The organism is Brevibacterium litoralis, from assembly GCF_040212315.1.
Classification (GTDB): Bacteria; Actinomycetota; Actinomycetes; order Actinomycetales; family Brevibacteriaceae; genus Brevibacterium; species Brevibacterium litoralis.
This window is the reverse complement of the sequence record NZ_JBDIUY010000039.1, coordinates 1-55,281: the sequence shown is the minus strand read 5'-3', so window position 1 is coordinate 55,281 and position 55,281 is coordinate 1. Positions and strand designations below refer to the sequence as shown.

Annotated in this window: 43 protein-coding genes and 1 pseudogene; 24 read left to right on the top strand and 20 right to left on the bottom strand. The window is 68.2% G+C overall.

The features are described from left to right. The first annotated feature begins 104 nt into the window (after window positions 1-104). The 3 genes from wecC (at window position 105) to AAD496_RS13535 (ending at window position 3,378) form a co-directional block, all read left to right on the top strand. Window positions 105-1,370: a UDP-N-acetyl-D-mannosamine dehydrogenase gene (gene wecC, locus AAD496_RS13545; RefSeq protein WP_349829346.1), complete on the top strand. Its 1,266-nt coding sequence runs from the start codon at window positions 105-107 to the stop codon at window positions 1,368-1,370. 288 nt (window positions 1,371-1,658) lie between these two features. Beyond that, window positions 1,659-2,510, top strand: coding sequence for an ABC transporter permease (locus AAD496_RS13540; protein WP_349829345.1), 852 nt, complete (start codon window positions 1,659-1,661; stop codon window positions 2,508-2,510). A gap of 154 nt (window positions 2,511-2,664) precedes the next feature. Then, entirely contained in the window at window positions 2,665-3,378 is a 714-nt protein-coding gene (locus tag AAD496_RS13535) for an ABC transporter ATP-binding protein (RefSeq protein ID WP_349829354.1), read from the top strand. Here the strand turns inward: AAD496_RS13535 and AAD496_RS13530 are convergent. Continuing rightward, window positions 3,353-4,858, bottom strand: a complete 1,506-nt coding sequence (locus AAD496_RS13530) for an FAD-dependent oxidoreductase (RefSeq protein WP_349829344.1) — start codon at window positions 4,856-4,858, stop codon at window positions 3,353-3,355. The two genes, AAD496_RS13535 and AAD496_RS13530, sit on opposite strands and share 26 nt — an antisense overlap. Before the next feature lie 306 nt (window positions 4,859-5,164). On the opposite strand from AAD496_RS13530, the gene AAD496_RS13525 reads away from it, so the two are divergent. Continuing rightward, on the top strand, window positions 5,165-6,727 hold the full coding sequence (locus AAD496_RS13525) for an alanine/glycine:cation symporter family protein (RefSeq protein WP_349829343.1): 1,563 nt from the start codon (window positions 5,165-5,167) through the stop codon (window positions 6,725-6,727). A 148-nt stretch (window positions 6,728-6,875) separates the two neighbouring features. Continuing rightward, a complete protein-coding gene (locus tag AAD496_RS13520; protein ID WP_349829342.1) occupies window positions 6,876-7,427 on the top strand; it encodes an alanine:cation symporter family protein in 552 nt (183 codons plus the stop codon). A 93-nt stretch (window positions 7,428-7,520) separates the two neighbouring features. Here AAD496_RS13520 and AAD496_RS13515 read toward each other — a convergent pair whose 3' ends face one another. From AAD496_RS13515 to fbaA, 3 genes are all read right to left on the bottom strand, one after another. Beyond that, the gene (locus AAD496_RS13515; RefSeq protein ID WP_349829341.1) at window positions 7,521-8,264 is read right to left on the bottom strand and encodes a retron system putative HNH endonuclease; all 744 of its coding nucleotides are present in this window, start codon (window positions 8,262-8,264) and stop codon (window positions 7,521-7,523) included. Window positions 8,265-8,266: 2 nt separating this feature from the next. Next, the gene (locus tag AAD496_RS13510; RefSeq protein ID WP_349829340.1) at window positions 8,267-9,628 is read right to left on the bottom strand and encodes an AAA family ATPase; all 1,362 of its coding nucleotides are present in this window, start codon (window positions 9,626-9,628) and stop codon (window positions 8,267-8,269) included. 149 nt (window positions 9,629-9,777) lie between these two features. Further along, window positions 9,778-10,800, bottom strand: coding sequence for a class II fructose-bisphosphate aldolase (gene fbaA / locus AAD496_RS13505; RefSeq protein ID WP_349829339.1), 1,023 nt, complete (start codon window positions 10,798-10,800; stop codon window positions 9,778-9,780). A 228-nt stretch (window positions 10,801-11,028) separates the two neighbouring features. Between fbaA and AAD496_RS13500 the strand changes: the two genes are divergently transcribed. Further along, on the top strand, window positions 11,029-12,423 hold the full coding sequence (locus AAD496_RS13500) for an MFS transporter (RefSeq protein ID WP_349829338.1): 1,395 nt from the start codon (window positions 11,029-11,031) through the stop codon (window positions 12,421-12,423). A 73-nt stretch (window positions 12,424-12,496) separates the two neighbouring features. Further along, a complete protein-coding gene (locus AAD496_RS13495) occupies window positions 12,497-13,732 on the top strand; it encodes a DUF1129 domain-containing protein (protein ID WP_349829337.1) in 1,236 nt (411 codons plus the stop codon). 3 nt (window positions 13,733-13,735) lie between these two features. On the opposite strand, the gene AAD496_RS13490 is transcribed toward AAD496_RS13495, so the two are convergent. After that, window positions 13,736-15,013: a TetR/AcrR family transcriptional regulator gene (locus AAD496_RS13490; RefSeq protein WP_349829336.1), complete on the bottom strand. Its 1,278-nt coding sequence runs from the start codon at window positions 15,011-15,013 to the stop codon at window positions 13,736-13,738. A 159-nt stretch (window positions 15,014-15,172) separates the two neighbouring features. Here AAD496_RS13490 and AAD496_RS13485 point away from each other — a divergent pair, with 159 nt between their 5' ends. From AAD496_RS13485 to AAD496_RS13475, 3 genes are read left to right on the top strand one after another with little or no spacing between them, the layout of a single operon-like run. Further along, window positions 15,173-15,901 carry a TetR/AcrR family transcriptional regulator gene (locus AAD496_RS13485; protein ID WP_349829335.1) on the top strand — a complete coding sequence of 243 codons (729 nt, stop codon included), beginning with the start codon at window positions 15,173-15,175 and terminating at the stop codon, window positions 15,899-15,901. After that, entirely contained in the window at window positions 15,898-16,836 is a 939-nt protein-coding gene (locus AAD496_RS13480; RefSeq protein ID WP_349829334.1) for an ABC transporter ATP-binding protein, read from the top strand. Before AAD496_RS13485 ends, AAD496_RS13480 begins: the two co-directional genes overlap by 4 nt. Beyond that, a complete protein-coding gene (locus AAD496_RS13475; protein WP_349829333.1) occupies window positions 16,833-17,687 on the top strand; it encodes an efflux permease Rv1217c-related protein in 855 nt (284 codons plus the stop codon). The genes AAD496_RS13480 and AAD496_RS13475 overlap by 4 nt, the downstream gene beginning before the upstream one ends. 18 nt (window positions 17,688-17,705) lie before the next feature. Here AAD496_RS13475 and AAD496_RS13470 read toward each other — a convergent pair whose 3' ends face one another. The 5 genes from AAD496_RS13470 to AAD496_RS13450 are packed head-to-tail and all read right to left on the bottom strand — an operon-like array spanning window position 17,706 to window position 23,312. After that, window positions 17,706-18,824: a hypothetical protein gene (locus AAD496_RS13470; protein WP_349829332.1), complete on the bottom strand. Its 1,119-nt coding sequence runs from the start codon at window positions 18,822-18,824 to the stop codon at window positions 17,706-17,708. Between the two features lie 22 nt (window positions 18,825-18,846). Beyond that, window positions 18,847-19,101 carry a hypothetical protein gene (locus AAD496_RS13465; RefSeq protein WP_349829330.1) on the bottom strand — a complete coding sequence of 85 codons (255 nt, stop codon included), beginning with the start codon at window positions 19,099-19,101 and terminating at the stop codon, window positions 18,847-18,849. Then, a complete protein-coding gene (locus AAD496_RS13460) occupies window positions 19,098-19,664 on the bottom strand; it encodes a GNAT family N-acetyltransferase (protein ID WP_349829353.1) in 567 nt (188 codons plus the stop codon). Before AAD496_RS13460 ends, AAD496_RS13465 begins: the two co-directional genes overlap by 4 nt. Beyond that, window positions 19,627-21,618 (bottom strand): ABC transporter ATP-binding protein, encoded by a 1,992-nt coding sequence (locus tag AAD496_RS13455; protein ID WP_349829328.1) that lies wholly within the window; start codon window positions 21,616-21,618, stop codon window positions 19,627-19,629. Before AAD496_RS13455 ends, AAD496_RS13460 begins: the two co-directional genes overlap by 38 nt. Further along, window positions 21,615-23,312, bottom strand: coding sequence for an ATP-binding cassette domain-containing protein (locus AAD496_RS13450; RefSeq protein ID WP_349829327.1), 1,698 nt, complete (start codon window positions 23,310-23,312; stop codon window positions 21,615-21,617). The genes AAD496_RS13455 and AAD496_RS13450 overlap by 4 nt, the downstream gene beginning before the upstream one ends. 257 nt (window positions 23,313-23,569) lie before the next feature. Between AAD496_RS13450 and AAD496_RS13445 the strand changes: the two genes are divergently transcribed. Both AAD496_RS13445 and AAD496_RS13440 read left to right on the top strand, forming a co-directional pair. Next, on the top strand, window positions 23,570-24,763 hold the full coding sequence (locus AAD496_RS13445; RefSeq protein ID WP_349829326.1) for an acyl-CoA dehydrogenase family protein: 1,194 nt from the start codon (window positions 23,570-23,572) through the stop codon (window positions 24,761-24,763). Window positions 24,764-24,806: 43 nt separating this feature from the next. Continuing rightward, a complete protein-coding gene (locus AAD496_RS13440; protein ID WP_349829325.1) occupies window positions 24,807-25,952 on the top strand; it encodes an acyl-CoA dehydrogenase family protein in 1,146 nt (381 codons plus the stop codon). A 383-nt stretch (window positions 25,953-26,335) separates the two neighbouring features. Here the strand turns inward: AAD496_RS13440 and AAD496_RS13435 are convergent, their stop codons facing one another. From AAD496_RS13435 to AAD496_RS13410, 6 genes are all read right to left on the bottom strand, one after another. Next, the gene (locus AAD496_RS13435) at window positions 26,336-27,034 is read right to left on the bottom strand and encodes a TrmH family RNA methyltransferase (protein WP_349829352.1); all 699 of its coding nucleotides are present in this window, start codon (window positions 27,032-27,034) and stop codon (window positions 26,336-26,338) included. An 87-nt stretch (window positions 27,035-27,121) separates the two neighbouring features. Then, complete coding sequence (locus tag AAD496_RS13430; protein ID WP_349829324.1) at window positions 27,122-28,720, bottom strand: ABC transporter permease; 1,599 nt, start codon at window positions 28,718-28,720, stop codon at window positions 27,122-27,124. Next, a complete protein-coding gene (locus AAD496_RS13425) occupies window positions 28,721-29,623 on the bottom strand; it encodes an ABC transporter ATP-binding protein (RefSeq protein WP_349829323.1) in 903 nt (300 codons plus the stop codon). It lies immediately after the preceding gene. Between the two features lie 214 nt (window positions 29,624-29,837). Continuing rightward, window positions 29,838-30,404, bottom strand: coding sequence for an orotate phosphoribosyltransferase (gene pyrE / locus AAD496_RS13420; protein ID WP_349829322.1), 567 nt, complete (start codon window positions 30,402-30,404; stop codon window positions 29,838-29,840). 429 nt (window positions 30,405-30,833) lie between these two features. Beyond that, window positions 30,834-32,231: a Dyp-type peroxidase gene (locus AAD496_RS13415; RefSeq protein WP_349829321.1), complete on the bottom strand. Its 1,398-nt coding sequence runs from the start codon at window positions 32,229-32,231 to the stop codon at window positions 30,834-30,836. Further along, window positions 32,231-32,890, bottom strand: coding sequence for a copper chaperone PCu(A)C (locus tag AAD496_RS13410; RefSeq protein ID WP_349829320.1), 660 nt, complete (start codon window positions 32,888-32,890; stop codon window positions 32,231-32,233). Before AAD496_RS13410 ends, AAD496_RS13415 begins: the two co-directional genes overlap by 1 nt. A gap of 131 nt (window positions 32,891-33,021) precedes the next feature. Between AAD496_RS13410 and AAD496_RS13405 the strand changes: the two genes are divergently transcribed. Continuing rightward, entirely contained in the window at window positions 33,022-33,813 is a 792-nt protein-coding gene (locus tag AAD496_RS13405) for an exodeoxyribonuclease III (protein ID WP_349829319.1), read from the top strand. An 18-nt stretch (window positions 33,814-33,831) separates the two neighbouring features. On the opposite strand, the gene AAD496_RS13400 is transcribed toward AAD496_RS13405, so the two are convergent. Beyond that, window positions 33,832-34,476 carry a hypothetical protein gene (locus tag AAD496_RS13400; RefSeq protein WP_349829318.1) on the bottom strand — a complete coding sequence of 215 codons (645 nt, stop codon included), beginning with the start codon at window positions 34,474-34,476 and terminating at the stop codon, window positions 33,832-33,834. A 655-nt stretch (window positions 34,477-35,131) separates the two neighbouring features. Next, the gene (gene clpB, locus AAD496_RS13395; RefSeq protein WP_349829350.1) at window positions 35,132-37,813 is read right to left on the bottom strand and encodes an ATP-dependent chaperone ClpB; all 2,682 of its coding nucleotides are present in this window, start codon (window positions 37,811-37,813) and stop codon (window positions 35,132-35,134) included. A 246-nt stretch (window positions 37,814-38,059) separates the two neighbouring features. Between clpB and AAD496_RS13390 the strand changes: the two genes are divergently transcribed. From AAD496_RS13390 to AAD496_RS13375, 4 genes are all read left to right on the top strand, one after another. Next, entirely contained in the window at window positions 38,060-38,941 is an 882-nt protein-coding gene (locus AAD496_RS13390; protein WP_349829317.1) for a DUF5926 family protein, read from the top strand. Further along, complete coding sequence (locus tag AAD496_RS13385) at window positions 38,941-39,747, top strand: glycosyltransferase family 2 protein (protein WP_349829316.1); 807 nt, start codon at window positions 38,941-38,943, stop codon at window positions 39,745-39,747. The genes AAD496_RS13390 and AAD496_RS13385 overlap by 1 nt, the downstream gene beginning before the upstream one ends. Before the next feature lie 2 nt (window positions 39,748-39,749). Continuing rightward, window positions 39,750-40,697, top strand: coding sequence for a prephenate dehydratase (gene pheA / locus AAD496_RS13380; RefSeq protein ID WP_349829348.1), 948 nt, complete (start codon window positions 39,750-39,752; stop codon window positions 40,695-40,697). 228 nt (window positions 40,698-40,925) lie between these two features. Continuing rightward, a complete protein-coding gene (locus tag AAD496_RS13375; RefSeq protein WP_349829315.1) occupies window positions 40,926-42,035 on the top strand; it encodes an LCP family protein in 1,110 nt (369 codons plus the stop codon). Between the two features lie 69 nt (window positions 42,036-42,104). Here the strand turns inward: AAD496_RS13375 and AAD496_RS13370 are convergent, their stop codons facing one another. After that, entirely contained in the window at window positions 42,105-43,082 is a 978-nt protein-coding gene (locus AAD496_RS13370) for an NAD-dependent epimerase/dehydratase family protein (protein ID WP_349829314.1), read from the bottom strand. A 653-nt stretch (window positions 43,083-43,735) separates the two neighbouring features. Between AAD496_RS13370 and AAD496_RS13365 the strand changes: the two genes are divergently transcribed. From AAD496_RS13365 to AAD496_RS13335, 7 genes are all read left to right on the top strand, one after another. Then, the gene (locus AAD496_RS13365) at window positions 43,736-45,247 is read left to right on the top strand and encodes an IS1634 family transposase (protein ID WP_433913772.1); all 1,512 of its coding nucleotides are present in this window, start codon (window positions 43,736-43,738) and stop codon (window positions 45,245-45,247) included. Between the two features lie 30 nt (window positions 45,248-45,277). Next, window positions 45,278-45,505: a hypothetical protein gene (locus tag AAD496_RS13360; RefSeq protein WP_349829313.1), complete on the top strand. Its 228-nt coding sequence runs from the start codon at window positions 45,278-45,280 to the stop codon at window positions 45,503-45,505. Window positions 45,506-45,648: 143 nt separating this feature from the next. Then, entirely contained in the window at window positions 45,649-49,995 is a 4,347-nt protein-coding gene (locus tag AAD496_RS13355; RefSeq protein WP_349829312.1) for a glycosyltransferase, read from the top strand. A 42-nt stretch (window positions 49,996-50,037) separates the two neighbouring features. After that, entirely contained in the window at window positions 50,038-50,772 is a 735-nt protein-coding gene (locus AAD496_RS13350; protein ID WP_349829311.1) for a CatB-related O-acetyltransferase, read from the top strand. Continuing rightward, on the top strand, window positions 50,769-51,533 hold the full coding sequence (locus AAD496_RS13345; protein WP_349829310.1) for a sulfotransferase family 2 domain-containing protein: 765 nt from the start codon (window positions 50,769-50,771) through the stop codon (window positions 51,531-51,533). Before AAD496_RS13350 ends, AAD496_RS13345 begins: the two co-directional genes overlap by 4 nt. 175 nt (window positions 51,534-51,708) lie before the next feature. Further along, window positions 51,709-52,782, top strand: coding sequence for a hypothetical protein (locus tag AAD496_RS13340; RefSeq protein WP_349829309.1), 1,074 nt, complete (start codon window positions 51,709-51,711; stop codon window positions 52,780-52,782). A 414-nt stretch (window positions 52,783-53,196) separates the two neighbouring features. After that, window positions 53,197-53,958, top strand: coding sequence for an SGNH/GDSL hydrolase family protein (locus AAD496_RS13335; RefSeq protein WP_349829308.1), 762 nt, complete (start codon window positions 53,197-53,199; stop codon window positions 53,956-53,958). Window positions 53,959-54,080: 122 nt separating this feature from the next. Here AAD496_RS13335 and AAD496_RS13330 read toward each other — a convergent pair. Next, window positions 54,081-55,238 (bottom strand): annotated as a pseudogene (locus tag AAD496_RS13330) (IS3 family transposase). Window positions 55,239-55,281: the final 43 nt, after the last annotated feature.

Sequence of the window (55,281 nt, the reverse complement as noted above, 5' to 3'; positions counted from 1 at the left end):
GCGGCGGGAGGAGGAGACCGGTCCGTGTCGTATGAGAAACTGCCCTGCGGACGTCACGGGGCGATTGCGGCCCGGGTGGCGCGTCGACGAAAGGTTCTTGGAGCATGACCCCCTCGAAAACCGGTCACACCCCCACGGTCGCCGTCATCGGCCTGGGGTACATCGGGCTGCCGACCGCCGCCGTGCTCGCGAGCACGGGTGCGCGCGTGACCGGCGTCGACGTGAAGGACAGCACCGTCGAGGCGGTGAACAAGGGCGAACTGCCCTTCGTCGAACCGGATCTCGGCGCGGTGCTCGCCGGCGCCGTGTCGCAGGGGAACCTGGTGGCCTCGAAGGACGTGCCGCGCGCCGAGAACTACATCATCGCCGTGCCCACGCCGTTCAAGGGCGACCACGAGCCGGACCTCTCCTACGTCGAGGCAGCTGCCGCATCCCTGGCCCCGCAGCTGCAGGGCGGGGAGCTCGTCATCCTCGAATCGACCTCTCCCCCGGGTGCCACCGAGCGCGTGGCCGAGGTGGTCCTCGCCGCACGCCCCGACCTCACCCTGGAGGCGGGGAAGGCGAACACCGTCTACTTCGCGCACTGCCCCGAGCGGGTGCTGCCCGGGCGGATCATGATCGAGCTGCGGACGAACGACCGGATCATCGGCGCGCTCAACGGGGACGCCGGCGCGCGGGCCCGTGAGCTCTACCAGCTGTTCTGCGACGGCGAGTTCCTGCTCACCGACGCGCGGACGGCCGAACTGGCCAAGCTCACCGAGAACGCCTTCCGTGACGTGAACATCGCGTTCGCCAACGAACTCTCGCTCATCGCAGACCGGTTGGACGTCGACGTGTGGGAGCTCATCGAGCTGGCCAACCACCACCCGCGGGTCAACATCCTCCAGCCGGGGCCCGGCGTGGGTGGGCACTGCATCGCCGTCGACCCGTGGTTCATCGTGTCCTCGGCTCCCGAGCAGGCCCGGATCATCCGTGGCGCGCGCGAGGTCAACGACGCCAAGCCCGAGTACGTGCTCGACCAGGTGGTCCCGAAGGCGCAGCGGTTCAAGGAGCCGCGGATCGCCGCGCTCGGGCTCGCATTCAAGCCGGACATCGACGACCTGCGCGAGTCGCCGGCCCTCGACATCACGGTCGAACTGGCCACCCGGCTGCCCGAGGCGTCCGTCATGGCCGTCGAGCCGAACATCGACACCCTGCCGGAGTCCCTGGCCGGGTTGCCGAACGTCGAGCTCGTGGAGTTCGAGAAGGCAGTCGAGGCGGCGGACATCGTGCTGCTGCTCGTCGACCACACGCCCTTCAAGAACTACGACCCCACCCGGCTCACCGAGACGATCGTCTACGACACCCGCGGGGCCTGGCGCCGGAAGTGAGCGGGTTCCCGGCCTGATTGCGAGGTTGATGTCGTTCGGCAGGACTGTTGTCTCGTAGTCACGGACGACTGCGAGACAAGAGTCCTGCGAAACGACATCGAGCTCGTAGTCCCGGATCCGCGGGGTCCGCGGGGCGGCGGGCACGGCTGGAGAGCGGGGCGCCTCGGCCGCGGCGGGATCGGGCAGGTCACAGGATCGGGCAGGTCACAGAACTGCCTGGGCTCCGGGCGGGAGGGCGTGCCATAGAATCGGCGGAGTCCACGACCCGACGGAGAGTGTCCACGATCCATGCAGATCTCTGAACTGGCCGCGCAGCACTCGCTGCACCGCGTGGGAGCGCGGCCGTCGTTCTTCCGCTACCTGGGCGAGGTGTGGAAACGGCGCGACTTCACGTACTCGCTGGCCCGGTACCGGATCAAGAGTGACAACGAGCGCAATCGCCTGGGCATGCTGTGGGTGCTGTTGCGCCCCATCCTCTCCGCTTGCGTGTACGGCCTGGTCTTCGGGCTGATCCTCGGGGACTCGCGGCCGCCGAACTTCATCCCGTTCCTGGTGATCGGTGTGTTCGTCCTCGAGTTCTTCAACTCCTCGATGAACGGCGGGGCCAAGTCGATCATCTCGAACGCCTCGCTCGTGCAGTCGCTGCCGTTCCCGCGGGCGGTGCTGCCGGTGGCCAAGGTGTTCGAGAACCTGTTGAACTTCATGCCCACCCTGCTGCTCATGTTCATCATCACGATGCTGTGGGGCGCGCGGCCCAGCTGGGACTGGTTCCTGTTCATCCCACTCATCGGGCTGTTCTGGATGTTCAACCAGGGGATCGCGTTCATCTTCGCCAGGCTCACGGTGCACCTGCGCGACCTCTCGCAGCTCATCCCGTTCATCAGCCGCCTGATCTTCTACACCTCGGGCGTGTTCTACGAGGTCAAGGACGTGCTGTCGGACTGGCCCCCTGCCGTCATGGCGGTCTACTCCTGGCACCCCCTGCACGAGACCATCACCATCGCCCGCGGGCTGCTGCTCCAGGACTACGAGATGCCCTGGGACTACTGGTGGATGCTGGCGATCTGGGCCGTCGTGACGCTGATCGTCGGCGCCCTGTTCTTCTGGAAGGCGGAGGAGCGTTATGGCCGAGAAGAGTGACGAACCGCTGGTCCCGCACGGGGCCGACGGGGCCGAGGAAGCCCTCGACGAGGCGTCCCGGCAGGACGTCGCCGGCGCCACCGAGGGATCCCACCCGGACGCACTGCACCTGACCGACTCCGAGCTCAGCGGACAGATCGACCACCCCGTCGTCATGTGCGACAACGTGCACGTCGAGTTCAAGACGCTCACGACCGGCAAGCGCGTGAAGCCCTCCGTGTCGTCCGGGCTGCTGCAGCGCGGCCGGGCGATGAAGACGGTGCACGCCCTCAAGGGCGTGAGCTTCGTGGCGAACAAGAACGAGTCGATCGGCATCATCGGGTCGAACGGGTCCGGGAAGTCGACGCTCATGCGTGCGATCACGGGGCTCACCCCGCCCACGCGCGGTGCGGTCTACGCGAGCTCGCGGCCGAACCTGCTCGGCGTCGGGGCCGCGCTGATCCCGGACCTCTCGGGTGGGAACAACATCGTCCTCGGTGGGCTCGCCATGGGCATGAAGCGCGAGGAGATCCTGGCGCAGTACGACGACATCGTCGAGTTCACCGGGCTCAAGAACTTCATCGACATGCCGATGCGGACGTATTCGTCCGGCATGTCCGCGCGGTTGAAGTTCGCGATCGCCACCGCGCGGGAGCACGAGATCCTCATCGTCGACGAGGCGCTGTCCGTCGGCGACAAGTGGTTCCGCAAGAAGTCCGAGAAGCGCATCCGCCAGATCCGCGAGTCCGCCGGTACGGTCTTCCTGGTCAGTCACTCGATGCGATCCATCCGCGACACGTGCACCCGCACGCTGTGGATCGAGAAGGGCGACCTGCGCGCCGACGGCGACACCGCCGAGGTGGTCAAGGAGTACGAGAAGCACCGCTGAGCGACCGGTAGTGGCTCTTGAAGGTAAAACCTTCGGTTGCGGCTTCCGCACGGGTGGGGCGAAGGCCTCCATCGAACACCTTGCGTGCCGCATTGTGCGCCGCCGGTAGGCCGACCGTCTCGACGCCGACCAGGCGGGCTTCCCCGGAGACCCTGGCCTCCCCACCGGCAACGGCTTCCCCACCATCGTGCGAACCGTCACGCGAACCCTCCTCGGGGGCGTCGAACAGGAGCACCTGGAACGTCCCGGCCTCCACGTCGCCCAGGACGAGGGTGTCGAGGTCCTCGACGACCGTGCCCTGACGCCTCGCCACGCTCGCCGCTGAATCGCCGACCGTGAAGACCCGCACCGCGCCCTGGAAACTCCAGTGCCACGGGGTCGTCGTCCAGGGCGCCGTCGCCCGACGGTCAGTTTCCGCCTCCCCTGACCCGGATCCGGCCACCAGGTACTCGCCCAACCATTCGGCCTGGGACATCGCCATCGGCTCGGACTCCAGGCGCCCGAACGCTGCCATCGGCCCCTCGACGATCGTCGCGGCATCACCGATGACATGGACGCCGGGAGTGCGGGACGCCTCGGGAGCGGCCACCGGGCGGAGATGGGCGTCGACCTCGATCGTGCCGTTCGCACGACGCGACCACCCGGACGGCAACGACTCCGCGTTCGCGGCCGCGCCGACGGCGGCCAGCCACAGGGCGTGGCTGCCGTAGTCGGAGGGGTCGGCGTTTTCGACGAAGGCGACACCGGCGGCGGCGTGGAGGTCCATGAGCGCGCGGCCGGTGGTCGGGGTGAGGCCGGGCAGAGGGCGGTCACCGCGGAGGTAGACGGTGGGGTGGTGACCGGCGTCGGCGGCGCCTCGGGCGAGTTCGAGGGCCAGGAAGCCGGAGCCGAGCACGCCGATGTCCAGGTGGGGGTCCTCGTCGGGCCAGTCGGCGGACAGGGCGGTGAGTCGGGTGCGGACGATCTCGGCATCGCCTCGGGAACGGAGTTCGTGGACGGTGCCACCGGGGAGTGGCTCGGGGTAGGTGCGCGCGTGCATGCCGGTCGCGACGACGAGGGTGCGGTACCCGACGATCACCTGACGGTGCAGTGGCGCGTAGGCGGTGAACCCGCCTCCCATGTCGAAGGTGCGGGCGGCGCGGTCGGCCTCATCGGCGGGAGCCACCTCGACGGAGAGGGTGACGGTGTGCTCCTCTGCGTGGACCTCCACGGCGGTGCCCGCGATCTCGTGGGAGGCGTCCCAGGTACGCGGGTAGCCGGTGGTCGTGAGCTCCGGGGTGAACAGGCTCTTGGACAGCGGCGGAAGTTCGACGGTGTCACCGACCTGCGGGTCGACGAGACGGAAGTCGATGCCGGCCGCGTGCAGCCGGTGGGCGAGCGTGGTCCCGGCCAGGCCCGCGCCGAGGATGACGACGGTGGTGTCGAGGGTCGTGTCGACGGGGGTGTCAGCGGTGGTGTCGAGGGTGCGCCCGGAGTCCATACCCCCAGGCTACGCGCGAGGTGGCGGGCCGGACAGCACATGACATGCACCACCACGACACCGCGCTCACCCGCTCGCCACCTGGGGTTTCGCTGCCGAACGGAGCGTGACCGGCACTACTCGCATTGACACGGATCACAGAGCGGTGGTCCTATTTCCTGTCGGCCCCGTGCCGCGATGTGGAATCCGCGTGCCGAACACCGCCCGGGCACCACCCGGCCACCCCGGGGCCCGCCGCCCCTCCGGACGGCGTCACCCCGACCGCAACTCCACACACAACTTCACAGAAGTGGGAACAACACCGTCATGTCCGAACTGATCGCCGCTCTCAACGGAATGATCTGGTCACCCGTCCTCGTCTACCTGTGCCTGGCCGCGGGCGTGTACTTCACCATCGCCACACGCATGGTGCAGCTGCGCGCCCTGCCGGACATGGTCAAGCAGACCTTCCGCGGGGAGAAGTCCGCCGACGGTGTGAGCTCCTTCCAGGCGCTCACCATGTCGCTCGCCGGCCGCGTGGGCACGGGCAACATCGCCGGTGTCGCGACCGCCATCGCCTTCGGTGGCCCCGGCGCCGTCTTCTGGATGTGGGCGGTCGCGTTCCTCGGCGCCTCGACGTCCTTCATCGAATCGACTCTCGGCCAGATCTTCAAGGAACGCGACAAGGACACCGGTGAATACCGCGGCGGTCCGGCCTACTATCTGCTCAAGGCCTACCGCCACACCAAGGCCGCGGGCCTGTTCCGCGTGTGGGCCGCCGTCTTCGCCTTCGTCACGGTGCTCGCGATGACCGTCCTCATGCCCGGCGTCCAGGCCAACGGCATCAGCACCGCGATGGCCGGTGCCTGGGGTGTGAACCCGTGGGTCGTCGCCGTCGGCCTCGTCATCGTGCTCGGCTTCATCGTCATCGGCGGCGTCAAGCGGATCGCCAACTTCGCGCAGGTCGTCGTGCCGGTCATGGCCCTCGTGTACATCCTCATCGCGCTGGTCGTCGTCCTCGTCAACGCGCCCATGATCCCGCAGGTCCTGAACCTCATCTTCTCCTCGGCCTTCGGCGTCCACGCCACCTTCGGCGCCATCATCGGCACCGCCGTCGAGTGGGGCGTCAAGCGCGGCATCTACTCGAACGAGGCCGGCCAGGGCACCGGCCCCCACGCCTCCGCCGCGTCCGAGGTCTCCCACCCCGCCAAGCAGGGCCTCGTCCAGGCGGGCTCGGTCTACATCGACACCCTGTTCGTCTGCTCGGCCACGGCCTTCATGATCCTGTCGACCGGCATGTACCGCGTCTTCGAGGGCGGTTCCGAGGACGGCGCCGTGCTCGCCGAGGGCGGCAACCTGGGCGCGGACGTCGGCGTGGGCCCCGGCTTCGCCCAGGGCGCCTTCGACACGCTCATGCCGGGCGTGGGCGCGAGCTTCATCGCCGTCTCGCTCGCCTTCTTCGCCTTCACCACGATCGTCGCCTACTACTACATGGCCGAGACGAACCTCAAGTACCTCATGCGCCGCCTCGACCACCCCGGCGCCCGCCAGGTCCTCGTCCGCCTCCTCCAGGCCGCCATGCTCGTCGCCTGCGCCTGGGGCGCGACGACCACCGCGACCGAGGCGTGGGCCCTCGGCGACATCGGCGTCGGCCTCATGGCCTGGTTCAACATCCTCGGCATCCTCGTCCTGCAGGTGCCGGCCCTCAAGGCCCTGCGCGACTACGAACGCCAGAAGAAGTCCGGCCTCGACCCGCGCTTCGACCCCGCCACACTCGGCATCCGCAACGCCGACTTCTGGGCGGGGTCCGCGCCGGGCACCGACACCGCCGGCACCTCCCGCTCTGAGGACGGCACGCCCTCCCCCGCCGCCGAGGCGCCCCGCCCCTGACACCACCTCGCCCGTGATCGGCCACCCCCGGTGGCCGGCGTGCGCGGCAGCCACCTCCTGTGGCGACCGCCACGGGTCTGGACAGGGGGCCTTCCCCGGTCGGACAGTGAGTCGTTCCCCTCCTGCCGTCCGGGAAGGCCCCTTCGTCATGTCCGCGTCCATGCTGCTCACCTCTGCCGTCGACGCGGTGAATGCCGTCGTCTGGTCCCCGGCACTCGTCTACCTGTGCCTGGCGGCGGGCTCGGTGTACCTCGACACGCTCGTGCCAGGGATCGGCGCGGGGTTCGTGGCGGTGTCGGTGGCGTTCTTCGCATTCACGACGATCCTCGCCTACTACTACATGGCCGACACGAACCTCGCCTTCCTCTTCCGGAACCGGCGTGGGCGCGTACCCGGGGCCGCGCACGCGGTCGCCACCCGGCTCGTCCAGGTGCTGCTCGTCGGGGCGACCTTCCTCGGCGCGGTGACCTCGACCGAGACGGCCTGGGCCATGGGCGACATCGGTGTCGGGGTGATGGCCTGGCTCAACATCCTCGGGATCCTCGCCCTGCAGAGGCCGGCCCTCGCCCTGCTGCGCGACTACCGCCGACAGGTCCGCCTGGGCCTCGACCCGGTCCTCGACGCGGGCACCCTCCGCTCACTCGGCATCAGGAACGCGGGATTCTGGGACCGCCGAGGCGCCACCCACCACCATCCATAGGCCTTCCTAGAGGAAGGCACTCCTCGAGCTCCAGTGTGGAAGGATTGGCGTTTTCCGGATCGAGATCCGCCAGTCCTTCCACACTGGAGTTCGTCACGAACGGACCTCGGCTTCGAGTCTTCGCGCAAAGCTCTCGAGTGTCGAAGGGTAGGGGCTGCTCGTGGCTGCGTTTCTCAGCGCCGACGCCAGAGCACTCCGCACTGCCACCGTCGACCGCTTCCCGGCTGCTTTACGCCGGTCCGCGAACTTCTTCTTCCAGGTTGACAGCACTCGGAGCCGGTTCTGGGTCAACGTACGCGAGTTGAGGTTCAGGATCTCGTCGATGACCCTCTGTGCGTCAGCCGCGGTACGCATGGAGCGGACGACCTCCACTGTGCCGTCATGTTTGACCTCGACGAGCGACGGAATCTCCGCGGGTAGACCCTTGGGGTTGTCCATGTCCTCGCAGATGTGAGTGTTGCCCTTGCTCTTGTCGCAGGTCTCCTCTCCCGTGCCTTCATGGCCGTCACAACAGAGAAGGAGGTTTCCGATGGCCAGGTCGGCAGCTACCGATCCACCTTTTCTCACAGTCACACCGGTACGTTTCTGGCACTCGCCGTCGGCGGAGGTCACAAGAAGACTCTGGGGGTGGAAATGCTCGATCCGCGTGGACGACGACTTGCTGATGTCTCTCTCGCAGTAAGCACACCGCCCGCCCTGCTGGCGCAAGAGGTGCTCCCGCAGTTCTTCCTTCAGCACGGAATCAGAATTGAGATCCACGTCATAGGTAGCAGCCGGATACTTCTGAACGAAGGTGATGAAAGACTGCGGAGGATCCGCCCGGGCGATCCTGTACATGGTCAGTCCAGTTCTTCGAAGGCCATGTGGACATCCGCTTGCTGCAATTCCTCGATTCTCTCGGTTCCTCCGAGTTCGTCGAGCTCAGCGCGCAACTGCACGGCCTCGTCGCCGTGTCCGTCGCCGTCGAACACTAGCTCGAGGTACCGGTCCTTCTTCCTTCTGATCCCGTCGATGTCCGGGTCGGGGTCCACTCCCTGGACCTCATGCAACACCACGTCCGACCGAAGACCCTTGGAGTAGTCCGGAACTCTCACCCGTGCCCCGTCCAGGATCCGGATCCTTTCAGGATCCACCGTCCCGATGACCTGAGGACTATGAGTTGTGAGGACGAACTGCACACGTGGGAAGGTCCGAAGAAGCTGAGGAACGATTTGCTGTTGCCATACGGGGTGCAGATGGAGGTCGATCTCATCGACGAGAACGATGCCAGGGGTCGACTCGAGGAGTCCTGACGATCCGAGGTGCGGGTTCGCCCGCGCCATCCGGCTCGCGAGGTCGATCGCCAATCCCGCTGCGATCCTGGCCCCTGAGGCAAGGGACGAAAGGGGAAGCCTCAATCCATCCCGGTCCCGCAGGGTCAGCCCTCCGACGGTGTCGTTCCACCGCAAGGACGACCACCCGACCGGTTCGAGAATGGAAGAGCATGCCGCATCGATGGCCTCGAACTGACGCTTGACTGCACGTGGTTCCACGTCGCCGAACGCCTGTGCGCGCAGAATCTCCTTGTCCAACCGAGACACGTATTCTGAGATCCTCTTGAGATCGGACCCGTGACTGAGCGCATCGGAGTAGGCATCCAATCGAGAGGCGTCGATCGTGCCCTGCCCGCGCCGAGATCTCACCAGACGCTCCACCCCGTACATGGCCACCACCGGGAGGACCGCCTGAAAGCCTGTGTCACCGGATCCTCCAGGAACTCCGATCGCGCGTTCCTGAAGATCCTCCATCGGCTCACGCACACGCCCCGGTGCATAAGTGGAGTTGTTGTCCGGCGTCGCCAGGGCCCGGTCCCATTCCACCCGGGCTCCGTCGAGTATCCCCGTGGCTGCGATCCGCACTGGGTACTTCCTCTCGACGGTGCCGACCGCGTCGCGGGAGTCCAGCGAGCGAGCCACCGCCGTGGCATCCGTATGCGCCACATGAAGCGGAGAATCCCCACTGCCCAGGTCGCTCGCACGTCCGGTGAGTACACCGAGCGGAATTCGGAGCATGATCGCCAGTGCGTCGAGGACTGCGGTCTTGCCGCTACCGTTCCGCCCCACGAGCAGCGTCAAGCGTCGGTCGAGGTCGATCTCCGTCGATTCGAGATTCCTGAAGTTCGTCAGTGACAGACGCTCGATGTACCAGTCGTCGGTGGTCATGTGCTCACCGTATCTCTTTGCCCACGGCTCGACTCGGAACGTGGTGAATCGACTGTGCGCAGTTCGGCGTCTGACCGAGGTCAGGACGCCGAACTGCGCACAGTCGATTCAGATCACTTCAGCGATTCAGATCACTTCAGCGATTCAGATCACTTGAGGCGCTGACCGGCCGAGCCGAGGTTCTGGCTGGCCTCGACCACGCGCTGGGCCATGCCCGCCTCGGCGGCCTTGCCCCAGGCGCGGGGGTCGTACTGCTTCTTGTTGCCGACCTCGCCGTCGATCTTGAGCACACCGTCGTAGTTGCGGAACATGTGCTCGACCGCCGGGCGGGTGAAGGCGTACTGGGTGTCGGTGTCGATGTTCATCTTCACCACACCGTTGGCGACCGCCTCGGCGATCTCCTCGGGCAGCGAACCGGAGCCGCCGTGGAACACGAGGTCGAAGGGACGTTCCTTGCCGACCTCCTGGCCGACGGCGTCCTGGATCTCCTTGAGCAGCTCCGGGCGCAGCTTCACGTTGCCCGGCTTGTACACGCCGTGGACGTTCCCGAAGGTGAGCGCCGTGAGGTAGCGGCCCTTCTCACCGGTGCCGAGTGCCTTGGCCGTGGCCAGGCCGTCCTCGACGGTGGTGTACAGCTGCTCGTTGATCTCGTTCTCGACGCCGTCCTCCTCGCCGCCGACCACGCCGATCTCGACCTCGAGGATCGTCTTGGCCTTGGCGGAGAGCTCCAGGAGCTCCTCGGCGATCTGCAGGTTCTCGTCCAGCGGCACGGCCGACCCGTCCCACATGTGCGACCCGAACAGCGGGTCACGGCCGGCGGCGACCTCCTCGGCGCTGATCGCCAGCAGCGGCTTGACCCAGTGCTCGACGGCGTCCTTGGGCGCGTGGTCGGTGTGGAGGACGATGTTGACGTCGTAGCTCTTGGCGACCTCCTTGGCGAAGGCGGCGAAGGCCACCGCGCCACGCACGCGGTCCTTGATGGTCGGGCCGGACATGTACTCGGCGCCACCGGTGGAGATCTGGATGATCCCGTCGGACTCGGCCTCGGCGAAGCCCCGGATGGCGGCGTTGATCGTCTGCGAGGACGTGCAGTTCACGGCGGGGTACGCGAAACCGCCGGCCTTCGCACGGTCGATGAGTTCGGTGTAGACCTCAGGGGTTGCGATCGGCATGGGTTCTCCTTCGAAGTCGTGTCCCACCGCCACGGGTCGTCCGTGTGAGGGATGTCCGGGATCCACCGGCAAGTCTGTCATGTGGACAGCGCGTGGAACCAGTCCCGCACCGGGCGGGCCGCCCACTCCCAGCCGCACGCCAGGTTCCGGACCTCCGCTCCACACCGTTCCCGAATCGTGTCACCACGTTCGCGGCCCAGTCACCGGGGCCTGGCTAGTCTGGCGGACATGACCCCAGGCCAGGACCCCACCACCGGCGGCGTTGCCTCACCCACCCCGCACTCCCCCGCTCCCGAGGCGCCCCGCGGTTTCGTACCCGGCGGGGCGGCGAGCAAGCGGGCCATCGGTTCGTGGGCGCTGTGGGACTGGGGGTCGGCGGCGTTCAACGCCGTCATCGTCACCTTCGTGTTCGCGCCCTATCTGACCAGCGCGGTCGCGGCCGACGAGGCCTCCGGGTCCGAGGCGCTGGGCATCGCGACCGGCCTCGCGGGCCTGGCGATCGCCCTGTTGGCACCGGCGGCGGGCATGCGCGCGGACAGTTCCGGGCGGCACAAGCTGTGGCTGGGGGTCAACTCCGCGCTCATGGTCCTCGCGATGCTCGGCATGTTCTTCGTCCGTGACACCCCCGACCACCTGCTGCTCGGCCTCGTCCTCATGGGTGTGGGCAGCGTGTTCTTCGAGCTCGGCGAGGTCAGCTACAACGGCATGCTCACACGGATCTCGACGCAGGAGACCGCCGGGCGGATCTCCGGGTTCGGATGGGGCATGGGGTACTTCGGCGGGCTCGTGTTGCTCGTCATCCTCCTGTTCACCGTCATCCAACCGGAGGTCGGGCTGTTCGGCGCCACCGACGAGGACGGGCTGCGCTACCGGATCGTCGCCGTGGCTGCGGCGGCGTGGTTCGCGGTGTTCGCCCTGCCGGTCCTGCTGTTCGGTCCCAAGGACGTGCCGGCGCCCGTCCCGCCGGAACTCGCGGGTGGGGGTGTGATCGGCTGGGCCAGGCGTGCGCTGCTCGGCTGGTGGGCAGGGTACCGGCACGTGGTGGCGCGGATCGTCGAACTCTTCCGCGCCGATCGGAACACGTTCTGGTTCTTCGTCGCCTCGGCGATCTTCCGCGACGGGCTCGCCACGATCTTCGCGTTCGCGGGCGTCATCGCCGCCGGTTCCTACGGGTTCTCCGGCGCCGAGGTGATCTACCTGGGCGTCGCCGCCAATGTCGTCGCGGGGCTCGGCGCGGTCGTCGCCGGCTGGTTCGACGACCGGTTCGGGCCCAAGGTGGTCATCGTCGTCGGGCTCGTGTGCCTGATCCTCGGGGCGGTGCCGATCGTCGTGACGGACGACAAGACCGTCTTCTGGATCGCGGCGATGTGGCTGTGCCTGTTCGTCGGACCCGTGCAGTCCTCCTCGCGCGCGTTCCTCTCCCGCATCACCCCGCCGGAGCGCGCCGGGGTGAACTTCGGGCTCTACGCGACGACCGGTCGTGCGGTCTCCTTCATCGGTCCCATGCTCTTCACCGCTTTCATCGCACTCCTCGGGTTCCAGCGGGCGGGTGCCCTCGGCATCGCGGTGGTCCTCGCCGTGGGCCTGGTCGTCATCCTGTTCGTGAAGTCCCCGCAGCGGTGAGGTGCGGCAGCACCACTCCGGTGAAGCACCGGGAACCGCGCTCCCTGGCTCGTCTCGTCCGTAATCGGGAGGGATGAGCGACCCCGACGGACACGAATACTTCCGCTTCCCGTTGCCCCTCCTCGGCGCCTCGGGAGCGGAGAAGACCGACAGGTGGTTCCGCACCGCGGCCATTCTGTCCGGCCTGCTCCTGGCAGGCATGATCGTCCTGACGGTGACCGGCATCCCGATGCGCGACGGCGACCCCGTCGACCCGGTCCTCTGGCTCGTCGTGGTCGCGGCGATCGCGTTCACGGGAGTGCTCGGCGTCCTCCGACTCCGGGTCGGGAAGGCACGAGCGGACGGGATCGCGGAGGATGGGCACGCGTCGACCGCCGACACCGCCCACATCCCTGTCACCTCCCTCGTCGTCCGCGAGAAGGGGTTCGAGACCCGGCACGGCCTTCGCGTGGCCTGGACCGAGCTGGAGAAGATCGTCGTCGCCCAGGGTCCCGGTGACGCGAGTACACCTTCCTCGGCGATCACCCCGTGGCACCGATCCGGGTCGACGACGCCGAGTTGCAGGCCCTGCTCACCCACCTCGACGAGCAGGGCGCACGCCACGGCGTCCCGATCGAACGTCCCGCGGCGCCACCCGCGCCATGATCGTCCTGGAACACATGGTCCGGTTCCACGCGAACGCGTCCGTCCAGGCTGCCTGAGCATGAGCAACGACCACTACGGCCACGAGTACTTCCGGTTCATGGAAGCCGCCGACCACACTGACCGCGGCGCGGCCATACGACGCACCGGCTTCATGCTCATCGGGATGGGCGTGACGGGCGCCGTCATCTTCACGGCCATGGCCTTCACGATCTTCGCCGGGGAGATCACCCAGTGGCTGCTCCTCGGCGTGGCCGTCTTCGACCTCGTCGCCATGGGGTTCCTCGGATACCGCCGCGTGAAGCAGGGGCAGGAACGCTCACGGGAGACCGTGTCCGGTCCGACCACCACGCTCGTCGTCCGCGACCAGGGCTTCGAGACCCGCGGTGGCCTCCAGGTGCCGTGGACCGAACTCACGCAGGTGGCCGTCATCCGGACCGACAACCCCTGGGGAGAACAGAAGGGCGCGATCATCGATTTCACTCCGCGAGACCCGAGTGCCCTCGCCGCGCAGCCCTTCGAAGGACAGTGGACCAGACCCAAGGACGACGGCACCCTCACCGTCTCCGTGCACGGTGAACTCCCCCGGATCGATGCACTCGTCTCACACCTCGAACAGCAGGCTCGACGATTCGGACTGGCGTTCAGTCTGGAAGGACCGCTCTGAAGCTCACCGCTTCTTCTTCGGAACCCTCGCCGCCTTGAGTTCCCGCGCACGGGCGCGGTCGACGGCGCCGTGCTCGCGCTTCGTCGCCTCGCGCAGTTTCTTCTCCGCGTCCTCCAGCGCCTTGCACGCCTCGCGGACGGTTTTCTCGGCGGCCCGCCTGGCCGCGCGCTCCTTCTTCACCCGCTCGTCCTTCGGGTAGAGGGTCGCGTGCTCCGCAGCGGCCGTCTCCGCAGGCTTCTCCTCCACGCCGTCCCCCGCCGCCGAGGCGCCCTCCCCTCCGGACTCCCCCACACCCTGTTCCTCCGGACCGAGCCGGGGACGTTCACCCTCGCCCACTCGCGGCGCGGTGATCCACAGATCCTCGGTGTCGGTGAGGGGACCCCGCACGAAAGCCTGCTCAGAAGTGGTCGGATCCTCGTCGCCCGCCGCACCGGCGGGCGGCCCGGCGGTGGGCACCCGGGTGGAGGGCGCCTCGGCGGCGGGTTCCACGAGTGGTGCCACCCGCGCGATGTGGGCGTCCAGCCCGTCGATCACCCGTTCGAGGGCGTAGCCGGGATCGGCAGAGGTGGCCCGGTCGAGGTCGGTGTCCGCGTCGACGAGCACGCGGTGGAGGGCGGGGTACGCCTCGGGGGTGACGAAATGGCGCAGGACCCGGTCGAGGGAGGTGGGGCCCTCGGGGGCGGTCGCCTCCTGGCGGGATGCCTCGGACTGGCGGGACACCTCGGACTGCCAGCGGCCCAGACCCGCGAGGAGCACGCCGGTGGCGAGCGCGTCCTCCGAGGGCAGGCCGGTCGGTTCGAGCACTCCGAGCAGGGCGTCGGTCCACGCGAGCGCGTTCGGGGTCGAGGGCGCGGACGGGGCCGGCAGGTCGAGGATCCAGGGATGCGCCCGGTGTGCGGCGCGCTGCTCCCGGTGCCAGGCGCGCAGGCCGTCGGCCCAGGTGGGCGCCTCGGTGATGGACAGCGGCGGGAGGCCGATCGCCACCTCGCCCATGAGCATGAGCAGCTCGTCCTTGCTCGTGACGTACCGGTAGAGCGACATCGTCGTGTAGCCCAGGCGCTTGGCGACGGCCGCCATCGAGACGGCGACCAGACCGCCCTCGTCGGCGAGCGCGACGCCGGCCTCGACGATCTTCTCGACGCTCAGCTCCCTCTTGGGCCCGCGGGACGGCGCGGCCGCCACGCCCCAGGCGAGCGCCATGCCGCGCGGGAGGGCCTGGAGTTCGTCCTCGGTGAGGCTGGGGGTGGAGTCCTCGGAGGAAGCGGGGTCGGAATCGGTCACGGCGCGCATCCTATCCCCGGGGATTGCGAACCCCGTGGGCGCATCCCGAAATCGACTGTGCGCAGTTTGGCGTCCGACCCGGGTCGAAACGCCAAACCGCGCACAGTCGATCGAGCGCCACCCCTTGACATGACATTGGACGCGTGTCCAATATTGAACATGCGTCCAATCGAGCCCGAGGAGACACCCGCGACCGGCGTCCGCACCTACTCCCCTGCCGCGCGCAACACCGCCCCGCACACCGCCGAGAAGATCCTCGACGCTGCGGTCCTCCTGTTCGCCGACCGGGGGTTCCGCGCGACGACCGTCCGGCAGGTCGCCGAACAGGCCGGGGTCTCACTCGGTCTCGTCCACCACCACTTCGGGTCGAAGGCCGCACTCCGGAAGGCCTGCGACGCCCATGTCGTCGACCGGATCATGACGTTCAAGCAGGAGAACACCGCGCAGGCGTTCAGCTTCGGCATCGACTACGCGGGGCTGCTGGCCGGGGACATGGGGCACCTGATCGACTACCTGGAGCGTCTGCTCCTCGAACCCTCCGAGCAGACCTTCGACCTGTTCCGCCACTTCACCGCCGCCGCCGAGACCGCCCTCCACACGGACATCGACGGCATCCGCCTGCGTCCCGGCGCCGATACCCACGCCCGCGCCGCACTCGTCACCGGACTCGGCCTCTCGACCCTCGTCTTCGCCCGCCACTACGCCGACGCCCTCGCTCCCGACTCCCCCTTCGACCGCGCGGCGCTGCTCCAACGGATCGCCCCGGAACTGCTCGACATCTTCACCCACGGGCTCATCGTCCCCGACTCCACACCGCCGACTGCCGGTACCGCGAACGGTGCCGGCACCACGACGACTCCCACCCCCGATCCGGAGGAGGACTCATGACCAGCTCGGCCATCTCGATCGACGGACTGGTGAAGACCTACGGGAAGGTCCGCGCTCTCGACGGACTCGACCTGGAGGTCCCGCACGGCTCCGTCGTCGGCGTCATCGGACCCAACGGCGCCGGCAAGTCGACGACGATGAAGACGCTCGTCGACCTCGCCCGCCCCACCGCCGGCACCGTTCGCGTCCTCGGGCACGAGCCCCGTACCGGTGGCCCCGCCCTGCGCCGGCGCCTCGGCTACCTGCCCGGCGAATTCACCCTCGACGCGCGGGTGACCGGACGCCAGATCCTCCGCTACTTCTGCCGTCTGGGCGCCCCGGGCGCCGTCGACGCGATCGACCCGCTGGCCGATCGCCTGGGTCTCGACCCCGACCGCCCCATCCGCCAACTCTCCAAGGGCAACAAGCAGAAGGTCGGACTCGTCCAGGCCTTCGTCCACCGACCCGAGGTCCTCGTCCTCGACGAGCCCACCTCCGGCCTCGACCCCCTCGTCCAGCGGGAGTTCCTGGCCCTCGTCCGCGAGGCGCGTGAGGCAGGCACCACCGTCTTCCTCTCCTCGCACGTCCTCGGCGAGATCGACGAGGTCGCCGACTCCGCAGCCGTCCTGCGCCGCGGCCGGATCGTCTTCTCCGACTCGGTCGCCGGCCTGCGCGAACGTGCCGGTAACCGCCTGCGGGCCGTGCTCCGGGGTGACATCGGCGCCGACGACCTCGCCCGCGCCCTCCCCGCGGCGTCCCTGCAGGTGACGGCCTCGACCGACGGCACCCACGAGGTGACCGGCACCGTGCCGGGCTCCGTGCCGGCCGCCGCCGTTCTCGCCTTCCTCAACATCCACGAGATACTCGACTTCGCCTTCCACCCACGCGACTTCGAGGAGTCCGTCCTCGAGATGTACGAGGACCACCCGACTCCCGGAACGGAGGACCGGTCATGAGCACGACGACCACGCGGTCGGCCCGCGTCCACACCGAACCCGTCCGCGCCACGCGGGCGCTGGCCCTCACCACCTACGAGCTGCGGTGCTCCTGGCGCAGCCTCGTCGTCTGGTCGATCGTCCTCGTGGCGGTCGGCAGCATGTACCTCTCGCTCTACTCGGGCATGGCGGACACCTTCGCCGCCGATTCCGAGATGATGGCCGCGATGCCCGAGGAGCTCATGAATGCCTTCGGCGGAGCCGCGGCGATGTCGACGGCCGCAGGCTACGCACAGGCCACCTACCTGGGACTCCTCGGTTTCGCGCTGGCCTCGGTCGCGGCGATCGGCTGGGCCGGCAAGGCGATCGCCGGCCAGGAGGAGGCCGGGGACCTGGAGCTCGTCCTCTCCCACGGAGTCTCCCGCCTCGACCACTACGCCCAGCAGTCCCTCGCCCTGCTCATCCGGGTGGGCGCGCTCGGTGCGGTCTCCTGGGCCATGATCGCGGGGATCAGCGAGGCGACCGACCTCGACATGGACCCGGCCCACATCCCCGCCGGCGTCGCCTCGCTCATGGCACTCGTCCTGTTGGCCGGAGTCACGGCGCTGGCCGCCGGGGCCGCCACGGGCCGGAAGTTGTGGGCCAGTGGCACGGCGGCCGGGGTGCTCGTCGTGTCCTACATGCTCAATGCGATCGGCTCCCAGAGCGAGGACACCGAGGATCTCCTGCCCTTCAGCCCGTACCACTGGGCCTACGGGAACGAGCCGCTCGCGAACGGTTGGTCACCGGAGGTCCTCGGGGTCGTCGGCCTCACGGTCGGCATCTGGCTGGTCGGCCTGGCCGACTTCACCCGTCGCGACCTCGGGCACTGAGAGCTCCGGTCGGTGCGGTCAGCCCCAGTCGAAGGTGAGTGCCACGGTGCGCGACTCCGGTTCGACGAAGAGGAGGATCGCGTCCGGACCCTCGTGCCGCCACGGGTACCCGGCGGTCGCCGCCACGAAGTGGAAGGCGCGGCCGTCTGCCAGACGCAGGGTCGGGCCGGCATCCGGATCGTCGCCTGGGCCGCCACCCGGCTCGTCGAGTCTCAGCGCCGCCGGTGGCCCGAACGCCGTCCAGTTCCCCCACCCGGGCCCGCCGCCGAGGCGGTCCACCGCCGGCAGATCCGTGCCCCATCCGTCCCGCACCCGGGTCGGATCGTCGTGGTCGCCGAAGGTGAGCGTGTGCAGGCGCCGGTACCTCGCGCTGCTGCCCGCGAACTCGGCGTTCGCGCGCTCGACGTGTGAAGGATCCGCGGTGAGGACCTCCGGGTCGCCCAGGAACCGGTACCGCCCCGCTTCGTCGGCGCGGAAGAGCAACCAGTTGGGCGCGGTGTGGGCGCGGGTGTCCGGGTCGAGGTCGTCCGTTGGTTCGTGGCCCTCCCCGAGGACACCGTCGACGGGCACGATCGGATTCACCAGATGGACGGGCCCGAACGCGGCGAGCGCACGCCAGGTCTCCGGAGCGAACACCGTCTCGCCCGCCGGGGAGGCGTCGTCCGCCGACGAGGTGTCACCCGACAGTGCAGCGGGGTCGATCGTCACGAGCGGGTGGATCAGAGCGGCCGTTTCGGCACTCCCGTGGCCGAATACCGTCGAGGAATCCGGGAAGACGGTGATCCCGGGGTCGGACGGGAACGCGGGGCGCCCCGTGCCCGCGGCGGATGGTGTCGCTGGGGTGGAGGGCACCTCGGGCGCGTACTGCGGGGGCGGGGCGGCGACGTCGGGGCCGGTGTCGGCGGCGAGGTCGGCCGGCACCGACCAGGTGGACTCGAAGGTGTCCAGTGGACCCCGGAGGTCCGACTCGGCCCGGTGCAGGAGTGCCTCGGCGCGGTCGGGGTCGTCGACGTCCAGGCGCACGACGGCCACGCGGTCGTCGAGGCGACGGATCTCCAGGTGCCCGACGGGACCGGTGGGTTCCCAGGACGGGACGAATGCGGCTTCGTAGACGGTATCGGCGCTGATCCGGCTCATGGACGACAGGGTAGCGGCCCGGTCAGCGGCCGTCCGGGATGAAGGTGAGTGTGGTCCACAGCGCGTACAAGGGGTTTCGCCGACGCCGACGACGTTCGGCCACCATCCGGAGAACGCCGTACCGGAGCGGTGGGTTCGAGGGAAGACGCGCCTCGAAGAGCAAGCGCTCCTCAGCACTGAGATACTTCCAATCCCGTTCCGTCAGTTGCGGTACCCAGTCGTTGTCCTTGATCAGCTCACCCAGGGATCGCGGGCTCGTGGCAATGCTCTCAGTCATGTGCCCTCCTTGCCGTCGGAACGGAGGCGACCGTACGTGAGGACGTCGATACGTTCTCCGTCGACGAGGAACTTGGCGCGTTCCCGCCCTTCCTGTACGAACCCGGCTGCGAGCGCGATCGCACCGGAGGCCGGATTGTTCACACGATGGCCGAGTTCCAAACGTTCCAGGCCTGCCCCGTCCGCACCCTCGTCCTGCAAGGCCCAGTCCGCAACAGCACGGGCCAGTTGCTTCACAAGACCTCGACCGCGGTAACGCGGATGCCCCCAGTAGTACATCCAGGCACTCCTGTTACCCCGATCGACGTCGAGCCCGACAAATGCCGCGACGCCGCCACCGACGTCCACCACGAATGCGCGGCTGTCATCGCGGGTCGCCCAGGAGATGTACCGGCGTGCCGACGGCTCACTGTCGACTTCTCCTTGACGAGCCATGTCGGGCGAAGAACGGAAGGCCTCGAAGATGGAAGCTGCATCAGAGGGAGCCGCGACCCCCTCCTCCGGACGCCCTACCGTGCCGTGGGTGTCACACCCGGGCCTCCAGGCGGGAGAAGGCTCCGTCACCGTCCGGGCGGAGGTCACCTGCGCGCCCGGACTCGACCACACGACCGCGGTCGAGCACGTGGACGCGGGCCTCGTCCGGGACGAGATCGACGCGGTGGGTGATCTCGACGACCGTCGTCCGTCCCCGCACGTGGGCGGCCAGTCGCGCACGGACCTGCCCCGCAGTGGCCGAGTCGAGCTGACTGAGCGCCTCGTCGAGGACGAGCACCCGGGGATCCGCCACGAGAGCCCGGGCGAGCGCCAGCCGCTGCAGCTGCCCGCCGGACACCCCGAGGCCCCGCCCCGTCACCGGCGTAGCGAGACCAGCATCGAGGCCGCGCGCCCACTCGGCCATGCCGACGACCTCGAGCGCCCGCCACAGATCCGACTCGTCCGCATCCGGCGCGCCGAGTCGCAGGTTCTCGGCGAGGGCCCCGGTGATCATCGTCGGCTTCTGTGGGACGAGTGCGACCTGTGACCGCAGGTCGTCCAGCGAGCGGGAACGGACATCGGCGCCGTCGAGCAGGACCGCCCCGGAATCCACGTCCCAGCCGCGCAGGAGCAGGTCACCGAGAGTGGACTTCCCACTGCCGGAGACACCGACCAGGCAGCCCCACGTGTCGGCGGGCACGTGGACGTCGACGTCCGCAACGACCGGTTCCGGAGCACCCGGGTACGTGAACGTGACCCCGCGGAACTCGACGGCCGCCGGCCCGGAGGCCTCCGGAACCGCTCCGGACTCCCCGCCGGCCCCGGTCTCCCCGCCGACACCGACACCTCCCCCGTCACCGGCGGACCCCTCCACGCGGTCCTCCACGAGCGGCTCCGCCTCGACGACCTCTCGTACACGGGCGGTGGCGGCGAAGGACTGGTCGAGTCCGGACGCGAAATCGTCCACACCCTTGGCCGCACCCCACAGACCCACGCACACCATGAGCCCGACGACGACCGCCGTGACGGTCTGCACGATCACGGCGAGTTCCCCGGAGACCGGGCCCGCGACCGCATCCCCGGACAGCCCGGCCTGCCCGGCGTGGGCGAGGACGAACTCCGGCGTGAGCCGCGTCGAGGCGTACACGAGCACCGCGACGAGCGCCGAGAGCTGGACGAACTGCGTGGCAGCTGCCCGCACACCCTGGACGATCCCGGCCCGGGTCCGCGCCCTCTCCAGCGAGGCGTCCTCGGCGTCGAGACCGTGCAACCGCGCGGCCTGCGCCTCGAAGGCCAGCACCTCACGCACACCCTGGACGTCGTCACCCAGGTGCGCGGCGATGAGCCCCCGCCTCCCACTCACCAACCGCGCCGACCGCCAGGTCGTCCGCGCCGACAGGAGCGGCAGGAGCACGGTGACGACGAGGACGAAGGGCGCGAGCACGAGCGCGATCCCGGGATCGACGGCAAAGCCTGCCCACAGCAACACGACCAGGGGCACGAGCACCGCGGAGACGGCCGGTGGGAGCGTGTGCGCGAAGAACACCTCGATCCGGTCGATGTCGCGGGTGCCCCGTTCCGTGAGCTCGGCACCCGCCTTCCCGCGCGTGGCCGCCGGCGCCTGCGGCACGAGCGCCCGCACGTAGATCTCCCGCAGACGCTGGAGCGACGTGAAGGCCACCCAGTGCCCGGCGTAGTGCTCCAGGTACCGCAGCCCGGCCTTGAGCAGCGCCAGCACGACGAGCGCGACGACCAGGCCCCCGACCGCCTCCGGCACCCAGGGGACGTACGCGTCGACCGGCCCGAACGCCACTGGGAAGACCCCGGGGAACACCGCCCGCACGAGGGCGAGCCCCGCGAGGACGAACATCGCCACCCCGAGCAACTGGCCGACCACCCGCGCGAGGACCGACACCACCAAGGGCCACACGAGCCCCCGGGTCCGGGACAGCAACCACCGCGCATGGTCCCCTCGCGTCACACCCGCGGTGCCGCCCACGTCGTCAGCGCGAACGGCACCCTGTGCATCATGTGCACCCGTCATGCCCGCACCTCCTCGACACCGGCCGCCGTCAACCGCAACACCCGGTCGGCGGAGAGCACCGCCCGTGGTCGATGGGCGATCATGAGGACGGTCCGACCCTCCGCCAGCCGTTCGAGGGCGGCGAGGATCGCGGCCTCCCCGGCGAGGTCCACCTGCGAGGTCGGTTCGTCCATGAGCAGGATCGGGGCGTCGCGCAACCACGCCCGGGCGATCGACAGGCGCTGCGCCTGCCCACCGGACAGTGCGGAGCCGTGTTCGCCGACCTCGGTCTCCAGTTCCAGGGGCATGGCGCGGACCTCCTCGGCCATCCCCGCGACCTCGAGTGCCCGCCACAGACGGTCGTCGTCGGCCTCCGGAGCGGCCACCCGCAGGTTCTGTGAGATCGTCCCGAGGAACAGGAAGGCCGACTGCTCGACGACCGCCAGCCGGGACCGGACCACACCGGCGTTCGCGGCGCTCACCTCGACCCGGTCGACGAACGCACGCCCGGACCGTGGCACCAGGTGCGCCTGGATCACGGCACTCGCCGTCGACTTGCCGACACCACTCTCCCCGACGAGCGCCACCCGTTCGCCGGCGCCGACCCGCAGGTCCACCTCGCGCAATACCGGGGCGGATCCTGGCCACCCGGCTGTCACCCCCTCGAACACGATCTCGCCCGCCGAGGCGCTCTGGTCCTCTCCCCGACGCGACCTTTCCGAGTCCTGGCCCTCCGCGCCCGCCTTCACGTGCGCATCGATCTGCGCGAGCGAGGCCCGGCCCGCGATCCCGATGTAGAAGAACTGTCCGACCACGTCGACTGGTCCGATGACGAGCACCGCCATGAGCACGACCGCGACCGCCTGCCCCAGGTCGAGCGTTCCCCGTGAAACCCCGGAGAACGCGAGGCCGGCGGCAGCCACGACGACGGTGAGAGAGAAGGCCGCGTCGACGACGAGGATGAGCAGCTGATTCCCGGCGAGCAGGCGCATGAGGCCACGCCGGTGCTCCTCCCCACGGGCAGCCAGACGGGCGGCGGCACGATCGGCCGCACGGGAGTACACGAGAGTGTCGAGCGCCTGGATCGTCTCGAGGAACGCCGCCGTGAGTCGGCCCTGCGTGCGCCGGTAGTTCGCCCCGATCGGCCGGACCAGGCGCCGGAACCCCATGATGACGAGTGGCACGACGGCCAACAGCAGGAGCAGGACCCCGGCGATCCGCCAGGAGACCGTCACCCCCATGACGAGGAGGACGAGGACCGGGGTGGTGAGCGAGCCGGTCATCGGGCCGAGGAAGCCCGCGCGGTAGGTCGCCGCCCGTTCGACGGCACTCGTCGCCAGCGACAACAGGTGCCCGGACCGCCCGTGCGTACCCACGACACCCCGACGGAAGAGCGCGAGGACGACCACCTGCCGGATCCCCCGCTCGGTGCGGGCCCCGGCCCATTGGGACAGGACCGCGCCGGCACCCGTGGCGAGCGCGGCCACGAGCGCGAGGAGGAGAAGGTCCGTCCAGGTGAGGGCGCGCGGGGACACGACCCCGGCGGTCTCACCCCGGATCACGACCATGCCGTCGAGCACGGCCCCCGCCCGTGCGAACAACAGTGCGGTCGCCACCGCGGCGATCCAGGCGAGCACGGTCGAGGCCGGGATCACCCAGCCCGGCGTCGTGGAGAGCAGCGCACCGGACACGGGGGTCGATTGCCGTGTACTCATGACCAACACTCTAAGACGCGGCTCGGACGCACATCTCCCTTCCCGGCCCCGCCGAGACGTGACGTCCACGACTCACGTCCAGGACACCTCGCAGCGGGGACCGGGCAGGGAACGCACTTCACTCGGAATCCATCCGCGGGCCCTCCCCAGGAACCGACTGAGCACGTAGGCTGTCGATAACAGTCAGGTGTGACGGATTCACCCCACAGTCGTAGACTGCGGGGTATCCGCACTAATCGAACGATCGAGGATGATCAATGGACAACCTTCTGAGCAAGGAAGAACTCGAGTTCGCTCAGCACATGCGCGAGTTCTACCGCACCGAGATCCCGGAGGACATCCGGTACCGCGCCGCCGTCGGCGAGGAGACCAGCAAGGACGACATCGTCACGTCCCAGCGGATCCTCAACAAGCACGGCTACGCGACCCCCAACTGGCCCGTCGAGTGGGGCGGCCAGGACTGGACCCCGGTGCAGCGTCACATCTGGCTGGAGGAGATGATGCTCGCGCACGTCCCGCAGCCGCTGGCCTTCAACTGCTCGATGGTCGGTCCGGTCATCGCGAACTTCGGCTCGCAGGAGATCAAGGAGCGCTTCCTCCCGGCCACGGCCAACCTGGACATCTGGTGGTCGCAGGGCTTCTCCGAGCCGGACGCCGGGTCCGACCTCGCCGGCCTCAAGACCTCCGCGGTCAAGCAGGGCGACAAGTACATCGTCAACGGTCAGAAGACCTGGACGACGCTCGGCCAGTACGGTGACTGGATCTTCATGCTCGTCCGCACCAACCCGGACGTGAAGAAGCAGGAGGGCATCTCGTTCCTCCTCATCGACATGAAGTCCCCGGGCGTCACCGTCCGCCCGATCGAGCTCATCGACGGCTCCGTCGAGGTCAACGAGGTCTTCTTCGAGAACGTCGAGGTCCCCGTCGAGAACCTCGTCGGCGAGGAGAACAAGGGTTGGTCGTACGCCAAGTTCCTGCTCGGCAACGAGCGCAACGGCATCGCCCGGATCGGCTACTCGAAGGCCAACCTGGCCCGCGCCAAGGCCTATGCCGCGATCACGAAGACCGCCAAGGGCACCCTCCTCGACGACCCGGTGTTCGCCACCCGCATCGCCGAGATCGAGGCCCGCCTCACCGCTCTCGAGTTCACCCAGCTGCGCGTCCTCTCGACCCAGCAGCAGGGCTCCGGCAAGCCGGACCCGCGCTCCTCGGTCCTCAAGCTGCGCGGCTCCGTGCTCCAGCAGGACATCTACGAGCTCCTCGTGGACATCGTCGGCCCGCAGGGCCTGGACTTCGTCGACTCGCTGTCGACGGCCGAGGGCTTCTCCGACCTGCCCAGCGGCGCCCAGGACGCCATCAAGTCGTACTTCAACTACCGCAAGGTGACGATCTACGGCGGCTCATCCGAGGTGCAGCGCACCATCCTGTCGAAGGCCATCCTCGGGCTCTGAGGCCCACTCACGACTTTTCTTTCACCACAAGGAGACAACACCAGTGGATCTCGAACTCACCGATGTCCAGCAGGAGCTCGGCGCGATGGTGCGCCGCCTGCTGACCGAGAACTATGACGCTTCCGTCCGCGAGGAGCTGCTCGGCTCCGAGAAGGGCTGGAGCCAGAAGATGTGGGACCAGTACGCGGAGCTCGGCCTCCTCGGCCTGCCCTTCCCCGAGGAATTCGGCGGCGCCGGCATGGGGATCGGCGAGGTCGCCGTCGTCATGGAGGAGTTCGGCCGGGCCCTCGTGCTCGAGCCCTACCTCGCGACCGTCGTCCTCGGCGGCGGCCTGGTCCTCCACGGCGGCACCGACGAGCAGAAGGCGCAGTACCTCCCGGGCGTCGCGGAGGGCACCACTCTCCTCGCCTTCGCCGGCTACGAGCCCTTCGGTCGCTACGACCTCACCTCGCCGTCGACCACCGCCACGGCCACCGGTGACGGCTACACCCTCTCCGGCGAGAAGATCCGCGTACTCGGCGGCGACGCCGCGACCGGCTTCGTCGTCTCGGCGGCCGTCGACGGCCAGGTCGGCCTGTTCGTCGTCGAGGCGGGTGCCGAGGGCGTGAAGGTCGACGTCCGCACGCAGGCCGACGGCCACAAGGTCGCCGCCGTCGTGTTCGACAACGCCCCGGCCGCACGCCTGGGCACCGGCGACGCGGGAGAGGTCATTTCCCGCGTCATCGACATCGCCAACACGCTGCTCGCCGCCGAGGCCGTCGGAGCCCTGACCGTCGCCCTCGACACCACCGTCGAGTACATCAAGACCCGTGAGCAGTTCGGTGCCCCGATCGGCAAGAACCAGGTCCTGCAGCACCGCGCCGCGGACATGTACGCCGCCCTCGAGGACGCCCGTTCCATGGCCCTCTACGCCAAGCTCGCGATCGCCCAGGACACCGAGGGCGACTCGAAGACGCGTCACGCGGACGTCGTCGCCGCCAAGATGATCATCGACACGTCCTCGGAGCTCATCTCCAAGGAGGCCATCCAGATGCACGGCGGCAACGGCATGACGATGGAGTACCCCATCGGTCACTACGCCAAGCGCCTCACCGTCATCCCGCGCACCTTCGACGAGTACGACGCCCTCGGCCTCGAACTCGCCGAGCTGGGCGGCCTCATCGAGCCGAAGGCCGCCGACGTGGCTTGATCCTCCCGGATCACCTTCACCGCTCCCGAGGCGCCCTGTACGTGACATGTCACGTGCAGGGCGCCTCGTCGGCGTTCACACCGGACACTCGAGGAACCCACTACGTCGGGGTTCAGGCCAGGGCGCCTCGTCGGCGTTCACACCGGACACTCGAGGAACCCACTACGTCGGGGTTCAGGCCAGGGCGCCTCGTCGGCGTTCACACCGGGCACTCGAGGAACCCACTGCGTCGGGGTTCAGGCCAGGGCGCCTCGTCGGCGTTCACACCGGGCACTCGAGGAACCCACTGCGTCGGGGTTCAGGCCAGGGCGCCTCGGGCATTCACGACGGGCACCGACGCAGCCAGTTGCATCGGGGTTCGGGCCAGGGCGCCTCGGGCGCGTTCAGGCGCCTCGGACGGGGAGCTGACCGAACGCGTGGCGCCGGATCCACGCGTGCATGGCGATCGCGGCGGCCGCGGCGGCATTCATGGAGCGGGTGGACCCGTACTGTTCGATCGACAGGACCGCGTCGCAGGCGGCATGCGCCTCCTCGGTGAGGCCCGGTCCCTCCTGTCCGAAGAGCAGCACACAGTCGTGGGGCAGGTCGTGGGTCTCCAGCGGCACGGAGTCCGGGAAGTTGTCGATCCCGATGAGGGCGAGCCCCTGCGCGGCGCACCAGGCTGCCAGGCCCGCCACCGAAGCGAAGTGGTCGACGTGCTGGTAACGGTCGGTGACCATCGCACCGCGCCGGTTCCATCGCCGCCGCCCGACGATGTGCACCGCTGCTGCATTGAAGGCATTGGCGGTGCGGACGACGGAGCCGATGTTGAGGTCGTGCTGCCAGTTCTCGACGGCCACGTGGAAGCCGTGGCGCTGGGTGTCGAGGTCCGCGACGATCGCGTCCATCGTCCAGTAGCGGTACCCGTCGACGACATTGCGCCGGTCGCCGTCCCGCAGCAGTTCGGGGTCATAGCGCGGGTCGTCCGGCCACGGCCCTTCCCACGGCCCCACCCCCACCTGTGGCACGGCGGTGTCCTGCGTGGTGGCGTCCGGCACGGCGGCCTCTGACCGGGCCGGGCTCTTCTCGTCAGCGGTGTTCATCTCGTCCACCCGCCCATTCTCCCCCAGGCACACAGAACCGCCCCGGCGGCGTTCCACGCCGGAGCGGTTCGTGCTGGTCGGATCAGGTCAGGCCTTGGCCTTCTCCTCCGACTCCTCGTCGGCCTCCGCGTCCTTCGACGACTCCGAATCCGAATCGGACTCCGCCTCCGCCTTCTTCGCGGACCCGGATGTCCCGGCCTTCTTCGCCGCCTTCTTCCCCGCCTTCGTCACGGCGGTCCGGCCACCCTTGCCGGCACCGCGCAGCAGGTTGCGGCGGTAGGAACCGGCGGCCAGCAGGAACGCCACGAGCGCGGTGACGAGCACGATCCCGACGGACACCAGGCCCTGCCACCACTCGGCGTGGTTGCCCAGGAACGCGATCGCCGTGGCGACCGGCGAGGTGAACGGGATGTAGGTGAGGACCGGCAGCACGTCCCAGTCCCGCGAGAACAGCACCGGCACGAGCGCACCGGCCACGGCGAGCACGACGACGATGCCGTAGGACACCTGGCGGACCCGGCGACCGGCAGCCGTCGAGGCCCACAGGTAGAGCGACAGGAACAGCGCGACGCCGAGCACGAACAGCGCGGCGAACCATCCGAGTGTCGGCAGGGTCGCCTTCGCGATCGAGGCGTACCGGATGATCGACAGCCCCAGGAGGAACAGCCCACCGGCGAGCACCGGGTACGCGACCGACAGCAGCGTGAGACCGTACACACGGCCCCAGGCGGCGGCGCGCGGCGGGATCGTCGCGGCGAGGATCTCCGCGATCCGGTTGCGCTTCTCCAGCCGCGCGTTCGCGTAGAGCACCCCACCGAGCGTGACCACGGCGAGCGCCAGCAGGCCGGCGAAGCCCCAGGTCATCGCCGCGTAGACCTTCTCACCGACGAGCGGCGCGTCCACGAACTGGACGTCCATCGACGGGGCGAGCGCCTCGACGAGCTCCGTCGGCTCCGAGTCGAGCGCGAGCAGGTAGGGCGGCACGGTACCGGACTGGTCCTGCACGAGCATCGCGTCGACGTCACCGGCGCGCACGAGCTCCTGACCGGCCTCGACGGACTCGACGTCGACGGCGGTGATGCCGTACTGCTGTTCGAAGAGCGCCTCGTTGCCGGCCACGCCGACCATCGCGACCGTGGGCATCTCCGAACCGGTCGACAGGTCCGGCCTGGCCTGCTGCCAGCCGAGGAACAGCCCGGTCACGGTGCCGAGCACGACGAGCAACAGCGGCACGTAGTACAGCGGCGACCGCAGCGTCGCCGAGGTCTCCCGCGCCGACACGAGGTAGGCCGCCGACCGGCTGGTCAGGTCCCCGAACTCGGACACGAGTCCGGTCCGCGGCTCCTCGCCGGTCGCGTACTCCTCGCGCAGTTCGAAGGGGATCTCGTCCTCGTCCGCGGCCGCGTACTCGACGATCTCGACGTCGTCCTCCGCCGCCGAGGCGCCCTGCACCTCGTCCGCGCCCGTGTCCTCTGCGTCCGCGTCCGTGTCCTCGGCGTCCGCGTCGGGGGTCTCGACGACCTCCACCTCGGCCGGGTCCAGGTCCGCCCCGGCCGCCTCCGTGGTGGTGGCGTCCACGCCGAGGTCGGCGTCCGTGGTGTCGGTGGCGGGCGCCTCGGCGTCGGGGGTGCCCGTGACGTCCTTCGGATCCGCGGGGTCCACGGAATCGTCCTTGCGTGGTGTCACTTACACCCTCTCCTTGAAGATCTCGGCGAGTCCGGGGACCTCGCGGCCGAAGCCGCGCAGGCCGGAGGCACTCGTGATGGCGGGGGTGACGGCGTCCTCGTCGGCGACGCGGAGAACGATCCGGTCGGCGGTGACGGTGACGGCGTCCGTGGAGTCCTCGACGCCGGGCGCGCCCCGGAGGCTCTCGGCGGCGGCCTGTGCCGCGGCGGCGTCGGCGAAGTCGAGGCGGTAGCGCAGCTCGGCGGCTTCCGCGCGGAGTTCGGCGACGGAACCCTGGGCGACGACGGCGCCGTGGTCGAGCACGACGAGGTCGTCGGCGACCTCCTGCGCGTGGCCCCAGTCCTCGGTCGCCACGAGCACGGGTACTCCCGAGGCCGCATGGTCCCGCAGGAGGCCGAAGACGGCACGCACGCCGTCGACATCGAGGCCGGAGAACGGGTCGTCGAGGACGACGACGTCCGGGTCGGCCGCGAGCACGGCGGCGATGTCGACGAGGGACGCCTCGGTGCCGCTGAGGTTCGACAGGGGCGCGTAGGCGCGGTCGGACAGGCCCAGGCGCTTGAGCAGCGTGACGGCATTGCGTTCGGCCGCGCCGAGGGTCATGCCGTGGAGACGGGCGAAGAAGACGATCTGCTCGAGCACCTTCATCCCCGGGTAGCCACCGCGCTCGTCCGGCAGATAGCCGAAGTTCTGGCGGTCGCCGAACCCGAGTGCCGTGCCCTCCAGGGACACCTCACCGGAATCGGCGTCGATGAGTCCCATGATCACGCGGACCAGTTCCGTCTTGCCGGACCCGCGGGGACCCACGAGTGCGGTGATGCGTTTGGCCTCGGCCGTGAAGGACACGTCCTTCAGCAGGGTCTTGCGACCCGACTGGAGACCGATGTCGGTGAGTTCGAGCACTGGGGATTCCTCTTCTTCCTTACAGTGGGTGACGCGCTGACGGCATCCTCACGCTCCGGTGATCTGGTGTCCCGTGCGCTCGGATGCCGGTCGGTGCGGGTTCAGTCTGGTGTCTGGCGGGCAGTGGTTCAAACCACGCCCCGGCCGGTCACGGGACCTGCGGGGAACTCCCAGACTGGATGCAAGGGGTGCCAGGGCCGGGGCGGTGTCGGACTCAGTCCAGACCCAGGTCGGAGGTGGAGAGAGCGACGAGGTAGGGGATCCCCTCGGCCTCGACGCGTTCCTTGGCGCCGGTGTCCCGGTCCATGACGACGGCGACGGCGACGACCTCGGCGCCGGCCTCGCGGAGCGCCTCGACCGCGGTGAGCACGGAGCCACCGGTCGTCGAGGTGTCCTCGACCGCCACGACCTTCCTGCCGGCCACGTCCGGGCCCTCCACACGGCGGCCCATCCCGTGCTTCTTGGCCTCCTTGCGGACGACGAAGGTGTCGAGCGGGGTGCCGCGGACGACAGAGCGGTGCATGACGGCGGTGCCCACGGGGTCGGCACCCATGGTGAGACCACCGACGGCGTCGACCTGGTCCAGGTACCCCTCCGCTTCGAGCAGGTCGAGCATGACGTCACCGATGAGCGGGGCCGACCGGTGGTCGAGGGTCACCCGTCGGAGGTCGAGGTAGTAGTCGGCCTCCTTGCCGGACGACAGGGTGACCTTGCCGCGGATGACCGCGAGGTCGTCGATGAGAGTGAGGAGCTGCGCGCGTGTATCGGACATACTGCGCATTCTAGGGTCCGGGTCGGACAGGACCGTCGAGCGGGCGCACCCGGACACACGAAAGCCCCGGGGCGCTTGAAGCGACATCCCGGGGCTTTCGCAGCACTCCCCTCGAGTACCCGGACGCATCCCCATACGTCCGTTTCGTTCACCCGATCCCCACCGGGTGAACACCACAATTCTGAACCAGCGAGCATAAGTTTGTAAACCGAAGATTTCCCCGATCGCTACCCTTCACAGACTTTTCCCAGATCAGGTCGTATACACCTTCTCACCTGCGGAAACACGCGATTCTCACCGTCACGGAAGCGTCGCATCGCACCGCGTTCCACCCCGTGGACCGGATCCCTGTGTCGGAGCGCGTGCTCGACCTCATATCCGCCGACGCCGTGACGTCCACGACACCCCGCGGTCGGCCTCCCCTCCGGGTCGGACGGCTCACCCCTCGAACAGGGTCGCACCCACGTATTCACCCTCGGCGGCACCCGGCGGGATCGCCCACACCGTCGACCCGATCGGCACGGTCCACTGATTGAGCAGGTCCATCGCGTCGAGCCGCCGCTGGATCGGCAGGAACTGGCGCTCGAGGTCCGCCTGGAAGGACGCGAACATGAGCCCGGCCCGCCCGACCGGTGCCCGGCCCCCGACGGCGGTGACCCCGGGCGCACCTCCGGCCGTGGGGTCCTGTCCCGCCGCGCGCGCCTCGTCGTCGGGCAGCACCGACTCGTAGCTGTACACCCGGCGGTAGATCTGCTCGGCGGGGTCGCCCTCGTTCCGCGCCCGCGCCACGTGCGAGGCCGGGGAGATCACCGTGAGGCCCAGTGCGTCCTTCGCCTCCAGGTCGGGGATGTCGAACTCGTCCTCCCCGGTGAGCGGGGCACCGTCTCGCAGGCGCCGACCGACGAAGAACTCCCGGGCGGGGCGGTCCGCCTCGTCCCAGGTCTCCAGGTCCATCGCCACGTCGCGCAGGGCGAGGGTCGTCCCGCCGCTCATCCAGTCCGGGTGCCCGGCGGCCAGGTCCAGCGGCGGCTCGCCCCGCGGGCCGGACACCGACTCCGCACGCCCGAGGGTTTCACCCCACACGAGCCGTGCGAAGTCCTCGGACCCCGGCGACGGGTTGGCCGTCCCGTCCACCTGCCCGAACAGGTTCCGCATCGTCGTGCCTGCCGGCTGCGCGCCGTGGGCCCGCCGGAAGGCCTGGCGTGACCACCGCACCTCGGCATAGGCGCGGGCGTCCTTCACAAGCATCCGCACGGCGTGGGACATGACGAAGGGGTCGTCCCCGCACACCTGCAGCAGGAGGTCGCCGGAGCTGCGCACGGGGTCGAGTCGGTCGATCGAGAACTCCGGCAACGGGCCCAACCACTCCGGCACCGCCGCCGCCCCGGCCCGGCGCACGAGCCCCCGCCCGAACCCGAAGGTCACCGTGAGCCGTGACGGGTCGGCCGCGAGCTCGGGTTCGGAGTCGGCCAGGGGACCGCGCCCCTGCGTGAGCGCGGCCGCGTCGTCGCTCAGCAGCCGGAGGAGCCGGACGACGTCAGCGGCCCGTGTCCCGTCACGCAGCCCGAACGCCACGAACCGGGCGTGGGCCTGCGGCGGTGTCTGCACCCCCGCCTGGTGCCGACCGTGGAAGGGTTCGGTGCGCGCGCCGATCTCCCCGGTGTCCCCCGCCGGCCGAGGCGCCCCGGCCTCGGCACCGGTCTCTCCTTCCCCCGCCGCCTCCGGGGTGGCACCGCGGACACCCGGGCCGGCCACGTACCCGGCGGCGAACCCGGCACCGACGCCCACGACCCCGGCGGCACCGGTCTCCAGCAGATGTCGTCGCGAGAGGTCCATCAGTGGTCCTGGTCGTGGTCGGCGTGCTCATCCTCGTCGTCCGCGCCCGCCGAGGAGTCGGGGGCATAGCTCTCCCGGGCACCCGCGTAGTCCTTGGCCGGGAACTCGACGGCGATCTGGCCGGAATCGGTCTCCAGCGTCACCGCGACGACGTCTCCGGGCAGGATCGGCTCGGTGATCTCCATGAGCATGATGTGGTCACCACCCGGGGCGAACTCCACCTCGCCGCCGGCCGGGACGACGAATCCGCCGTCCTTCTCCTTCATCTGCGCGGCACCACCGGTGTTCTCGGTCTCGTGCAGTTCGACCATGTCGGCGACGGCGCTGGACGCGCCGGTGAGGGTCACGTCCTCGTCGCCCGTGTTCTGAAGTGTGCCGAACGCCCCGGTCATGCTGCCGGCGGGACCACCGTCCTCGTCCTCTCCGGTGGCCTTGAGCCATCCGTCGGCCAACCGGAGCACCTGTCCGGCCCCGTCCGTCCCGTCGGCACCGTCGGCGGGCCCCTCCCCGGACGCGGCTGCCGTGGTCGCGGACGACTCCAGGGGTGTGGGCGCCTCGGCGGCGGAGGCACCACAGGCGGAGAGCCCCAGGGCGAGCGCGCCGACCCCGGCGAGCAACACCGGACGGTAGGCACGTGCAGTGATGATTCGATAGGTCATGGCGCCAGGATAGAGCTTTTCTACGCCGTGTAGAAATAGGCCCGGGCCACCGACCCGAGCCGTCGAGAGGGCGCTCCCTACCGTCGAGCGGGCACTCCCGCACCCCACGTCGACCCCCGTAGGATGACCCCGTGCGTATCGCGACGTGGAATGTGAACTCGATCAGGGCCCGCAAGGACCGGATCGGAGCATGGCTGGACCGCTCCGACGCCGATGTCCTGGCCATCCAGGAACTCAAGTGCAAGGACGCCCAGTTCCCCACGGAGGTGTTCTCCGAACGGGGGTACGAGGTCGCCTTCCACGGTCTGAACCAGTGGAACGGCGTGGCGATCGCCAGCCGCGTCGGTCTGGAGGACCCGCAGATCGGGTTCCCGGGCATGCCCGGCTTCGGTGACCCCATCGCCCCCGAGGCCCGCGCCATCAGCGCGGTCTGCGGCGGCGTCGAGGTCCACTCCCTCTACGTGCCCAACGGCCGCGAGCTCGACCACCCGCACTACGCCTACAAGCTCGCGTGGCTCGAGGCCTTGCGCAACGTCGTCGCCGAGACCCTCTCCGCCGACCCCGCGAAGAAGGTGGTGCTCTGCGGTGACTTCAACGTCGCCCCGCAGGACGACGACGTGTGGGACATGGCCGCCTTCGAGGGCCTCACCCACGTGTCGGACGCAGAACGCCGGGCCTTCCAGGACCTCCAGGACGCCGGCCTCACCGAGGTGACCCGCCAGTTCACCCCCGGCCCCGGCGTCTACACCTTCTGGGACTACCAGAAACTGCGGTTCCCCAAGAAGGAGGGCATGCGGATCGACTTCCAGCTCGCCTCCGAATCGCTCGCGGCCACCGCTACCGCCGGGTTCATCGACCGCGAGGAGCGCAAGGGCAAGGGCGCGAGCGACCACGCTCCCGTCGTCGTCGACTTCGAGGTCTGACCTCCCCTCACGACCACATCACGACTGTGGCAGCAGGCTGCCCGTCATATCGGACCCGTCCGTCGACTGGGCGAAGCAGTTGACGTACCGCTCCTCCTCGTCGGCCCAGAGTTCCTCGTCGGGGACCTGATAGGCGAAGGCGACGTCCTCACTCAGCGCGCCCGTATCGAGGTTCTCCCCCACTGCCCGCTCGCAGAACGGGACGGCCTGCTCGTCGAGCGCCTCGCGCCCGGGGTAGGTCTCCCCGGCCACCGGTTCCTGTGCATAGAGCTGGGCGTAGTGGGGTTCGGAGCACGCGACGGTCGTGAAGGGTTCCGCGCCCGTGGGCTCGAGGATGCAGTCCCCCAGGTCGAGAGCCGCCGCTGCGGGCGTCCCACTGCCGTCTCCCTCGATCGCCGGTGCTCCTGCCTGCTCGGAGGACTCCGGACCACCGCTGTCGGCACCCATCATCCGGATGGCGAACACGCCCGCGACCCCGAGCAGCAGCACGAGCACCACCGCGACCGCCAGCAGCACGAACACGAGCCCCGTCCGGCGCTGTTTGAGCGGCGGGTGGGACCCACCGCTCCACCGGTACCCGGGTGCCCCGGCGTCCTGCCCGGTCGCAGGGTGGGCACCGTTCCAGGTACCACCCGCTCCCGAGGAGCCCTGCCCTCCGATCACACCGTGCACCCCGCCCGGGGGCACACCGTGCGCTCCGACTCCCGGAGCACCGGCAGCGTGCGGGGCGACGCCACCGGGACGCCCGGGCCACGGTCGATTCGCGAACCCGAGTGCCTGCGTCATCGACTCGTCACCGGGATCACCCGGTTTCCGAGAGTTCGGAGCCTGCGAGTCGCGTGCCCGCGGAGACGCCCCCGGAGAACCCGCCACAGGTGACCCCGGGACGTCGACGGGCCGCGCCGTCATCGTCTGGGTGGCATTCGGATCGAACGCCTGGGTCCTGTTCGGGTCGAACGCCTGCGTCGCCGCATCGTCCCTCGTCACCGAGGGTGCGTGCGATGGTGCCGGTGGCGTCGACGGCGGGTTCGCGGGACGCTGCGGCAGCTCCTGGTCGTTCATGGGCACACAGCCTACGGTCCTGGCCTGGGCGTCCCGTCACACCCCGTGTTCCGTGTCCGCCACGGCCACCCGCTCACGACGACACCGCGGTCCACCCGCCGGTGAGGCTCCACCTCACCCGCCATGACGAGCACGATGCGTTCTGACGAAGCACTTGTCTCGTAGTCATGCATGACTACGAGACAAGTGCTTCGTCAGAATGCGATTACCTCGCATCCCCGCCCGGCAACCCACCCGGCACCTCTACACGTGGACGTCAGCGCGCCTCGGGAGCGGACCGCACCGCGGTGACCTCCAGGCCCGTCGCCTCGAAGTCGTTCGTGCGGTCCACGCGGACGGTGTCGCCGTCGAGCACGTTCCCGGCGAGGATCTCGCGGGCCAGCCGGTCGCCGATCTCCTTCTGCACGAGCCGGCGCAGCGGCCGGGCACCGTAGGCCGGGTCGTAGCCCTCCAGCGCCAGCCACTCGGCGGCCGCCTCGGACACCTGTAGCACCAGGCGACGCTCGTGCAGACGCTCCTGCATCGAGGCGACCTGCAGGTCGACGATCCGGCTGAGGTCCTGCATGGACAGTGCGTCGAACATGACCACGTCGTCCAGGCGGTTGAGGAACTCCGGCTTGAACGCGGCGTGGACGACGTCCATGACGTTCTTCCGCTGGTCCTCGGTGGACAGCGACTGGTCGACCAGGAACTGCGAGCCGAGGTTCGAGGTAAGGATGAGGATCGTGTTCCGGAAGTCCACGGTCCGCCCCTGCCCGTCGGTCAGCCGCCCGTCGTCGAGCACCTGGAGCAGGACGTCGAACACGTCCGGGTGCGCCTTCTCCACCTCGTCGAGCAGGACGACGGAGTAAGGACGCCGCCGGACCGCCTCGGTCAGCTGCCCACCGGATTCGTAGCCCACGTACCCGGGAGGCGCGCCCACCAGCCGCGCGACGGAGTGCTTCTCGCCGTACTCGCTCATGTCCACGCGCACGAGAGCGCGCTCGTCGTCGAACAGGAAGTCGGCCAGCGACTTGGCCAGCTCCGTCTTGCCCACGCCCGTCGGGCCGAGGAACAGGAAGCTGCCGGTCGGCCGGTCCGGGTCGGAGACGCCGGCGCGCGAGCGGCGGATCGCGTCGGACACCGCGGCGACGGCGTCCACCTGCCCGATCAGCCGCTGCCCGATGACCTCCTCGGCGTGCAGCAACTTCTGCCGTTCACCCTGCAGCAGGCGACCGGCGGGGATGCCGGTCCAGGCGGCGACCACCTCGGCGATGTCGTCCGAACGCACCTGCTCGTTCACCATCCGCTTGCCGCCGGGCACGCCCGCACCGGCCATGCCGTCATCGGCCCCCGCTCCCGAGGCGCCCTGCCCGCCACCCGCACGTGCGGCGTTCTCCGCCTCCTCGGCGGCGGCGATCTCCTTCTCGACGGCCGGGATCTCGCCGTAGAGCAGGCGCGAGGCGGTCTCCAGGTCGGTCTCGCGGGTGGCCTTCTCCGCCTGTGACCGCAGGTCGTCGAGCTTCTGCTTGAGTTCACCGACCCGGTTGAGGCCCGCGCGCTGGGACTCCCAGGTGGCGGTGAGGCCGGCGAGTTCCTCCTGCCGGTCGGCCAGGTCCTCACGGAGGTCGGCCAGGCGCTGCTTCGAGGCCGGGTCGTCCTCCTTCTCCAGGGCCATCTCCTCCATCTTGAGGCGGTCGACGGCGCGGCGGAGCTCGTCGATCTCGATCGGCGCGGAGTCGATCTCCATCCGCAGACGGCTGGCCGCCTCGTCGACCAGGTCGATCGCCTTGTCCGGCAGCTGTCGGCCGGCGATGTACCGGTTGGACAGCTGGGCGGCGGCCACGAGCGCGGAGTCGGCGATCGTCACCTTGTGGTGCGCCTCGTACCGTTCCTTGAGTCCGCGGAGGATCGCGACGGTGTCCTCGACGCTCGGCTCACCGACGAACACCTGCTGGAAGCGGCGTTCGAGCGCGGGGTCCTTCTCGATGTTCTCGCGGTACTCGTCGAGGGTCGTCGCCCCCACCAGGCGCAGCTCACCGCGGGCGAGCATGGGCTTGAGCATGTTGCCGGCGTCCATCGCGGAGTCCCCGGTGGCACCGGCGCCGACGACGGTGTGGATCTCGTCGATGAAGGTGACGACCTGGCCGTCGGAGGCCTTGATCTCCTCGAGGACGGCCTTGAGACGTTCCTCGAACTCACCGCGGTACTTGGCACCGGCGACCATGGCGGACAGATCGAGCGACACGAGGGTCTTGTCCCGCAGGGACTCCGGCACGTCACCGGCGACGATCCGCTGGGCCAGGCCCTCGACGACCGCCGTCTTGCCGACGCCGGGCTCGCCGATGAGCACGGGGTTGTTCTTCGTCCGGCGCGAGAGCACCTGGACGACCCGACGGATCTCCGAGTCGCGCCCGATCACCGGGTCGAGCTTGCCGTCGCGGGCGGCCTTCGTGAGGTCGACACCGTACTTCTCCAGCGACTGGAAGGTGTCCTCGGGGTTCTCGCTCGTCACTGTGTGTCCTCCCCGGACCTCGGGCAGTGCCTTGAGGAGCGTGTCCCGGTCGACGCCCGCCTGCGAGAACACCTTCCCGAGTTCGCCCGCGTCCTGCACCGCGGCGATGAGCAGGTGTTCGGTCGACACGAACTGGTCGCCGAGGGAGGTCATCTCCTTCTCGGCGGTGTTCATCAGCTGCAGCGCGGCCCGCGACAGGGACGGCTGCTGCACGGAGGCCCCCGACACGCTCGGCATCCCGGCGAGCACGGAACCGATCCGGGCCCGGATCGCCGCCGGGTCGGCCTGCACGTGACCGAGCAGCGCCGCCGCGATGCTGCCCTCCTGCCCGAGCAGGGCGTCGAGCAGATGAGCGGGCTCGATCTGCTGGTGGCCGCGGTCGACCGCGGTCCGCAGGGCGGCGGAGACCGCTTCCTGCGACTTCGTCGTGAGTTTGGCGTCCATCGACACGTCCTTCCACGTGAGCGGGGCACGACCCCACTCCTCGGTGATGTTCTCGTCCCTGAGCACAACCTCTCGCACCTTGAGTATATTCCACTCAAGTCCGGAAAGTTGAGCGTCATGCACTCAACTCCGGTTCCGACTCCTCTCTCCTCCCCGCCGCCGAGGCGCCCTGTCCACCGGCGCCCACCGCGCCGGTCACGCCCACCGCGGTGAACCGTGTCCGTCCCTCCCTCTAGACTGGCCCGCATGGGTAAGAAGTCCAGGAAGTCCAAGGAAGACATCATCGCCAAGCGCCTGGCGAAGGCGCAGGCCGGCGCGTTCGTGCAGCGCCCCTTCGAGGGTCTGCCCTTCGAGGCAGATCTCGTGTGCCTGCGGGAGCTGATCCCCGCGGCCACCGCCACCGCGCGTCTCAAGGAGGAGTTCGGCGGCACGGAGGTCACCTTCGCGACGCTGCTGCCGGCCGCCTGGCAGGCCTTCAAGCGCGCGGACGGCGCCGTGTTCGCCGGTATGCAGGTCCCGGTGTCCTCCCCCGATCCCTCCCGTGACGTCGCCGCGGGCATCCTCGCGGTGCAGGACGCGGAGCCCGGCACCGTGATCGAGGCGAACTCGAACCCCGGTGAGGGCCCACGCCTGCAGGAGATCCTCGACATCGAGGCCGGTTTCGAGGTCCGCGTCCAGGAGACCTTCGACTACTGGCTGCCCGAGGACGCCGACCTGCAGGACGCCGACCTCAAGAGCGCCCTCGGCCAGGCGAACGAGGGGATCTCTCCGACGGAGAAGCTGGTGAGCGCCCCGAGCGCCTACTGGACCGAGATGACCGGCCGTCAGTACGTCCGCTGGGCGCACACCGAACCCGAGGACCGCGTCATGGACGCTCTCGCCCGTCTGCACGCCGCCGGTTCGAACACCCTCGGCGGTGCCGGCAAGTACCTGGGCTGCTTCCGCGCCTCCGGCATCGTCATCCCCGTGTGGGAACTGCCCGAGGGCACCCAGCCGGACGACGTCGAGGGTCCGCTCGGCGACTTCGCCACGGCCTTCGACACCGCCCTGACACGCACCGAGCCTCTCACCGCGGACGAGCGCCGCGCCAAAGCCGGTGTCGTCTCCCGTCAGCTCACCGTCCGCTGATGATCCCCGCGGATGCCGGCACACCGGTCGCGGTCGCCGCGATCCTGCCCGCCAAGGACGAGGCGGAGCGGATCGCGGCGACGGTCCGTGCCGCGCTGCGCATCCCGGGTGTCGATCTCGTGCTCGTCGTCGACGACGGTTCGTCCGACGACACCGGCCGGATCGCCCGGGAGGCCGGCGCCCAGGTGCTCACGCACCGGAAGAACCGGGGCAAGGCCGCGGCGATGATGACCGGGGCGTTCGCGGTGCGCAACCGCGAGATCAGCGAGGCCGAGCCGGGCTCGACCCCATGCCACCGCGCCTTGCTCTTCATCGACGGGGACCTGGAGGACACCGCGGTGAACACCGCACCGCTCACCGGTCCCGTGCTCGCGGGTGAGGCCGACATGACGATCGCGATCCTGCCCCCACAGAAACGCAAGGGCGGCGGGTTCGGTCTCGTGGTCGGGCTGGCGGGTAGAGGGATCGCGGATCTCACGGGGTTCGAGGCCACCCAGCCGCTGTCCGGCATGCGGTGTCTGACCCGCCAGGCATTCGACGCCGCACTGCCCTTCGCCGCCGGCTGGGGAGTGGAGACCGGGATGACGATCGACGTGTTGCAGGCCGGCCTCCGGGTCGAGGAGGTCGAGTGCGACCTCCAGCACCGGGTGACCGGCCGCGACCTCAAGGGACAGCTGCACCGGGCCGCCCAGTACCGGGACGTCGCACGGGCGCTCACGGTGCGCCGCGGGAAGAAGGCACTCGGTTCCCTCGCCCGCACGGCGGCCGCCCGCACCCGGCGAAAAGAAGGCGAGGACGCCTCGTGAGCATGCGGTTCGGATACCTGGGCCCCCAGGCGACCTTCACGGAGGCCGCCCTCATCAGACTGCTCGAGGACCGCGGCTTCGAGGAGGCCGAACGGGTCCCCATGAAGGACGTCGACTCGGCGCTGGCCGCCGTGGCCGCCGGCGACCTCGACGCCACGGTCGTGCCGATCGAGAACTCCGTGGAGGGCAGCGTCCCGGCCACCCTCGACGCCCTGTCCCGGCACGGCAGCCTGCAGATCGTCGCCGAGACGCTCGTCCCCATCACCTTCGTGCTCGCCGGCATGCCGGGGACGACACTCGCGGACGTGCGGGCCTGGTCGACGCACCCGCATGCCGAGGCCCAGGTGCGCCGGTGGGTCGCCGAGCACCTCGGCGCCGAGTACCGGCCCGCCTCGTCGACCGCCGCGGCCGCCCGGGACCTCGCCGCCGGCACCACCGAGTACCAGGCAACCGTCGTGCCCCGGTTGGCCGCCGAGACCTACGGGCTCGACGTGCTCGCCGAGGACATCGGCGACCGGGCCGATGCCGTCACCCGCTTCGTCATGGTCCGCACCCCGGGACGCCTTCCACGGGCGACCGGAGCGGACAAGACCACGGTCGTCATCGCCCTGGCCTCGGACCGCTCGGGGTCGCTCATGGAGATGCTCTCCCACTTCCAGGACGCCGGGATCAACCTCTCTCGCATCGAGTCCCGGCCCACCGGGGACGGGATGGGCCTGTACCAGTTCTCCATCGACTTCCTCGGGCACATCCACGAGGCCCGCGTCGCCGAGGCCCTCACCGGCATCCACCGCGTGACCCGGGACCTGCAGTTCCTCGGTTCGTACCCCACGGCCGACGGATCCGGAGCGGACGTCACACCGGAGATCTCGGACGCCGCCTACGCCGACGCGCAGGCGTGGCTGCAGCGGATCCTCACGACCGGAGACGGACCGGCCGCCACCGACTGAGTCGGAGGTCGCCCGGGTCCGGACCTCCCTACTCCAGGGTCCACCGATTCCCAGGAAATCCGGGGGAGCGTCACCCCCGACCATACCGGGTTCGCGCAGGCTCCCCGGTTAGGGTGTGCTCTGTCCGACCGCGTCCCGGGCGCGAGTCACATCCCCCGCGAGAACCATCTGGCACCCCGCGCCCACCGGCCGGGCGGCCGACGCGCACCTGAACACTGGAGGAAACCGATGACCGACGGCCCCGACGGCTCCGATTTCGACCGGATCATCGCGCCGGGAGCAGCCACGGCCACCGCCGAGCCCGAGCAGCAGCCCCAACAGCGCCCGCGGAGGCGGAAGAAGAGCCGCAAGTGGTTGTGGTTCCTCATCGTGCTCCTGCTCGTGCTCGTGCTCGTGGCGGTCGCCGCCTTCGGGTACGTCTCCTACCTGGGCCGCCAGTGGGACCAGGGCACCCAGAAGCTCGACTCCTCGGAGATCTTCGGAGAACAGTCCACTGGCACCGCGGACGACGGGGAGGACGAAGCCGCCTCCGCCGACGGCACCAACATCCTGCTGCTGGGTTCCGACGCCCGTGCGGCCGGTCTCGACTACACCTCGACGACCGGCAACCGTTCGGACACCATTCTCGTCGCGCACATCCCGGAGAAGGGCGACGGCATGCAGATCATGTCGATCCCCCGAGACATGTGGGTACCGATCGAGGGCTACGGCGAGGCGAAGATCAACGCGGCGATGTCCTACGGAGGACTGCCCCTCACGGTACGGGCTGTCAGCGACTTCATCGATGTGGACATCGATCACGTGGCCGTCATCGACATGGAGGGCTTCAAGGGCCTCACCGACGCCTTGGGCGGCGTCACGGTCGAGTCGGAGCATTCCTTCACCTCGGCCGGGTACTCCTTCGTCGAGGGGTCGAACGACCTCGACGGCGAGGCAGCACTCGCCTTCGTCCGTGCCCGCAAGAACTTCTCCGACGGTGACTTCCAGCGCAACCGGAACCAGCAGGCCTTTCTCAAGGGCGTCATCGACAAGGTGCTCTCCGCGGACACGCTGAGCAACCCGCAGAAGATCTCGCAGACCGTCTCGACCTTCTCCCCCTACGTCACCGTCGACGACGGCCTGGATTCCGGAGCCCTTACGCAGTACGCGATCAAGCTGCGGAGCATGGGCACCAACGGCGTCGACTTCTTCTCCGCACCGACCGCTGGTACCGGTACGTCCTCCGACGGTCAGTCGATCGTCAACGTCGACCAGGAACGCCTCGAAGAACTCCGCACCGCCTTCGACGAGGGCACCGTCGCCGAGTACGCCGAGGCGGCCCCGGACGAGCACCTCTGAGCCCGGCTCCTCCCGGACCACGCACACGAGGCGCCCTGCACTGGGAAGTGCAGGGCGCCTCGTGTGCGTTCAGGAGAATTCGATGCGTTGGGTGTCGCCGTGTTCCGCCGCGAACCGGTCCTCGGGGACGGGTTCGAGTCCCTGGACCGGGGTGACCCCGAGGAGGTCCCGGAGGCGACCGAGATTGTACGTGCGGTCGCGCACGAGATGGCGGACGACGTAGCGGGTGAGCGTCGGGCGGGCGCCCTTGCGGCGGACCCGACGTTCCGCACGCCAGGCGGCCAGGAGGGCCAGGTCGCTGGCGAGCGGTTCGAAGGCGATGACGTCCTGGCCGGTGCGGGCGAGGAAGGTGTTGAGCGCCTCGTGGAAGACGTAGGGCTCGGGGTCACCGACGTTCACCGGTCCGCGCACCTCGGAATGGTCGAGGCCGGCGAGGACCGCGGCGACGACGTTGTCGACGTGTGTGAGTGTCATGCGCGCCCGGCCGCGGAGGGGCAGGCGGATGCGCCCCTTCTTCACGTGCGAGGTGATCTCCTCGGTCCAGCGGGACTCGCCGGGGCCGTAAACCATCCGAGGGCGGAGGACGAGGGCGTCGGGACGCACGCGGTGGACGACGCCCTCCGCGAGCGCCTCGGCGCGTTCGTACGGAGAGGGATAGTGACCGGGGTCGAGCGGGCCCGCTTCCTCGTAGACCGACGCGTGCACGGTGAAGGGATCATAGACGTCCGTCGAGGACAGGTGGACGATCCGTGCCTTCGGAAAGGCGTCGAGTACGTGCCGGGTGCCCTGGACGTTCGTCGCCTGGAGCGCGTCCTCCGGTGCCCAGACGCGGACGTCCGCTGCGCAGTGGACGACCGCCGTCGCTCCGTTACCCAGCCGGGTGACGTCGACGGGGGCGGGGTGCCGGATGTCCCACTCGATGTGGCGGACGTTCTCGATCCCGGGGTCGGTCCGACCGACCGAGATGACGGGTGTGCCCCGTTCCGCGAGTGCGCGGGTGATCGCGGTACCGATGAACCCAGATGCGCCGGTGACGATGACGGACATTCCACTCCCCTCCGGGCCTGCGACCAGTTCTGAGCCCGGCACGAGCCTACCGCCGCGGCACCCTGCGTCCTACCCGTTCGGCCCGCCCGACCACCTGGGAACTCGCCGAGATCACAGGGTTCAGGGTGGGCTTCCGGCAGTCGGACGGTCGAAGGGACTCACCTGTCCGGAGGAGACGGCCCGCGAGGAGGAGTGCGACCAGCCGAATGGACCTCCAGAGACGTTCGATTCACCCCGAACGCACCCACGAGCACGAGGACGACCAGGCCGGCGCTAGGCATGACCGTCCACGTGATAACCGTCGTCTGCGTCGGAGGGTTCGCGAACAGGCGGATTCCCTGCCATACGCCCAGACCACCGACCGCGAACACGAGCTGAAGACCGATAGCAGTCCTGATGAAAGCCGCCCGGCCGAGGATTCCGACGAATCGACCGCCCAGCATGATGACGACACCGACCATGCCCCAGGCGTGTATCGCTCGCACGAAAGCAGCTCCACCCACCAGGCTGGCGGCATCCGAGGTGTACGACTCCAAGACGGAACCCCATCTGACCCGACTTGGCTCACGGTGAGCGGGTTTCAGTGGCGTGAGGCGCGTTGACCTGGGGTTTCTTCGCGGAATGGTCGTGATTTGGGGCACTAGCCTGGGGGTGTGTCTCCGTATCTGCGCACCGTGAAGACGTCCTCTGGCGCGACCGCGGTGCAGATCGTGGAGAAGAATCACGGGACGCGGCGGATCGTGGAGCACCTCGGTTCCGCGCACACCCCGGAGGATGTCGCGTTGCTGAAGGCCGCGGGGAGGCAGAAGCTCGCAGGTTCCCAGCCCGAGCTCGACCTCGGGCTCGAGCCGGAACCCGACCGGGGTGGCCCTCTGCCGATGCGGCTGACGATGGGGTCGCTCTGGCGGTGCCTGAATCTCGCGTTCGACGCCCTCGGGCTTGGTGATGTCGATGGCGCGGATGACGTGTTCCGGCAGCTCGTGCTCGCGCGGATCATCGAGCCGACCAGCAAGGTCGACACGTCGCGGGTCTTGGGTGAAGTCGGCGTTGACGCCGCTTCTTACGCGACGATCAAGCGTCGCTTGCCGGTGTTCGCGACCGACACGTTCCGGGATGATCTCGCGCGGGTTCTCGCGTCGAACGCGGAGCTGGGGCCTGCGGCGCTGGTGCTCTACGACGTGACCACGCTCTACTACGAAGCTCACGAGGGCGACGGGTTCCGTGAGCCCGGGTTCAGCAAGGAGCGGAGGCTGGAACCGCAGATCACTGTCGGCCTGCTCACGGACGCGGCGGGGTTCCCGTTGCGGGTGGAGGCGTTCGAGGGAAACAAGGCCGAGACCGCGACGATGCTGCCGATGCTCGAGGCGTTCATGACAGCGCATGGCCTGTCGAATATCACGGTCGTCGCGGATGCGGGCATGGTGTCCGAGCAGAACAAGAAGGCCATCGAGCAGGCGGGGTTGAGCTTCATCCTCGGGGCGAAGACCCCGAAGGTCCCTTACGTGATCGAGCGCTGGCGGGCCGAGTATCCCGGGGAGGCGATTCCCGACGGGCACGTGTTCACACAGCCCTGGCCCGCCAGCCCGACCGATGGCCGCCGGGATCACGTCTACTACTACCGCTACAAGCACGACAACGCCCGCCGGACGCTGAAAGGCATTGCAGAGCAGGTCGCGAAGGCCGAGAACGCCGTCGCGGGGAAGACTCCGGTCAAGCGCAACAGGTTCGTCAAGCTCACCGGCGGCGACAAGACCGTCAACCGCGAGCGCGAGGACAAGGCCCGAGCTTTGGCGGGCATCAAGGGATACGTGACGAGTCTCGTCGATGAGCCGGCGGATTTCGTCATCGCTTCGTATCACCGGCTCCTGCAGGTCGAGAAGAGTTTCCGTATGTCGAAGGGCGACTTGAAGGCGCGGGCGATCTACGCGCGGCTGCGGGACTCGATCGACGCGCACCTGCAGATCGTGATCGCTTCCCTTGCGGTGTCGCGATGGATCGAGGAAGCAACAGGCTGGTCGATCCGGAAGTTCGTCCGGGCGCTACGCGTCTACCGCGAGGGCGTCGTGACCATCGGCCACCAGGAGGTCGCGACCGCGGTCCCGCTCGACGAAGACGCTGCGGCCGCGGTCGAAGCGATCAAGGCCCGCGTCACCGCGGGGCACTAGCGTGAGCCAAGTCGGGTCAACGGCGCCGAGATGACGCTCGACGTCGTGCACGCGCTCTACGCGTCGCGGAAGTTCGACACGTCGCAGTATGCGCCGTACTCGGTGTCTGGCGCCGGGCACGCGGTCGGCCCCGAACTCAAGCGCGACCAGAAGCTCCTCCCGCTTCTCGAAGCGCAGTTCTTGTCGCACCTTCAGCCTGCAGAGATCGCAGAGCACCTGAACGGCATGCCGGGCCGACACCGACTCATCGCGCTGTGACGTGGTGACGATGCCTGCCGCGGCTCGCCTTGTATCGCGAACGCATCGACCTCCTAGACTTCGTCATATCGCTCGTGCGTCGATGACAGGCAGTGTGCCGCACGCGGCGATACGCAATTCTCGGCGACTTTCGGACGGACCTCGTGACCCCTGACTCGAACCTGCTTTCCAACCCGAGCTTCACTTCCGGGCTTACCGCCTGGCATGTGGACGGCGAAGACGATGTCACGGCCGTCGGGGTCGACTTCGAACCCAAGTGGTCTGTCGAAGGCGCATCGACGGCGTACCTGTTCGCTCAGCACGCGGGGGCATCTCCCACACTCTCGCAGGACGTGACGCTGGAGCCCCGCAGTGAAGGAGCACCAGGCCGGTATCAGGTGGGCGCCTTCTTCGGGGCGCATCGTTCCGACATCGACATCGAGGTCCATGCGACGTTTGCAGACGGCGAGATCCGCAGGGTTGGCCGGCACACCGTCACCAGTCGCGCCGACCGCATGGGCGGCACTCGACTGGACGACTACGAGTTCGCCGCCTTCTTCGTGGAGATCCCGCCGCTCGCCGAGACCGTTCGTCTCTCGATCAGCCTTGGCTCTCACACGGGGGAGGGGATCCCCGGTCGGTTCGGATTCGTGACACATACGTCGTTGCAGGTCGCGGACGAGGCCGGAGTCCGTCCGTGGCTGCCTCAGGACGTGCCGCAGACGCACTTCTCTTCGGCGATGCGCCTGGGCGGTGACGATGGCTTCGTGGCCACGCGGTTCCCCCTCACGACGTGGAACGGCACCTCGTACGGGCCCGCGTTGCACCTCGAAGACTGGCTGGCCGAGCGCTATGACGGCTGCAATCTGTTGAGCGCTGACTTCGCCGACCCGTGGGCCGACTGGGATATCACCGCAGCGCGCACCGACAGCGTCGGTGTCGACTTCAACGCGTCGTGGGCGATTCCGGGCATCCCGACGATGTACTGGTACGCCGACACGACGTCTGACGAACCGCGTTTCCGGCACGCACCCGCGGTGAGCGTCATCGGCGGCGCCCACTATGAGCTCGGGGCGTATCTCGGCTACCACCGGTGCGAGGGCAGCATCGGCGTCGATTGGCTCGGTGCCGATGGCGCGATCGTCGCCAGCGACGAGCTGATGGTCGAGTCATCGACCCGCATGGGCGGTACGAGCCTCACGAGGTTCGATCACCAGTTGGCGCTCGTGCGCGCGCCATACGAGGCGACGTCGGCACGGGTCTTCCTGCACCGGTCGGGCACCCAGGTCGGCGACACGAGCTTTATCTTCATGGCCCTCCCCTTCTTCGGGCTCACGCGCGCCGCTGCCCCGACGGGGGTGTGGAACCAGTACGGGCCTCACCACTTCGAGTCAGACCTCGTGCGATTCGACGGCTGCGCCTGGGTTCAGGCGCCGGAAGGACACGAGGTCGGGGCGGCGAGTCGTCTGGATGATTGGGCGCCGACCCGGGCCCAGCGGCAGGCGATGCTGCTGGACGCACTGGCGAACGAAGAGATCGACGGCGTCCTCGAGCAGTTGCGCGACTCCGCCGTCACCGTTCCGAAGGGCGCGCTCGATGAGCTGGTCGACCAGCTCATCGAGCATGAGGAGTTCGAGTCGGCGGTTCACACGGCCTATTACGCGTTCGCCTTCCACCCGTGCGAAGCCACGGGTTCACGGCTTGACCTCGCATTGCGCAAGTCGCGATACGGGGCGATCGCTGATCTCTATGCAGACCTCACCTCGGATGGCGCAGCGCCTGATGAGGCGGACCGAGAGCACGCGTTCGGGTTCACCGGCAGCGAAACACCGCGCACCGGAGTGGTCGGACTGAGTGGGGGCGACCTCGTCGTGTGGGCCGTGGACAGAGTCCAGACCCTCGCCGACTTCTCGGCGCGAGTCGACGGGAAGCCATGCGGCGCTCCGCCGAAGCGCGACAAAGGCTCGCCCGTTCAGACGATCTCATACGCTCGCCTCTCACTCTCCGATGCTCTTTTCGACGGCGACGAGCACGTCATCGAATTGGTCGACGCATCGCGTGACGACGTCGTCTGGACGATGCGCACGAGTGTGGTGTTGGACGCATTGATCGAAGACGTGTCGAACGGTCGCGTCCGAGGGTGGCTTGCCTCATCTGTCGAGATGGAAGAACCGCCGGTCTTTGCCATCTCCGTCGATGGGAAGCGAACGGGGCGCACCTCGGCCAGTTACCGGAGAACCGAGGTCGAAGAGGCACGGCCTGATGAGGTCGCCAGCGCGTGGGCGATCGACCTCCCCGTGCGGCTGCATCGTGATTCACAGCTCGTCGAGGTCGGTTTCGCCGACTCAGGCGCGAAGATCGACGGTGCCCAGCGGTGGATGCTCAACCGGCAGTCCGCAGTCAACGCGATTCGAGAGATCCGCCGTCACGTCGAGTCCCTCGGCCTCGACGAACCCGCGAAGGCCTGGCTCACGCAGGACGCACTTCCGGCCATGCTCGACGCCGCACGCGGCCAGGAGGATGCGGCGCTGCCGTCGCTGGAAGCGCGCAATCTCGTGGAACCCGCTCCGACGTCGGAACGCGAGAAGGATCCGGTCGTCGACGTCGTCGTTCCCGTCTACCGCGATCTCGAGGCGACGCGCGCGTGTCTCGAGTCTGTGCTCTCCGCGGAGGTGAACACGCCGTTCCACCTCATCGCGATCAACGATGCGAGCCCGGAGCCCGAGGTCACCCGTTGGCTGGAGGAGTTCTGCGAGGCGCGTGATATCGAGCTGCACGTCCACCGACGGAATCGCGGATTCCCGGCCACGGTGAATGAAGGCATGACGCTTCACTCGGGGCGCGACGTCGTCCTCTTGAATTCTGATGCGATCGTGAGCGATGGTTGGCTCGACGAGATGCGGGGCGGCGCCTATTCGAGTGATCGAGTCGCATCCGTCACCGCCATGAGCAACAACGCGACGATCTTCTCGTATCCGATCACCGCAGTCGAGCAGGAGATGCCGGCTGACATCAGCCGGGAGGAACTGGCGACACTGGCTCTGGAGAAGTCGCGAGGCGAGTATGTCGTCACGCCGGCATGTCATGGATTCTGCGTCTACCTCCGCCGTGACGCGCTCGATGAGATCGGCATCTTCGACGACAAGGCGTTCACCAAGGGGTATGGCGAGGAGACTGACTGGTCGCAGCGCGCGAACGATCACGGCTGGCATCACGTCGCGGCGCCATCGGTGTTCGTCGAGCATCTCGGCAGCCGTTCGTTCCAGGGCGATCGTTCGGCGCTGCTGCAGAACAGCTTCTCCGTGATCCGCGACCGCTACCCCGAGTACGACGCATGGATCCAGGACGTCATTCACGACGATCCGCTTGCGGCGCACCGTCGGCGCCTCGACCTGGCACGGATCGCGAGATTCGGAAGAGGCTTCACACTCCATCTCACGCACCACCTCGGCGGTGGCACCGAGAAGCACGTGCGCGACCTCACCGAGACGTACGCCGCTGCTGACGCACGCTCATTGGTGCTGCGTCCCGATCCTCGTCGCACGTCCACGCATGTGCAATTGAGTTGCGCCGGTCTGGAGCTGGAAGCGAACTACGCCGTCGCGACGGAGTACGACGAACTCGTCGCAGACCTCAAGAGCGCCGGAGTCGAGCGCGGGCACCTGCACCACCTCATCGGCTTCGAAGCCGGCTTCCCTCAGCGCCTCCTGGGAGATCTCGACGTACCCTACGTGGCCACGATCCACGACTACGCGTCTGCCTGTCCCCGGGTATTCCTGACGCGGCCGAACGGTCAGTTCTGCGACGGGCCGCGGTCGCTCGACGAATGCACTTCCTGCATCTCCAAGCATGGCCCGCTGCCTGTCGCACGCGACCTGTATGTGTCGTCGGGCAAGAGTGTGGCGGGCTGGCGCGAGGGCTGGCAGTCGATCCTGTCGGGCGCGGAAGAGCTGCTGTTCCCGACGCAGTCGCACCTCGAACGTCTGGGCGCACATCTCGGGCACCCGAATATGCGCGTGATCCCGCACCCGGAGGACGATTTCCCCGACCCTGTGATGCCGGAGCCCGGCAAGGATCGCTACACCGTGGCACTCCTCGGCGGTCTGTCGTGGGAGAAGGGGCACGGAGTGTTGCGCGATTTGGCCGGACTCGCAAGTCGTCGATCGTCGCCGCTCGACTTCGTCGTAATCGGGCCGACGGCAGACGACTCCGCGTTCGACGATCTCGACAACGTGCGCATCCATGGGTTCTACAAGCCCGCTGAAGCGCCGCGGCTGCTCGAGAAGTACCAACCGGACGTCGCACTCTTCCTGAGTGTGTGGCCGGAGACGTGGTGCTACACGCTCAGCGAGGCGCTGAGCAGCAAGTGCACTGTTGTCGCACCGAAGCTCGGCGCGTTCGAAGAACGTCTGACGAGCAGGCCGGGAGCGACGCTTTTCGACCAGACGCGGGGTGCGGAGGACGTTCTCGCGGCACTGCATCGTCACCTCGGCGTCTCAGCTAGGGTCTAACGGAGAACACGGCGTTCATTTTCAGAGGAGGGACACTGCGCTATGAGCAACGTAGCGGTACCTATTGACTGGCTCAAGGGCCAGGGAGTCGAAGCGATCTCTCGTGGTGGGCCGAAGGTCAGTCTGCCTCAGAACAGTCGTATCGAAGCGCCGTCGAGCTTGAAGTGGACGGACTACCAGTATTCGCTCGAGCTCGGTGCGTTCTCGTACCAGGTCTCCGGGTACTGCTTCGCGGCACGCATCGGTCGCTACTGCTCGTTCGGCGAAGAGGTGCAGATCGGGCGTCAGGATCACCCGCTGACCTGGGCGTCGACGAGCCCGGCGTTCTATCTGAATGACCAGCTTTTCTCGCTGGAGGGCGGGTTCGCCGGAGCGGAGGAGTACCACGCCTATAACTTCGAGACTTCCGCGCCTCCGACGCGTGCGCAGATCACGACCATCGGGAACGACGTCTGGATCGGGCACGGAGCCATGATCAAGGCCGGTGTGACGATCGGCGACGGCGCCATCGTGGCTGCGAACTCGGTTGTGGTGAAGGATGTCCCGCCGTATGCGGTCGTCGCCGGCAATCCTGCCGTGATCAAGAAGTCCCGGCTCGCGCCGCAACTGATCAGCCCGATGCTGCGTAGTCAGTGGTGGCGATTTGCGCCGTGGCAACTTCAGCACCTCGATCCGTCGCGACCCCACGATTTCATCGCCGGTGTGCTCGACATGAACGACCAGCTGCCGTTCGAGCCGAGCGTCGTGGACCTCAGCAACGGGGAGACTCCGTGGTGAGCGAGAGCGCGATCGTCTTCCTGCACGTCCCGAAGACCGCCGGGCAGACGATTCACAACGAATTGGTTCGGCTCGTCGGCGGAGAGAAGTACGTTTCACCGGTGCGTGTTCACACCCAGGCGCGACCTGAAGAGCAGTTGCGTCCGGGGTATCGGCTTTACTCCGGTCACATCGACTGGTCGGCGATCGATCAGCTTGCGGCTCGGCGCTTCGTGTTCACGGTTCTCCGCGATCCGCAAGAGCGGATCGCGTCGTTCTACTTCTACCTTCTGAAAGAAGCCCGCGAACTCTCGCGCGAGCAGCTCGACCTCCCTGAGAATACAGGCAAGCAGAAGATACTTGAGGAGAGCCCTGACGATTACTTCTTCGGCGGGGATGCGGCGTGGCAGGATTTCATCCGTGACCACTACGATAACTTCTACTGCAATTACTTCGCCTCACGCCTGATGCGTGGCCGCGGCACTCTGGTCGATGTCAGCCGCTCCGACCTGATTGAGCGGGCGAGCACGGCACTCGAGGGGTTGAACGGCGTCTACACGACGGATCGCCTGGATCGGCTCGAGGACGACATCCACATGCGATTCGGTGTCAGGATCTCTGTGACCGACAGCTTCGTCAACGCAGGTGACCGACCTGCCGGTGAAGAGCGATGGCCGCGTCTCGCTCGCACGTTCGACGACGAGAAGAACGCTGAGCGTCTGGCGGAGTATGCGAGTGCCGATGAGGAGCTCATGACGCGCATTGGGGCGTCGACGCGATAGCCCGAGCGCAAAGATGCGCGGCGTCGGTCGCCGCTTCTTGTTGATTAATGTCCGCGGAACGCTCCTGATCGTGCGGGGGACTCTATCTGAGTTACGTCTGTAACTTGACACGGCGGTGTCCTTTCGGAATGCTGGAGCGGCCCGGAAAGCTGTTCGTGACTACTAGCGATAAGACGTGGATGAGACGGTGCAAAAACGACTTATTCTCCACGTGGGCGCCCCGAAATGCGGAAGCAGCGCATTGCAGACGTATCTTTCGAGCCTAGGCGAATTTGAGACGCCAAAAATCGGGCGTGCTGGGTACGGTTTGCTGCAAGCGAAGGGCGGACTGATCACCGACGCTGAACGCATCCGGCGGCAAGCGGAGAACTCACCGTTCGGTTACCGCATCTCGCAGCGGTTTACACATCTCCCCAATACTGCAGAATTTGCTCGCCTGCTTGAGCATGGCTTTGACGCCGGGTTCGCTTCGAAGGATACGATTGTTCTCTCGTGTGAAGGCTGGATCGGAGAGAGCAATGCTGCTGCGGCAGTCCTTGCCCTTGTGCCGGACAGTGTAGAAGTGGACGTCCTTGCATGGATCCGACCTGCTGTAGATGCCGCGAACTCAGGGTGGTGGCAGTGGGGTGCTTGGACAGAGCAATCGCTCGATCAATTTATCGCTCGGTCTGAACCTGGACGTATGCACGCGCCGCAACTGCAGCAGTGGGCCGAGAATGTGAACTCACTGTCAGTGATCCCACTTCACCAAGCGGATATTATCGAAGACGTTAACGCTCTCTTTGGCATCGAGCGTGCAAGTCATGCACCGGACAGTGAGCGCCGATCGAATAGAAGCTTGCCTGGGTCCGTCCTACGTCTTTATCAGCGCCACCGCCATCTACGTCCTGGCCCTCATGAATCGCGCAATGATTTCATCCTCGAACAGTTCGTGGAGGGTGACCGCACTCCGTGGGTGATTCCGCTGGAGCACGTTCAACGTATTCTCGGCCACGCTCAACACTCGCTTGATTCCCTACGCCCCTATATTCCGGATTGCTACTGGTCGCGCATTGATAGCGTAGCTAAGTGGACGGATCCTAGTGCGTACATGGACAAGATCACGGTGCCGTGGAGTCGACAAGAGGTTCCGAATCCTGAACTCGACCATCTCACTGCTCAGCTCGCAACCGCGGTCGTTGGTCTCTATGAGGAGAATCTGCGCCTCAAATCGGGTGCGGCACGTTCGCAATCGCGGCCGTCGGCTTGAGCATTCAGTATGCGTGTAAGGTAGAATGGAAAGACGCTGCATTCCACTGGATCACCGTCGTTAACCTACCACATACTTGACACAAGAGCAAAATGTCGCATTGGCGATTGGTGCAGGAACCGCAGTAGCAGCATGTCATCCGTCGAAGGTAGAGAGGCTCGGAACTACGGCCGTATGAAACTAACCAGAACTTGGACGAGCCCTGTATTCAACGGGGAGTCACCGTCGTTGTTCGAACTTCGCGAGAAGGTCGCGTTGGCGCGCGCTGGTCGGCTCATGCATAACGTTGTCTCCATCGGTGATTCTAAGACGTTCGCGGGGTCCATTAGACCCGCGGCAGGCGTTCTGTCATATCCTGCACAGCTCGGACGGCTGCTCTCTGCGCCGCCCGCGTTCGAACAGGCATGTGCACCGATGGATGATGATCGTTGGACGGCGATGAACATGGTCTATGGTGGCGCAGGACGGATCGGTCTCGTTGCGGAATTGACCGGCCCGTACTCGGTTGGGTTCACGTCGTCGTACGCCCATACGGGGGCAGTATGGAAAGTGCGTGCTTCGTCGGGCGCGACGGTCACTTTCTCGGTCGACGGGACGAAAACACGATACACGCTCGCCGCCGAAGTCGGATGGCAGAACATCGATGCTGGCGAGCTTGTGGACGACGTGCACACGATGTCCATGTCGTCTTCGGAGCCGATCGATGTTTTAGGGGTCGTGCTCACATATCCTCGGCAGGGCTTGCGTGTGACAAAGTTTGCACGTGGCGGGTCGGCAGCGATCCATTGGCGAGACTCCCGCCCGTGTGCGACCTGGGCCAGCCTCACGGATCATGTCAAGCCTGACGCGTTATTCGTTGGACTCGGTACTAATCGGCCCACCGACGTTGCTGGTATTCAGGAACTCTACGACAAAGTTGCTGCGCTAAAAGTTCCCGTGGTAGTTGTCAGCCCAGGGGGGCTGGGCTCGTCGACTCGACCTCGGCAGGACATTGAGCCGATGATGTCAAAGCTGTATGAGGTGGCGCAGCTGCACGATTGGCCACTGATCGACTTCGAACAGGTCATCGGTGAATTTGACGAAGCACGGCGGGCTGGTTTGATGGTCGACGCAGTTCATGAGAACTCGCGTGCGAACGCGCTTGAAGCGTGGGCACTGCGCACGCTGATCACCTGAGCAGGAATTAGTTCACGCCAGACTGAGCTCTGGGATCGAACTGAGAATAGTAGGTGCTGGGAGATTGGCAGGTCACGATTCTCTCGGCGGGACTGCCGCACGATCAGGTGACAGTTGGGGTGTCAGGCCGCGAGGTCCACGGCGGGGTTCATGATGGTCTCGTATTCGATGGGGGTCAATCGGCCCAGGCGGGCCTGTCGACGACGCCGGTGATAGGTCCGCTCGATCCAAGTGATCATTGCGATGCGTAGCTCCTCTCGGGTCTGCCACCGCTTGCGGTCCAGGACGTTCTTCTGGAGGAGTGCGAAGAAGGATTCCATCGCGGCGTTGTCCCCGGCGGCGCCGACTTTCCCCATCGATCCGATGAGGTGATGACGGTTCAGTGCATGCACGAATTTGCGTGACCTGAATTGGCTCCCGCGGTCCGAGTGCACTATGCATCCGGCAGCGTCGCGACGACGAGACACCGCGTTGTCCAGGGCGTTCACTGCGAGACGGGCCTTCATCCGGTCGCTGATGGAGTAGCCGACGATGCGGCCGGAGAACACGTCCTTGATGGCGCAGAGGTAGAGCTTGCCCTCATCGGTCCAGTGCTCCGTAATATCGGTCAGCCACAGTTCGTTGACGTCATCGGCGGAGAAGTCCCGCTGGACCAGGTCGTCGTGGACCGGGACGCTTCCCGTTCTTGCCACGCTTCTTGCCGAAGGCGGACCACCACTGGTTGTCCCGGCAGATCTTCCACGCGGTCCGCTCGCACATCACCTCGCCGGCCTCCGCGGCCTCGTCGACCAGGAGCCGGTACCCGTACTCGGGGTCGTCACTGTGGGCGTCCAGCAGGGCGTTGGCGCGGTAGGCCTCGATCAGCTCGGCCTGGGTGACCTGCTGGTTTCGCCAGCGGTAGTAGGGCTGGCGGGAGAGCTTCAGGACCCGCAGGGACACCGCGACGGGGATCCCGTCAGCGGCGAGCTCGCTCACGAGCGGGTAGAGCTTTTTCCCGGCAGGTTCGCCTGGGAGAGGTAAGCCGCGGCACGGCGGAGGACCTCGTTCTCCTGCTCCAGCAGGCGAACACGGCGCTAGAGCTCTCGTGTCTCGGCGGCCTCCTCGCGGGTCGTCCCGGTCCGGACTCCTGCCTCGACGTCGGCTTGGCGGATCCATTTGTGCAGCGTCATCTCGTGGACGCCGAAGTCCTTCGCGATCTGCGCGATGGTGACGCCGTCCTCACGGGACCGGGCCACACGCACGACGCCATCGCGGAACTCCTGGGGGTAGGGAGCGGGCATGGTGCACATCCTTCCAGGCCACCCAGCGGGCAAGCCAGATCAG

Bases quoted from the DNA above. Each gene is read 5' to 3' on its own strand.
- wecC (WP_349829346.1), top strand. From the start codon at position 105: ATGACCCCCTCGAAAACCGGTCACACCCCCACGGTCGCCGTCATCGGC.
- AAD496_RS13540 (WP_349829345.1), top strand. From the start codon at position 1,659: ATGCAGATCTCTGAACTGGCCGCGCAGCACTCGCTGCACCGCGTGGGA.
- AAD496_RS13535 (WP_349829354.1), top strand. From the start codon at position 2,665: ATGTGCGACAACGTGCACGTCGAGTTCAAGACGCTCACGACCGGCAAG.
- AAD496_RS13530 (WP_349829344.1), bottom strand. From the start codon at position 4,858: ATGGACTCCGGGCGCACCCTCGACACCACCGCTGACACCCCCGTCGAC.
- AAD496_RS13525 (WP_349829343.1), top strand. From the start codon at position 5,165: ATGTCCGAACTGATCGCCGCTCTCAACGGAATGATCTGGTCACCCGTC.
- AAD496_RS13520 (WP_349829342.1), top strand. From the start codon at position 6,876: ATGTCCGCGTCCATGCTGCTCACCTCTGCCGTCGACGCGGTGAATGCC.
- AAD496_RS13515 (WP_349829341.1), bottom strand. From the start codon at position 8,264: ATGTACAGGATCGCCCGGGCGGATCCTCCGCAGTCTTTCATCACCTTC.
- AAD496_RS13510 (WP_349829340.1), bottom strand. From the start codon at position 9,628: ATGACCACCGACGACTGGTACATCGAGCGTCTGTCACTGACGAACTTC.
- fbaA (WP_349829339.1), bottom strand. From the start codon at position 10,800: ATGCCGATCGCAACCCCTGAGGTCTACACCGAACTCATCGACCGTGCG.
- AAD496_RS13500 (WP_349829338.1), top strand. From the start codon at position 11,029: ATGACCCCAGGCCAGGACCCCACCACCGGCGGCGTTGCCTCACCCACC.
- AAD496_RS13495 (WP_349829337.1), top strand. From the start codon at position 12,497: ATGAGCGACCCCGACGGACACGAATACTTCCGCTTCCCGTTGCCCCTC.
- AAD496_RS13485 (WP_349829335.1), top strand. From the start codon at position 15,173: ATGCGTCCAATCGAGCCCGAGGAGACACCCGCGACCGGCGTCCGCACC.
- AAD496_RS13480 (WP_349829334.1), top strand. From the start codon at position 15,898: ATGACCAGCTCGGCCATCTCGATCGACGGACTGGTGAAGACCTACGGG.
- AAD496_RS13475 (WP_349829333.1), top strand. From the start codon at position 16,833: ATGAGCACGACGACCACGCGGTCGGCCCGCGTCCACACCGAACCCGTC.
- AAD496_RS13470 (WP_349829332.1), bottom strand. From the start codon at position 18,824: ATGAGCCGGATCAGCGCCGATACCGTCTACGAAGCCGCATTCGTCCCG.
- AAD496_RS13465 (WP_349829330.1), bottom strand. From the start codon at position 19,101: ATGACTGAGAGCATTGCCACGAGCCCGCGATCCCTGGGTGAGCTGATC.
- AAD496_RS13455 (WP_349829328.1), bottom strand. From the start codon at position 21,618: ATGACGGGTGCACATGATGCACAGGGTGCCGTTCGCGCTGACGACGTG.
- AAD496_RS13450 (WP_349829327.1), bottom strand. From the start codon at position 23,312: ATGAGTACACGGCAATCGACCCCCGTGTCCGGTGCGCTGCTCTCCACG.
- AAD496_RS13445 (WP_349829326.1), top strand. From the start codon at position 23,570: ATGGACAACCTTCTGAGCAAGGAAGAACTCGAGTTCGCTCAGCACATG.
- AAD496_RS13435 (WP_349829352.1), bottom strand. From the start codon at position 27,034: ATGAACACCGCTGACGAGAAGAGCCCGGCCCGGTCAGAGGCCGCCGTG.
- pyrE (WP_349829322.1), bottom strand. From the start codon at position 30,404: ATGCGCAGTATGTCCGATACACGCGCGCAGCTCCTCACTCTCATCGAC.
- AAD496_RS13415 (WP_349829321.1), bottom strand. From the start codon at position 32,231: ATGGACCTCTCGCGACGACATCTGCTGGAGACCGGTGCCGCCGGGGTC.
- AAD496_RS13410 (WP_349829320.1), bottom strand. From the start codon at position 32,890: ATGACCTATCGAATCATCACTGCACGTGCCTACCGTCCGGTGTTGCTC.
- clpB (WP_349829350.1), bottom strand. From the start codon at position 37,813: ATGGACGCCAAACTCACGACGAAGTCGCAGGAAGCGGTCTCCGCCGCC.
- AAD496_RS13390 (WP_349829317.1), top strand. From the start codon at position 38,060: ATGGGTAAGAAGTCCAGGAAGTCCAAGGAAGACATCATCGCCAAGCGC.
- AAD496_RS13385 (WP_349829316.1), top strand. From the start codon at position 38,941: ATGATCCCCGCGGATGCCGGCACACCGGTCGCGGTCGCCGCGATCCTG.
- pheA (WP_349829348.1), top strand. From the start codon at position 39,750: ATGCGGTTCGGATACCTGGGCCCCCAGGCGACCTTCACGGAGGCCGCC.
- AAD496_RS13375 (WP_349829315.1), top strand. From the start codon at position 40,926: ATGACCGACGGCCCCGACGGCTCCGATTTCGACCGGATCATCGCGCCG.
- AAD496_RS13370 (WP_349829314.1), bottom strand. From the start codon at position 43,082: ATGTCCGTCATCGTCACCGGCGCATCTGGGTTCATCGGTACCGCGATC.
- AAD496_RS13360 (WP_349829313.1), top strand. From the start codon at position 45,278: ATGACGCTCGACGTCGTGCACGCGCTCTACGCGTCGCGGAAGTTCGAC.
- AAD496_RS13350 (WP_349829311.1), top strand. From the start codon at position 50,038: ATGAGCAACGTAGCGGTACCTATTGACTGGCTCAAGGGCCAGGGAGTC.
- AAD496_RS13335 (WP_349829308.1), top strand. From the start codon at position 53,197: ATGGATGATGATCGTTGGACGGCGATGAACATGGTCTATGGTGGCGCA.